Here is a 43,474-nt window from a genome sequence, read left to right on the forward strand (position 1 = left end):
GAGCGGACGTCCGGCTTGCAGCCGTTGCCGTCGAGGTAGTTGTTGTAGCAGTAGGGCGTGCCGTTGTCCTCGACCGAGACACCGTAGGGGTGGATGGAGAGGAACCGGGTCTGGCTCTTGTCCTTCAGCCCGCCGATAGCGACCTCGAGCGTCTTCGCACCCTCGGGCACGGTCAGGAAGTAGTGCTGCGAGCTGTTGCGCTGCACGGTGTTCGCCGCGTGGAAGGTGTAGTTCACCGGGGTGGAGACCACGACCGTGTTGAGGACCTGCTGGTCGACGCCCTCGGTCTTCGGGTCGTCGACCTCGAGGATCGCGCTCTTGATGCCGGCGGACTTCGCCGCGGCCTGGATCTTCACGGTGACCGGCTTGTTCAGCTCCAGCTTCACCGAGTCCGGGCCGAGGATCCGGAAGGTGCCCGCCGCGTTGTTCTCCAGGCGCAGCCTGTGGCGGATCGCCTTGTCGGCGCCGGTCGTACGGGTGATCGTGACCTCGTACGTTTTCTTCTGACCGGCCTTCAGGCCGCCCTCGCGGTCGTAGACGCCCGTGCCGAAGCCCGGCGTCTTCAGGGCCTGGTCGAGCGCGGTGTCGACCGGGGCCTTGACCGTGTAGGTGTGGGCGGTGGCGCCCTTCCTGATGGACTTCCAGGCGTCCACGACGTCGATGGCGCCCGCGCCCTCCTCGTAGGCCTGCACACCCTTGATGTGGTGGGCCGTCGAGGTCAGCGCGGTGCGCAGGTTCGCCGGGGTGAGGGCGATGCCCTTCTGCTTGGCGGCCGAGATCAGCAGCGCGGAGGCGCCGGCGGCCTGCGGGGAGGACATCGACGTGCCCTGCAGCATGGAGTAGCCGGCGGGCAGGGTGTAGCCCGACTCGGCGACCGGGCCGCCGGGCAGCCAGGTCTGGGTGGTGTTGATGGCGGCACCGGGCGCGACGAGCGTCGGCGTGAACCCGCCGTCCTCACGCGGGCCGCGCGAGGAGAACGGCAGCAGCGCGTACTTCTTCGTCACCTGCGAGCCGTAGTTGGCGGCCCAGGTCTCCTTGGAGATGGCCGCGCCGACCGAGATCACCTTGTCGGCCAGACCGGGGTCGCCGATGGTGTTCGCGCCCGGGCCCTCGTTGCCCGCGGAGATCACGAGCTGGACGCCGTAGGTGTCGATGAGGCGGGTGTACAGCTCGGCGCGCGCGTTGTTGCCGTCGTTCAGGCCCGGCAGACCGCCGATCGACATGTTGACGATGTCGACGCCGCGGTTGACGACGAGGTCGATCATGCCCTCGGTGAGCGCGACGCTGGTGCAGCCGCCGGTCCAGGTGCAGGCCCGGGAGGAGACGAGCTTCGCGCCGGGCGCGGCGCCGTTCATCTTCCCGCCGAACAGGCTGTTCGCGGCGGTGATGCCGGCCACGTGGGTGCCGTGCTCGGACTCGATGATGCCGATGTTGACGTAGTCGGCCTTGTCCCCGGCGGCGTTGTAGACGACGTCCTTGCGGGTCTCGACGACGAACGGGATGCGCTCGGCGACCTCGGTGGCCGGGTCGTCCGTCCCGAAGTAGCCGACCTGGTAACCGTCCTTGTACGGCTTCATCGGCGCGTCGTCGGTGAAGTCCTGGTTGTCGTTGGCGTCGACGCGGACGGTTCCCGTGGCCGCGTCGTACAGCACAGCGAAGGCGTCCGTGGTGTCGCCGTCCCGGTTGACGTCGCCCTTCTCGTCGCCGCCGGCGGTGATGGACTCGTAGAAGTAGTTGAACTTGTACGAGCCGGCCGGGGCCTTGAACGTCTCGGGCACGCCCGTGTTGGCGGGGGTCGCGGAGAACTGCGGGCCGCTCACGGAGGTGAGCATCCGGCGCCAGGTCGCGTCGCTGTCGGAGACCGGGTCGGTGGCCGTCACCCAGTCGACGATCTTGCGCTCGCCGGTGGTGGTCTTCTGCAGCGCGGGGTGCGCCAGGTCCACACCGGAGTCGAGGATGCCGATGGTGACGCCGCGGCCGTCCGCCTTCGGGTTCTTCTTCACGAAGTCGACGGCGCCGGTCTCGAAGGAGGGGTTGTACGGGTTCTTCGCGGGGGTGTTCTTGTCCGGCGCGGTGTACGTCCTCGCCTTCGAGGCGGTGGACTCCGCGCCCTTCGCGGTGTCCGCGCTCGGCGTCGGGTCGTCCAGCGCGATGTCCTGGCGCAGGTCGATGGCGTGCACGGAGGACAGCTTCACGGCGGCGGCGATCGCGGCGTCCGCCTTCGCGGTGGGGACGGTGGCGCGGACGTAGCCGACCTTGTCGAAGGTCCGGCCGACGATCCCGCCCTTCACCGCGTCGAGCTGCTCGGCGACCTGCTCGGTCTTCCCCGGCGCGGTCGCGACCATCATCGTGACGGTCTTGTCGCCCTCGGCCTTGGCCTCGGCGAGCAGGTCGGCGTCGTCGGCGCCGAGCTTGGCGTGGGCGGACTTCACGCCCGGGTCGGCGGCGGCCGGGGTCTGACCGGCGTCGGCGGCGAACGCCAGGGGTATCGGTCCGGCCGCGGACAGCGCGGCCACCAGACTGACGGCCGCGGCGACACGGGCCGCACGTCTGGTGCCCGATATCGGTTCGCGCTGGGGGGTGAAAGTCATCGGCATCCCTTGTTGGTCAAGGACGGTCGACCAGGCTGGTCATCCCTGATCGAGAACGTCCGGAACACGGTCCCGGACGAGCGGAAAGCCTTGCGCAAGGGACGGCTGTTTGGGGAGTGTTGACCGAAACGATATGGATCTATGGGGAAAACCCTGTACGTGAACCCTGTGCGCGCACCCGGTGCCGCGGATATTCCCTCCCCGTGCGCGATCCGCGCGGCTAACGTGCCCGTATGCGCAAGAAGTTGAGGGTGGCGGCCTACGCCGTCGTCGTCCGTGACGGACAGGTCCTGCTCGCCCGCTCACCCGCGGACGGTGGTGGCCATGAGTGGGTGCTGCCGGGCGGCGGCATGGACCACGGCGAGGACCCGCTGGACACCGTCGTGCGCGAACTCGACGAGGAGACCGGCTACCGCGTCGAGGTGACGGGCCTGCTCGGCCTGGACTCCTCCCGCCACGTCCTGCGCTGGGAGGGCCTGCAGGGCCCCGTCGACCACCACGGTCTGCGGATCGTCTACGAGGGCCGGGTCGTCGGCGGCGAACTGCGCAACGAGGTCAACGGCTCCACGGACATGGCCGCCTGGCACGACCTGGACGCGGTGCCCGCCCTCACCCGGGTCCGGCTGGTCGACATCGCGCTGAAACTGTGGCGGGAACGGCCCGTGGACGGACGGACGTTCGTCTCCGACGAGCAGTTCCCCGCGTAGCTGCGGGCATTCGTGCCTCCCCCAGTGCCTTAAAGGCCTGGGAGGTACCCCCAGGCGGCACGGGTGGGCGCAGCGGCACCCTGCGAGCGCAGGTGAGGCGCCCGCCCCGGAACCCTCCGGTTACCCCGTGAGATGAACACGGAGTGACCGCTTCCCGGCCGTTTCCCGGCGGTGTGAGGAGCAACCGAGGGCGTCCCAGGGGGCCCGTGATCCACGTACGGCGATCGGCGCTTCACGTTGCGGAAGCGTTCACGCGCAGGCCATACCCGGTGTCGAGCATCCGGTACGAGCGGGACGTTCGCGGCTGCGACCGCCCCGCGTCCACTGCCGACGCGTTCGCACTCGGGGAGATCGCGCCATGTCGCGCACACGCTCTGTCACGCCCTCCGCGCTGGGGGTCGACCGTCGTACCGTCCTCGCCGCCTCCGCGGCCGTCTCCGTCTCCGTGGGCGTCGGTTACGCCCTGCGGCCCACCGACAGCCAGGCCGCGTCCGTGCCTCCGCAGGCACCGGCCCCGGCCCCGGAGACAACGGCCGCCTCCGCCACCCCCGCCACCCCCACCCCCCTCGCCCCCTACACCAAGGGCACCACCCTCGCTTCCGTCGCCGCCCCGCGCTCCGGCTCCGGATACCGCCGTCTCGGCAGCGCCGCCGGCTGGCGGCGCGTCGTCCGCGACGGCCTCGCCGCCGCCAAGTCCGGGCGCGCGGGCCGCCGTACGACACTCGCCGCGTTCGTCCAGCTCACCGATCTGCATCTGATCGACAGCCAGCACCCGCTGCGCCTGGAGTACCTGCGGGCCGCGAGCGAGATCGCCTGGCGGCCGCACGAGGCGCTCACCGTGCAGGGCGCGGTGTCGCTGATCGAGCGGGTCAACTCGCTGCGGGCCGCGCCCGTCACCGGCGCCCCGCTGGACTTCGTCGTCACCACCGGCGACAACACCGACAACAACGCCCACACCGAGCTGGACTGGTACCTCACGGTGATGAGCGGCGGCCGTATCGCCCCCAACTCCGGGGACCCGCGCCACTACGAAGGCGTCCAGAACAGCGGGATCCCCCTGTACTGGCAGCCCGACGCCACCTCCCGCGACGCCTACAAGCAGCGCGGCTTCCCGCACCTGGACGGCTTCCTCGCCGCCGCGATCCGCGAGGTGAACAGCCCCGGCCTGACCCTGCCCTGGTACTCCACCGTCGGCAACCACGACGCGATGCCGCTCGGCTGCTACGCGCACGGCGACTCCTGGCTCGCCGAGTACGCGGTCGGCGGCCGCAAGCTGATGGAGCTCACCGCGGCCGAGGCGACCCGGCTCCAGCAGAGCATCAGCCAGGACCGGGACCCCAGGGGCACGGTCATCCGCGACCTGCTGAAGTCCAAGCTCCGCGCCATGCGCACGGTCACCCCCGACGAACGCCGCGCCCCCTACACCCCCGCCGAGTCCGTCAGGGCCCACCTGGACCCGGCGTACGAGGGAGCGGGCCCGGTCGGTCACGGCTACACGGCCGGCAACCTGGCCGCGGGCACGCAGTACTACACCTTCCCCGTGGCCGAGAACGTCATCGGCATCAGCCTCGACACCACCGACCCCGGCGGCCACTACAACGGCTCGATCGGCACCGCCCAGCTGAAGTGGCTGGACGCGACGCTGCGCGCCCACAAGGACACGTACGCGATCGTCTTCAGCCACCACACCAGCGAGAGCATGTCCAACACCCGCCCCGACCCGGCCCACCCGGGCGAGCGGCGGCACACCGGCGCCGAGCTGACCGCCCTCCTCGGCCGCCACCGAGGCGTCGTCGCCTGGGTGAACGGCCACATCCACCGCAACGACATCACGCCCCACGAGGGCAGTGCGGGCACCTTCTGGGAGATCTCCACGGCCTCCCACGTGGAGTTCCCGCAGCTGGCGCGGGTGATCGAGCTGGTCGACAACAAGGACGGCACCCTCTCGATCCACACCACCCTGATCGAGTCCTCCGCTCCCCACCGCACCGACTTCACCGACCTCTCCCAGACCGGCCTGGCCGCCCTCTACCGCGAGCTGTCGGCGAACGCCCGCTTCGACGGGGCACGGCTCAGCGGCGAGGCGAAGGACCGGAACACGGAGCTGCTGCTGAAGAAACCCTGAAAAAGATCCGAAACCGACGGTGACCCGCACGTCATCCAGGATGCGCGGAGATGTGACGCCCAGTTCACGCATACGAAACGTACGTACCGCCTCATATCGGCTAGCCCGGACTTCACGGGGATGGCTGGATATCGGTGCAAGGCGGGTGATCATATGCGTACGGGACGCGGACTGCGGGTGCTGTCGGTCTACGAGGGATTCTTCTCCGGAGGAGCCCGGATCGTGCACAGCGACGTGGTGCTGGGACTGCGGGAGGGCGGCCAGCACCACCGGGTGCTGAGCATCCACGGCGAGGTGCACCGCGAGGCCACCCGCCAGCGGATGGAGGACGACGCCTGCTACAAGGCGCTCACCGGCGCCGACGTGGGCGTCACCTCCCTCGGCCGTACGTTCGGGATCGGGGGGACGGATCCGGCCGTCTTCAGCGGGCCGGAACTCGCCGACACCGCCCGGGCGACGGCCGACGCCGACGTGATCCTCTCCCTCAAGGAGCAGCCCCTCGCCCTGCTGCGCCAGGCGGGTCTGCCGCGCCGCCCGGTCGTGGTCGCCCTGCATCGCTCCGACCCGGAGAACCAGGGCCGCGCCCTGCACGACCTGAAGGCCGCGATCGCCGACGGCACGGTGGCGGCGGCCGTGTGCTGCGCCGAGTCGACCCGGGCGGCGTACGAGGCGGCGGGCGTTCCGGCGGAGCTGTTGCACGTCATTCCGAACGGGGTCGACCTGATCCGCTTCCGCCCCGACCCGGCCCGCCGCCTCGCCGTACGCACCTCCCTGGACATCCCGGCCGAGGCCCCGGTGGTCGTCTTCGCCGCCCGCTACGACGGTATGAAGAACGTCCCCCTGTTCCTGGCGGCGGCGAGCGCCTGGCTGGACGCGGTCCCCGAGGGGCACGTCCTGATGTGCGGGGCGGGCATGACGGCGGCGAACCCGGGTCTGACCGCCGACATCGCGGAGGCGTTCGAGGGGCGGGACCGGGGCCGGCTGCACCTGCTCGGCGTACGGCACGACATGGAGACCGTGTACGCCGGCGCCGACGTGGTGGCCCTCACCTCCTCCTGGGGCGAGGCGGCCCCGCTGTGCCTGATCGAGGGCATGATGTGCGGCGCGGTCCCGGTCTCGACGGACGTCGGCGACAGCGCGGCGATCGTCGCGGGCCACGGCATCGTCACCCCACCGGACCCGGCCGCCATCGCGGCAGCCTGGACGGAGGCGGTGGCGTCCCGGGACACGTACACCCCGGCCCTGGCCGCGAGCCGCGAACGCTTCAGCCGTACGCGGATGATCGCGTCGTACGCGGCACTGATCGACCGGGTGTACGGGCTGTACGCGGAGGCCGCACTGAGCGTCACATCTCCGGAAGACGGGTGATGAACGCGGACCAGGCGGGGGCGGGGAGGAGGAGGGCGGGGCCGGTGGGGTGCTTGGAGTCGCGGATGGCGATGGCGGAGGCGTGGGTTATGCGGGCGACTTCGACGCAGTTGTTGCCGGTGCCGTCGCTGTAGGAAGACTTGAACCAGCCGCCTTTGAGGGCGAGCGCGGAGGCGTTGGGGTGAGTGGCCATGGACCTACAGCTCTCGTTGTAGTCGGTGCAGGAAGTCGGGGGTGTCCTCGGGAGGCAGCGCCGAGGCGACCATGGAGTCGAACCGGCGCGAGAACCTGTCCACTTCGCGGGGCTTGTCCGAGGTGGAGAGGGCTCCCCAGGCGTTGTCGATCTGGACCCGTGGCGGGAGAGCGTCCCCGAAGTCGAGGATCGCGAAGTCGTGGGTGGCGCGATAGTTCCAGCGGAACGGCAGGACCTGGATGGTGATGTGATCCCAAGCCGACAACTCCTCAAGCTTCGCGTACTGCTCGCGCATCACGTCGGCGCCTCCGACCGGGTACCGCAGGGCTGCTTCCCCGAGGATGACACGTAGCCTGACCGGATCCTCCCGGGTGAGCACCTCCTGGCGCTTCATCCGCAGCTCCACGCTGCTGCGGACCAGTTCGCTCGTGGTCTCCTCGACGGGCTTCTGCACCTCATGGATGGCCTGGGCGTACTGCCTGGTTTGGAGCAGACCGTAGACCAGTGTGGGGTGATACGCCTTCATGCTGCGTGCCTCTGGCTCCAGCCCTACGAACCCTGGCATCCCGGCTGGCATGAGCCCCCGGTACTGCGTGAGCCAATCCTGGTTGGCGGACTCCCTGTTGAGGCTGGTGAGCGACTCGATGACGGCCTCGTCGGTGACGCCGTACCGGGCGATCAGCTTCCGGAGATCGCCCACGTTCCGGAAATTGAGCGACCCCGTCTCGATTCTCTGGAGCGCCGCTTCGGAGAGGCGCGTCCCCTGGATGGCCTGCTTGCGGGTAAGCCCACCGCCACGGTCACCGAGACCGCAGTTCTCGCGTAACTGACGTAGTTGAATGCCGAGTTCGAGCCGTTGTCCCGTGCGCCCGCGTTTGGCGGCCATGTGTATCGCCCTCGTGTTGATGTGCAGGTCCTTACGTACTGTGTGCCGAGTGTTGCATAGCGTGTGTGCCCCCCGCGGCTGTTTGTGCAGAAGCGTGCATAGTCCACTTTCGTTCACGTTGAATATTCGAGTGGGTTTCGATTGCAGCTGAGTTGGCATTCTCGTCACCGTGGTGGGGCAGCCCAGCGCGAAAGGGGACCCCACATGTCCAACCCCACTCCTCCCACCCTCCTCACCCACGACTGGTCCATGGGCTACCCCATGACCCTCCGCAGCGTCCGCCTGGCCCGGCTCCACACGCGCCGTCGCCTGACGATGTGGAACTGGCCCGGAGACATCGACGACGCGGTACTGGTGACGTCCGAGCTGGTGGCGAACGCGGCGCGGCACGGCAGACTCCCGGGACACGAGCTATGGCTCCGCATCACGGAGTTGGAGTGCGGCGGACTGAATGTCGACGTGTCGGACCCGGTACGGGCGCTTCCGGAGCTGCGCGGGGAGCCGGAGGGCGAGGGCGGCCGCGGCCTGCTGGTGGTGTCCCGGATCGCCGCGGAGCTGGACTGGTTCCTGAGGGCGGACGTCGGCAAGACGGTCCGGGCGAGGCTGACTGTCCAGCCGTCACTGGAGAGGTGACCGTCGGCGCCGCCCGCTCTCGGCCGGCCTCGTGCTCCCACGGCCCGCATCAAGGGTGCCGCGCGGTCGCCTTCGATGATCGGCCTACGGCTGACCCCTGACCCAGTCTGCTCCGGCACGGGTGAGAAGCGAGCGGGCGGTCCGGAAAGGCCGTTGGCTGGGAGGGGCCCCCGACCAGCGATGGGATCTGTTGGCGATTTCGGCCGACGGCCGACAAGTGGTGATCGAGTCTCAGCGACACGCCGTGTACGCGGCGTGTCGCTGAGACTGAGCGCACACAACCGGCTCACGCCGCAGGGGAATTCGCCGAACCTCCAGCAGTCTGACGATCAACTGCCGCGTCCGCCCGCGCGACGGAAGCGGTCGCGAAGGGTGGCCGGGACGGCGCGTTCGCGGTGTCTGCGGTGCACCGTGCATGGCGGCCGCCCGTGCCCGCGGGTCTGTCCTCGCAGAGTCACGGTCGTGATCCCGCGACGCGCCCCAACCCGATGTCTGGCACGCGGTTTCCGTAGGTCAGGAGTAACTAGTTCAACTGCCGGCCCTTACTGGTGGGTTGGAAGGGGCTCAATGTGACGCCTCATGCCATTGACACACATGTTCGATCGGCACATGATCTTCACAGCTTGTTGTAAGGGAAATTTAAGGGGGCGGGTGGGGCGTGTTTACGCAGAGACGGCGGCACGGCTGGCACCAAGCGGTGCGGTGCGGGGCGTTAGCCGTCGCGCTTCTAGCGGGCGTGGTACCGGTGGTCGGGGCGGGGGCGACTCCAGCACTCGCCGATGACGGGGCCGCAGCGACAGCGGCTGACAAAACTCCGGAGTCGCAGGCGAGTGCTCTCGCGGTGAAGACTGGTGAGCGGGTGGCCGTGGAGGCGGCGACCACTAATTCGACCCAGGTCTTCGCCAACCCGGACGGCACCTTCACGCAGGAGAGCAACGCGGCTCCCGTCCGTGCCCAGAAGGACGACGGTACTTGGGCGCCCATCGACACCACTCTCGTGCGCAAGACCGACGGCTCGGTGCGGGCGAAGAACACGACGGCCGGTCTCACCTTCTCGGGCGGCGGCAACGGGGCCGGACTGGTCACGTTGGAGGACAAGGGGCACGAGCTGAAGCTCGGCTGGCCCACCGCGCTGCCCGAGCCCCGGCTCGACGGCGCCACCGCCACCTACGCCGGAGTTCTCCCGGACGTCGATCTGCAACTGACCGCGCTGAGCTCCGGCTACACCTCGGTGCTCGTGGTCAAGACCGCTGAGGCGGCGAAGAACCCGGCACTCACGACGATCAAAATGACCATCTCCGGCGGTGGCCTGGACATCGCCCCGACGGCCGACGGCGGTTTCGTCGCGCGCGACGGCAACGGCACGCCGGTCTTCGAGAGCCCGGCGGGGCGGATGTGGGACTCAGCCGGTGACACCTCGGCCACCAGCAGCGCTACAGCCGGCGTCACGACGCAACTCGCCCGCACCGCTCCTGCGGAGACCGAAGGCGAGGGCGATCCGGAGCCGGCGACGACGGCGCCGCTGCCCGACGCTGGGGGTGAGCCAGCCCCCACGGAGGGCCCCGACAGCGGTGACGCGGAGGCCGACCTCCCGCTCAAGGTCACCGGTACCACCCTGGAGATCACGCCCGACCCGGCCCTGCTCCGCGGCGAGGACACCGTTTTCCCGCTCTACATCGACCCGCCGACCAAGGGCATCGCGCTGGGCGACTGGACGGCTCTGGCCTCCAACGGCACCAAGTACTGGGAGTTCGACGGGGACAAGGGCGTGGGGCACTGCTCCAATTACGCTGGCTACCTCTGCGCCAACACCCCGTACACGCAGCGCATGTACTTCGAGTACCCGCTCTCGTCGATCCACGGCAAGAAGGTCCTGGACGCGACGATGGAGGTGTACCAGGTGTGGACGTTCACCTGCGATCCGCACTGGTACGACCTGAGCCGCGTGGACAAGAGCATTTCCTCCAGCACCACTTGGTCGTCCCGTCCCACCGGGGTGGACCTGATGGGCGACCGGAACGTGGCCTACGGGCGGGGCACCCTGTGCAGCCCGTCGCAGCCGGCGAACTGGGTGCGCTTCAGCGACAACGTCTCCGGTGGGGAGACCAACGAGAACCTGACGACCACCCTCGCGTCCTACGCCGCGAGCAAGAAGGCGGAGATCACCTTCTCGCTGACCGCGCATGACGAGTCCGACGCTGCCGCCTGGGCGCGATTCCGCAACGACGCGAAGCTGTCGGTGACGTACATCTCGTATCCCTCGGTGCCGACCGAGGCGAAGGTCCAGGACGGCAATAGCGGGAAGGCGTGCGGGACTTCCGCCGTGCCGCAGGTCACCGGTGACACCACCCCGAAGGTGTATGGCACGGTGCAGTCGGCGGACGGATCGCAGGCGCAGTTGCGTGCGATGTTCGAGATCTGGAAGGCTGACGGCTCCAGCCGTGCCTGGTGGGCGGTCTCTCCCGACGCTGCCTGGGTGGCGGACAACGCGGTACGTGACGCCACGTCCTCCGCACTTGCCGCGCAGACGGACTACAGGCTGCGGGTCAAGACACAGGCGTACTACATGACCGACCGGGGTGTGACAGGCGTTCTTGACTCGGTCTGGTCGTCCTGGTGCTACTTCCGCGTCGACACCGATTCCCCGCCGCCTCCGGTGGTGTCCAGCGAGGGCGACCGCTACCCGCCCGCGGAGACGGGTCAGAGCGCAGACGGGGTGGGCGTGACGGGCGAGTTCCTCTTCACGCCCGCTGACACCAACCCCACCACGGCCGGCATCCAGTCGGACGTCGTCAGCTACAAGTGGCGGCTGAACAGCGGCGCGGTGTCCGCGCCGATCACCGTTGCGAAGGGTACGGCCGGCAAGGCGAGCATCACCCCGAACCAGGTCGGTGAGAACACCATCCAGGTCTGGGGCTACGACGCGGCCGGCCACAGCTCGCTGACCGGCTACTACAGCTTCCTCGTCAATCCCGGCGCGAAGGCTTCGGGCGTGTGGCACTTCGACGGCAACGGCAACGACTCCACCACCGCTACCACGCCCCATGCACTGTCCACGGGGACAGGGGCCTCCTACGACGGCCCAGGCCGTGGAGGGCCTGCTTCGCTGAAGCTGGACGGTACCGCGGGCTATGCCCAGTCGTCGGGACCGGTGGTGGATACGACCAAGTCGTTCAGCCTCTCTGCCTGGGTCCGGCTGTCGGACGTGTCCCGAAGTCAGACCTTCGTCTCGCAGCAGGCCACCACGCTGTCGGGTTTCGCGCTGCACTACTCCAACAGCCTCAAGCGGTTCGCGTTCTCCCGCTACAGCAGTGACGTGGCTGCTCCGTCGGCCAGCCGCTCCACCTCCCTCGCCGCTCCCGTGGCAGGCGTTTGGACGCACCTCACCGGTGTGTATGACGCTGTGGGTCAGACAGTGCAGTTGTATGTGAACGGCAGTCCCCAGGGGGCTCCCGTGTCCTTCACCACACCGTGGGCGGCAACCGGGCCGCTCCAGGTCGGGAGGTTCCACAACAGCACCGGCTACGTGGAGTACTTCAACGGGCTCATCGACGAGGTGCACGTCTGGTCCCGGGTGCTCGCCGATGGCGAGGTCGTCCAGGACGCCCGCTTCGAGGACGAGGACAGCAGCGACGGCAGCTCCGGTGACCCGGTGCCCGCGCTGGTCGCCAAGTGGGATGCCACGGACACGGTGAACGCGACCGGCACCACGATCAAGGACACCAGCGGCTACGCCCGCACGCTGACCCTCAGCGGGGCAACGCTCGCCCAGATCACCACCGGTGCAGACCCGGACACCGGAGAGACCGGCACGACCAGGCAGACGATGCAGCTGAACGGCTCCAGTGCCTATGCCTCAGCGACCGGCCCGATCGTGGACGACACCGGCTCGTTCACGGCGACCGCCTGGGTGACGCTGGACCCGGCCAAGTTCGCTGACACCACCAAGTCGTATGCGGTGCAGGTGTTCGGGCAGTCAGGGGCGACTCAGTCGTCCTGGGGCGTCTGGTACGAGCAGCCTGCCGGGAGCAGCCAGGGACGCTGGACGTTCGGCCGCCCCGACAAGGACGGCACTGGTGCGGTCTGGACGAAGAATGAGTCCGACGCCGTCAGCGCTGTTGCTCTCAACGGTGAGCCCGTCATGCTGACCGTCGTGTACGACGCGCAGACGGCGGTCGACACGTCCAACGGCCCGAAGCTGGGTTCGCTCATCCTCTACGTCGACAGCGCACGCATGGGCAGCGAGGACGACGTGTCCTTCCCGGCTCCGTGGCAGGGGAACGGAGCGTTCGAGGTCGGCCGCGTAAAGATCGACGGCACTGCCACGCGCTACTTTCCCGGAACGGTCGACAGCGTCCGCGTCTGGTCCGGTGCTACGCCCACCAGCGTGATCGCCGATCGCTGGAATACCGAGCAGTAGTCAGCTCCCGGGTGGCCGGGCGGGACCTCCGCCCGGCCACCCGGTCTCCCCGCACGTTCCAGAACTCCGCTCCGGTTATTGGTCCTGCCTCCGGAGCGGCTCCTGCCCATTTCCGAATCCAGGGGGATCACCGTGTCTTCAAGACCCTTCCGCCCGCGCCTGCCAGGGGCGGTCCTACGCCGCTGGCTCGGCCGTGGCGCACTGGTCGCCTCTCTGTCCCTCCTACCCCAGGTCGTGCTTCCGTCGGGCTACGACTTCACCGCTCAGGCCCAGCCTGCGGCCGCCCGCAAGAAGCTGGAGGCCCAGCCCGACGCCAAGATCGACAAAGTAGGTGTGCTCAAGCCCGGCACGTCCAAGGCCCCTAAGGACAAGGCTGCACCTGCCTCCCAGAGGAGCCGTGAGCGGCTGAAGAAGGCCGCATGGCCGAAGCCCGGGAAGGCCACCGCCGAAGTCCCGGTGAAGGGCGGTGCCTCGGTCACTGTCGGCGGGCTTGGCGTCAAGCTGGCCCAGGAGCCCGCTGCCCCGGCACCTCAGTCGGCCAAGAACAAGACGGCGGCGAAGGCCACCGGACCGGCCGAGAAGGTGACGCTCAACGTCCACCCGCAAGCGGCCGCGAAGAAGGCCGGCGTCAACGGCGTTCTGCTCACCGTCGACCCGGCGGGAGCCTCATCCCGAAACTCCACCAGTGACACCGACAAGCTCCGGGTCGCCCTGGACTACTCCTCCTTCAACGACGTCTACGGCGGCAACTTCGGCCCCCGGCTGAGCCTGGTGACGCTCCCGGCGTGCGCGCTGACCACCCCGGAGAAGAAGTCCTGCCGCACCCAGAGCCCGGTGGCGGGCGCGGACAACGATGCGGCGTCCCAGACCTTGACGGGCACCGTCTCCGCCCGCACCCTCGCGGCAGGCACCCCGATGCTGCTGGCGGCGGCGGCCGACAGCTCGGGCGGCGGAAGCGACTACAGCGCCACCACGCTGTCCCCGACCGCGACGTGGGAGGGCGGCGGCAGCACGGGTGACTTCACCTGGAACTACCCGCTGCGGGTGCCCCCGGCGACGGCCGGTCCGTCCCCGAATCTGTCCATCTCCTACAACTCCGCCTCGGTGGACGGCCGTACGGCGGGGGAGAACAACCAGACCTCGGTGATCGGCGAAGGCTTCTCGATCACCGAGTCCTACATCGAGCGCAAGTACGGCTCGTGCAAGGACGACGGCCAGTCCGGCAAGGGCGACCTGTGCTGGAAGTACGCCAACGCCACCCTCGTCCTCAACGGCAAGGCCGTCGAACTGGTCAACGCCTGCACCGACAAGACGGCCTGCGACACCGCCGCCCTGTCCCAGGCGTCCGGCGGCACATGGAAGCTGAAGAACGAGGATGGCACCCGCGTCGAGCACCTGACGGGCGCCACCGGCAACGGCGACGACAACACCGAGTACTGGAAGGTCACGGACTCCTCCGGCAACCAGTACTTCTTCGGCAAGCACCGCTTGCCCGGCTGGAGCGACAAGGGCACCACCGCCACCACCGACGACGACCCGGTCACCAACTCCGTATGGACCGTCCCGGTCTTCGGCGACGACTCCGGTGAGCCCTGCTACAAGTCCACCGGATTCGCCGACTCCTTCTGCACCCAGGCCTGGCGCTGGAACCTGGACTATGTCGTGGACACCCACGGCAACGCCTCCGCCTACTGGTACACGCCGGAGACGAACTACTACTCCAAGAACGCCGACACCACGGTCAACGGCACCGGCTACACCCGCGGCGGCTACCTCGACCGCATCGACTACGGCCTGCGCAGCGACCTGCTCTACTCCAAGCCCGCCGCTCAGCAGGTCGGCTTCAGCTACGCCGAGCGCTGCGTCACCTCCGGCGGCTGCTCCAGCCTGACCAAGGACACCAAGGCCAACTGGCCCGATGTGCCTTTCGACATGATCTGCGGGTCCGGCACGAAGTGCACCACTCAGATCGGCCCGTCCTTCTTCACCCGCAAGCGCCTCACGGACATCACCACCTCGGTGTGGACCGGCACCGGCACTACCCGCCGGGATGTGGACACCTGGCACCTGGACCAGAGCTTCCCCGACACCGGCGACGCCTCCTCGGCGAGCCTGTGGCTGAAGTCCATCCAGAACACCGGCAAGGCCAACACCACCGCGGCCGCCATGCCGCCGGTCGTTTTCGGCGGCGTTCAGCTGTCCAACCACGTCGAGGGCAGCGGCCCGGACACTCTGCGCTACATCAAGTGGCGGGTGCGCACCATCAAGTCCGAGACCGGTTCGACCCTCACCGTCAACTACTCCGATCCGGACTGCATCTGGGGCTCCAGCATGCCGGCGGACGTCGACAAGAACACCCGGCGCTGTTTCCCGGTCAAGTGGTCCCAGTCCGGGGCGACCCCGGTCACCGACTGGTTCCACAAATACGTGGTCACCTCCGTGTTCCAGGACGACCCCTACGGCCACGGCGACACCGGTGAGACGTACTACGACTACCAGGGCGGCGCCGGCTGGGGCTTCGCTGACGACGAGGGCCTGACCAAGGCGGCAAACCGCACATGGTCGCAGTGGCGCGGTTACGGCACGGTCGTGCAGACCTCCGGGGACTCCGAGGGCCCGCGCTCCAAGAAGTCGACCCTGTACATGCGTGGTCTGAACGGCGAAAAGGAACTCGACGGCACCGCGCGGGTGGAGAAGGTCACCGACTCCACCGGCACAGCCATCGACGACTCCCGCCAGTACGCCGGTTTCGTTCGCGAGACCATCGCCTACAACGGCACCGAGGAACTCAGCGGCACCATCAACACGCCGTGGTCCCACAAGACCGGCAGCCACACCTACAGCTGGGGCACCACCGACTCCTGGATCGTCCAGGCCGGGGAGACCGTCACCCGCACCAAGACCTCCACCGGCACTCGCACGGTCAAGCAGAAGACCACCTACGACCCCACGTACGGCATGCCGATGACCGTGGAGGACAGCGGCGACGCCGCCAAGAGCGGCGACGAGACGTGCGTGAAGACCAGCTACGCCCGCAACACCACGGCTTGGCTGGTGAACGCGGTCTCGCGCACCGAGACCTACTCGCTGCCTTGCGCGAGCACGCCGGTGATCCCCGACGACGTCGTCTCCGACACCACCACCGCCTACGACGGCCAGGCGGTCGGTGCGGCGCCCACCCTGGGCGAGATCACCGCCTCTTACCGGGTCGCCAGCTACGACCCCGTGGACGACACGCCGGTCTACCAGAAGGTCTCCGGAGCGTCGTACGACAAGCTGGGCCGTCCGCTCACGGCGACCAACGCCCTCAACAGCACGGTCAAGACCACCTACGTCCCCGACGACAGCGGCTATGGTCCGCTGACGTCCAAGACCACCACCGACCCCAAGCTCTACACCACCACCACTGTGGTGGACCCGGCGTGGGGGACGGCCACCAAGACCACCGACGCCAACAGCAACATCACCGAGTGGTCCTTCGACGCGCTCGGCCGCCTGGTCTCGGTCTGGAAGCCGGACCGCTCCCGCACGCTCGGCGACGCAGCCACCATCGTCTACGCCTACAGCATCAACAACGACAAGGAGACCTGGGTCCGCACGGACGCCCTCAAGGCCGACGGAAAGACCTACAACAGCGCCTACGAGATCTTCGACGGCCTGCTGCGGTCCCGCCAGAAGCAGGTGCCCGCGCCGAACGGCGGCCGGGTGATCTCCGAGACCCTTTATGACGACCGCGGCCTGGCGTACATGTCCAACACCCAGGTCCACGACAACGTCGCCCCCTCGGGCACCCTGGCCAACACCTACCCCGGCTCCGTCCCGGCCTCCACCGAGACGGTCTACGACGCCGCGGGCCGCGCCACCGAATCGATCTTCCGGGTCTACGACCAGGAAAAGTGGCGCACCAAGACCGACCAGCAGGCCGACCGCACCACCGTCACCGCCGCCGAAGGCGGCACCGGCACCCTGACACTCGTCGACGCCCGCGGCCGGGTCGCCGAACGCCGTGAGTACGGCGGACCTGTCCCGACTGGCAGCGACTACACGCGCACGCAGTATGAGTACACACCCGGCGGCCAGCTCAGGAAGCTGACCGGGCCGGACGGGGCGGTCTGGACGTACGACTACGACCTGCGAGGCCGCAAGACCATCTCCACCGACCCCGACAAGGGCCAGATCGACACCACGTACAACGACGCTGACCAGCCTCTTACGGTTACGTCCACCCTGAACGGTGTCTCCCGCACCCTGATCACCGACTACGACGAGCTCGGTCGCAAGACTGGCACCTGGGACGGGGTGAAGGACAACGCCCACCAGCTGACCAAGTTCACCTACGACTCCCTGGCCAAGGGGCAGCCGACCGCCGCGATCCGGTACGTCGGCGGCACCACCGGCAAGATCTACTCCCAGGTCGTCACCGGCTACGACGCTCTCAGCCGCCCCAAGGGGACCAAGACCGTACTCGCCGCCAGCGACCCCCTGGTTGTCGCGGGCGCGCCGCAGACCTCCACCACCACCACCGTCTACAACAGGGACGGCACCGTCCAGTCCACCTCGATGCCCGCGGTGGCCGGCCTGCCCGCCGAGACCGTCGCCAACAGCTACAACGACCTCGGCATGCTCACCGGCACCGAAGGCACGACCGACTACGTCCAGAACATCGGCTACTCCCCGTACGGCGAGATCGAGGAGACCCGCCTGGGCACCTCCACCGGTGCCAAGCAGCTCCAGATCCTCAACCGCTACGAGGACGGCACCCGCCGCCTGGCCAACTCCCACACCGTCGACCAGACCAACACCGGCTACACCAGCGACGTCGACTACCTCTACGACGCCACCGGCAACGTCACCTCGGTCACCGACAACGCCAACGGCAAGGACACCCAGTGCTTCACTTACGACGGCTACCGCCGACTGACCGAAGCCTGGACCCCGTCCTCCAACGACTGCGCCACCGCCCGCTCAGCGAGCGCGCTCGGCGGACCGGCCCCGTACTGGACCACCTGGACCTACAAGCCCGGCGGCCTGCGCGACACCCAGACCGAGCACAAGACCACCGGTGACACGGCGACCGTCTACGGCTACCCCGCCGTCAACGCCTCCGGCGCAGGCCAGCCCCACACCCTCACCTCGCTCACCGTCGACGGCGGCACCGCCAAGTCCCTGACGTACGACGAGCAGGGCAACACCACCAAGCGCTACGGCCCCACAGGCACCGCACAGAGCCTCGTCTGGGACATCGAAGGAGAACTCAGCAGCCTCACCGAAGGCACCAAGACCACCGACTACCTCTACGACGCCAACGGCGAACTCCTCATCCGCCGCGGCCCCGACAAGACCGTCCTCTACCTGGCCGGCCAGGAACTCCACTACGACACCGCGGCGAACAAGTTCACCGCCCAGCGCTACTACCCGGCAGGCGACGCCACCGCCGTCCGCACCGAGACCGGCCTGTCCTGGATGGTCGACGACCACCACGGCACCGCCTCGATGACGGTGGATGCCACCACGCAGGCAATCACCCGTCGCTACACCAAGCCCTTCGGCGAGGCCCGCGGCACGACACCACCAGCCTGGCCCGACGACAAGGGCTTCCTCGGCAAACCCGCCGACGCCGACACCGGACTCACTCACGTCGGCGCCCGCGAGTACGACCCGGCCACCGGACGCTTCCTCTCCGTCGACCCCGTCCTCGCGCCCGAGGACCACGAGTCCCTCAACGGCTACGCCTACGCCAACAACACACCCGTCACACTCGCCGACCCCACAGGCCTGCGCCCCGACGGAATGTGCGGCGGCGCCTCAAGCCGCTGCAACGGCGGCACCGAAACCTGGACCAACACCAGCAGCGGCTGGAAATGGTCGTACACGAAGACCTACACCCAGAAGATCACCTACCAGAACGCGGACGGTACCACCGGAAGCGGCACCATGACCGTCACCGTCCACACCGACGGAGGCGTCAAATCGGCGAAGGTGGTCTTCAAGAAGGGCCCCGACCCGAAGCCCAAGAAGGACGACGGCCACTGCAACGCCTGCTGGGCCATGGGAACGAACCCGCACTACGACCCCAACGCCGACGACATCCCGGACGCAGGAAAGCTCGCCACCTGGCAGAAGGTCGTCCTGGGCGCAGTCTCGGCCGTGGCGGTGGCCGTGGTCGCCGCCCCGGTGGCCGTCACCCTGGGCGAGGGATGCCTGGCCACGGCTCCGGTCTGCGCCGCGGAAATCGCGGAGATGGTGACCGGCGGCGCATCCGGCGGAAGCGCGGTAGTGGGGACTGGCGCGCTTTCGGCGGCGACGGGCGCAGCCCTCAAGCAGAATCTCTCTACAGCCCAGTTGGCCAATGACGTTGTGGAGAACCTCAGAACAACTGGGAAGCTGCCGAGCAACTACGTGACCAAAGCGGAGGCGGCCGCGCAAGACTGGCAGCCTGGTAAGGCGCTGGGTAATAAGATACCGGGGGCCCAGTTGGGCGGCGATGTCTTCCAGAACTCCGATGGAAAACTGCCATCGGCGAATGGGCGGACGTGGTATGAAGCTGACATCGGCATCGACTCCAGCATGAAGCGGTCGAAGCAGCCGGGGACGCGCCTGCTCTACTCGAGTGATGGACTCGCCTATGTTACGGGCGATCATTACGAGTCCTTCTATCAGATACCCAATTGGAAGTGATGGTCATCATCGTCGAAATTAACGGAGCGGAGATTGATTCGTCCGAAGAGTTCCACAGGGTCCTAGCGGAGGAGTTGGACTTCGGCCCCTACTACCGGCCAAATCTGGCAGCCCTATGGGATCGCCTCTCTGCAGACGTCGAAAGACCCGTTGAACTCATCTGGCGGAACTCGGACACCAGTAGAGACGCTATGGGGGTATCCGCTTTTGACGATCTACGGGATCTTCTACTGCGGGTTCAAGCGCAGGATGAAGATTTCGGATGGGACGACCGCTTCACTGTGAGATTCGAATAGGGGTACCGCTAGCCCCGAACGATCCGAAAGGGTCCGTCAGCTTGCTGATGGACCCTTTCGGATCGCGGCGGAGGTTTCTGCAGGCGGCCACGGCCGCCGCGAGGAACGCCGCCTGAAAGTACTCCAGCAGTACTTCGTGGCTTGACACGCCGGGATGGGTACGTGGCCGAGCGCTTCGAAGATCAGTGAACCACGGAAGAAACGTGAAGTTCCTTGATCGGCAGACTGGTGGATACGCGCACATGGATTGGGATCACTGGGAGTTCATGCATACGGGGGGCGGTGCACAGTGATCACCTCAGAGACCGCCATGCTCGTTGCACAAGAATTCGAGTCACGTAATTTTCCCGAAATCGATGGATCGCGATGGGGATTCCTCTTTCGCGGGATTTCGAGGACCGGCCTCTACCTCTTTCAGATCACCGTCAGCCCATCGGCGCCAAATGGAAGACCAAGGTTCGGTGGCAGCCCGGGAGTTGTCGTCGATTCCGAGAGCGGTGAATGCTGCTACGTGCGAGGCCACCCGGAGTACAAAGACCTTCTACGTGAGATAGCCGACAGTACCCCGTAGAAGCAGGCTCCCGGTGCGACGTCCCCTTCCGGGGAGCGCACCGGGCATACGGTCGTCCGAGAAGGCGGTTTTCAAAGTCCGACGGTGCGGACGATATCGACGGCGCAGCATTGGAGGAGCGCTGGGGCAGTCCGAAACCGTCCACGACGACCTGGCGGGGTGGATCTGCTTCGCTTTCTCTCCGGCAGATGTCGGGAGGCCTCTTCCTGTAGCGGGGAGATGGCCATCCTCCTACGTCTCAATTCGGCCTCAGCGTGACCACGGGGCTCTTCTCCGCGGACGCCGCCGGTCGGATTGTCTTGTCGAGGCCCTGAGGGGGCAGAAAAGATGAGTGTGGTGTGGTCGATGACGTCACTGGAATCTGGGCGGTTCACTCCAGGGCAGAGACGCTCGGAACTGCCCGAGCTGACGGGCGACTTCAACAAACTGCGATCCCGTGGTCAGGGGTATCTGGAAGTTCGGTTGCCGGATACGGAATTCCCTCAGTTGACCCTGGGTTTCCGAGATGATCACGCGATCATCCATCGATTCACCAATGAAGAGAGCATGTCCCTTCTCATTGGTGATGGAACTGTTCCGGCAGAGGCAACAGTTGATGTCCCGATCATGGATGATCTGACAGCATTCACGGGTGACTTCGTCCTGAGCGTCGATCACGCCTGGGGTATTGTGCAGAATTTCGTTCGGGCAGGGATGCCTGAGGAGCTGGGGGAGTGGTGCGAGTTGTAGTGACTGTATAGGCCTGAAAAGGGCAGACTTCCGCCTCCGATGGAATCGCGGTAGTGGGGGCTGGAGCTTGTAGCGCGGCTCGCACTGCGAACCTGGCAGGTACGTACTGCATCATGGTCCCCGGTGCCCGGATTGATTGCGGGCACCGGGGACCTCTTTCTGCGTTCACGGCCACCCGCTACCCCGCCGAAGCAATTCCGGCCACCGGACGCTTCCTCTCCGTCGACCCCGTCCTCGCGCCCGACGACCACGAGTCCCTCAACGGCTACGCCTACGTCAACAACACGCCCGTCACGCTCGCCGACCCCACGGGCCTGCGCCCCGACGGAATGTGCGGCGGCGCCTCAAGCTCCTGCAACGGCGGCACCGAAACCTGGACCAACAGCAGCAGCGGTTGGAAATGGTCGTACACGAAGACCTACCACTACACCTATCCCGACGGCTCGTCGCTGGCCCTTACCGTCAACACCAGCCGCAGCCATGTGTCGTACAAGGTCCACTTCAAGACCGGCCCGAGCCCACTGCCGACTGTGAGGTACGGCAGCGGCGGAACGTCCACTGCGACGCCCAGCCCCAGCCCGGGGATGGCTCCGGACTCCGACTACAAGGGGACCGCCGCGGGACCGTCGTGGGGTGTGGCCGGTGAGATCGCCCTGATGGCCTGCGGCTGGGTGCCCGTAGCCGGCGCCGGATGTGACGCCGCGGACCTGGGTCGCTCGGCCGTGGACAAGGACGCGGTCGGGGTCAGCCTCGGCGCGGCCGGCTTCATCCCGCTCGCGGGCGACGCGGCCAAGCTTCCCAAGCAGCTCGACAACATCGCCGACGCGATCAGGCTCGCGGACAAGGTCGCGTCCCCGTTCTCCACCAAGCTCGACGCGATCTCCGAGCACGTGCAGATGAAGGATCTCACCGCAGCGGCACGGGAACTGAAGGGAGAGGTCGTCGCACGGAAGGCGGACGGTACCCCGTGGGATCATGTCAACGAGGTGCAGGACGCCCAGAACGGCCTGCTCAAAGTGATCGGGTCCATCAACAAGAAGCTGGCCCATCCCAAGACGGGTGGCGCGGAGCGGGATCTGCTCGTCGCCGACCTGGGCCGGGCCAGCAGAATGCTGGACTACTCCGAGCAGTTCGTTCCCAGGGGTTGAGTGGAGCATGACAGTGACGCGCGACGAGTACGTGAGGCAGCTGATCTCGCGGGCGAAGGACGGCACCATCCCGCCGCGGGAGGTGGCGGAGATCGCCCAGGCTGTCTCCGAAGGCCGTGCAGGCCGGGACCTGTACCGGATGCTGTACGCGGTGGCCCGTGCGGGCGGCCCGGCCTACGAGCCGCTGGTCGCCGGGTATCTGATCCACCCTGAGGAGCCCGAGGTCTCGGCGCTCGCCGTGCAGGTGCTCACCGCGCACTGGAGAGTTGGGGCGAAGTACCGGGAGGAGATCCTCGAGTTGCTGGGATCCCCCGAGTGGGACGAGGACGACGATGCGTTTATCGCCGCCGTCTCGGGAGCGGGGGAGATCCTGCACGACGGGTTCGATGCCGACCTCCTGAGGGCGCTGCTGAAGCTCGCCGAGGAAGGCCGTGGTGAGTACGACGACGAGCTCATGCAGCGTTTCGCGGTGGAGGCGATCGCCCGTGCGCTGGGCGCCACCCACGCCGAGTCGATGAGACGGCCCGAGGGAGTCACGCGTGCGGAGTGGTCGCAGGGCCTGCTGAGGGCCGCGCGTGACCGACTGCACGAGGCAACGCGTCAGCACTGAATTCGCTGACACCCGAGCAGGCCCCGGCAGGACGACGTCCGGCCGGGGCCTGCTGAGCCTCGAAGACCTGCTGAGGAGGGGGCCGCCGGGTGTTGCCCGCGGCCCCCTCCTCTCCCCTCCTGATGCCGAGCCCCGATCCCTCACTACCGGGGCAGCACCACGACATACGCCGCCGGGTCGCGGTCCCCCGAGGCCATCAGGGCCGTGCGGACCACAGCCGCCTGCTGCTCCATCGCGTCCCTGAGCTTCCTCGGAGTGATGTGGACGACCGTGATGCCCAGCCGCTCCAGGTGTTCGCGCTTGCGGGCGTACTCGGACCACATCGCGTCCTCGTCCTGGCGGGGCGCCCGCGTGTCCAGCTCCACGGCCACCGCCTGCTCCGGCCAGTACGCGTCGAGCCCGCCCAGGTGCGGGCCGCCCGGGAGGCGCAGGTCCACGTTCCACACCGGGTCGGGGAGGCCGTACGCGGTGACCATCCGGTAGAGCCGGTCCTCGGCGATCGCTCTGCCCTCGGCCAGCAGGGAGTCCACCGCGTCCACCACGTGCGGCCGGGTCAGCAGCTTCGCGTGGGTCAACTCCCGTACCACGGCCGCCGGTTCGCAGTAGCCGCCGCGCACCGCCTCGCACAGCAGCCGCAGTACCGCGCCGGAGTCCGTCAGCTCCGCCACCGCGTCGGCCAGCGCCCGGGGGACGGGCGCCACGGGAAGCCCCGTCGCCTGCTCGGGGGCCGGCAGGCTCGACGTGCGGACGATGTGGGCGCAGCCCGTCGAGCGCAGTCGGCGCAGGCGGGGGACCAGGACGTCGATCCGCTCCAGGGCGGACAGCGCGGGGGCGGAGGTGAAGCCGTGCAGGGTGAGGGCCGCGAGGCCCGTGATCATCGCCTCCCGGTACATCGGCCGGTGCGGGCCGTCGGCCTCCGGCTGGACCGGCACCCCCGCCGACTCCGGCAGCTCGCGGGCGGCGTACAGCAGGACCGCGTGCAGCCGCTCCTCGCTGGTCGGCGGCCCCTGGTGCAGCATGAACACGCCGGGGAGGAGCTGCTGCCAGGGGCCGCCGGGGCGGCACTGCTCGGTGGCCTCGGCGGGGGAGACGCCGTGCGAGCGGAGCTGGGCCGCCGTCAGGACATGGCGCCGGCCGTCGTGGGAGAGGCGGCGCGGTGTGCGGGGGGAGGCCGGGGGGAGCGGCGTGTTGTGGTTCATGCAACGGGGATTCCGCGCCCGCTCCGCCCCCTAACCGCTGTTACACGCCTGTCGACAAACCCGGACAAGCTCGTCCTAAAGGACGGGTGTTCGGGTGCCGAGTGGGCGTCGAAAACCCCTGGTCCCGTCGGGCGGTCCCAGGGGTTACGGGTCCGATCGTCTGAATTCCGTAACTACTGGTGGTGTTCCTCGGCCCGCGCGTCGCACGCCTGCCCGCGCAGGCCCCGGGCCAGGTCGTCCCAGGCCTCCAGGACCAGGCGGCGCAGCGCCGGGGGCGCCGTGTCGTGGGCGGCGAGCCAGACGTCCGTCTCGACCAGGGTCTGCGGGGAGTCCTGGAGGGTGGGGAACAGGCCCCTGACGATCGTCATCGCGATCTGGATGGACCGCTCCGACCACACCCGCTCGATCGCCGCGAAGTACTTCTGCGCGTACGGCGCGAGCAGCTCCCGCTGGGAGGGCTGGGCGAAGCCCGCGATCGTCGCCTCCACCAGGGCGTTGGAGAGGTCCTCGGACTCCACGACCTGCGCCCAGGCCTGCGCCTTGACCGCCGCCGAGGGGCGGGCGGCGAGGCAGCGGACCTGGTGGCGCCTGCCGGACGCCGTGTCGTCCCGGGCGAGCTCCGCCTCCAGCGCCTTCTCGTCGGCGTGCCCGTGCGCGACCAGCGGTTCCAGGAACGTCCACCGCAGCTCCTGGTCGACCTCCAGTCCCTCGATCACCGAGGTGCCGTCCAGCAGGCCCTGCAGCAGTTCGAAGCCGGCCTGGTCCTCGGCGGTCCGCGCGAAGAACCGCGCCCACGCCAGCTGGTGCTCGCTGCCCGGCTCGGCGGCGTACAGCTCGCGCTCGGCGCCCTCCGCGAGCAGCCGCGCCCCGGTCGCGCGCAGCGGCGGCGCCACATAGTGCACCAGCGCCGACTCCGCCCACGCGTGCAGCATCTGCAGCACCCCGATGTCCGACTCGCGCCCCGCGAACCGCAGCACCAGGGCGATGAAGTCGCGGGCGGGCAGCAGCGCGTCCCGGGTGAGGTTCCACAGCGCCGACCAGCACAGGGCGCGGGCCAGCGGGTCGGTGATGTCGCCGAGGTGGGTGTGCAGCGTCTCCAGCGAGGTCTCGTCGAAGCGGATCTTGCAGTAGGTCAGGTCGTCGTCGTTGACCAGCACCAGCTCCGGGGCCGCCTCGCCCACCAGGTCCGTCACGACCGTACGCGGACCGTCGACGTCGGCCTCGGTGCGCGCGTACCGCACCAGAGCGCCCTCCTCGCGGCGGTAGAGGCCGATCGCCACCCGGTGCGGCCGCAGTTCGGGGTGCGACTCCGGGGCCTCCTGCACCACCGCGAGCTCGGCGATCCGGCCCTCCGCGTCCAGCAGTACCTGCGGGGTCAGCGAGTTCACCCCGGCCGTCTGCAGCCAGGACCGCGCCCACGCCCCCATGTCCCGGCCGCTGGTCTCCGCGAGCACCGACAGCAGGTCGCCGAGGCGGGTGTTGCCGTACGCGTGCCGCTTGAAGTAGCGGCGGGCACCCTCCAGGAACGCGTCCTGCCCGACGTACGCCACCAGCTGCTTGAGGACGGACGCCCCCTTGGCGTAGGTGATGCCGTCGAAGTTGAGCTTGGCGTCCTGCAGGTCGCGGATGTCGGCGGTGACGGGGTGGGTGGAGGGCAGCTGGTCGGCGCGGTACGCCCAGGCCTTGCGGCGGTTGGCGAAGGTGATCCACCCCTGCGTGAAGCGGGTCGCGTTGACCACGGAGAAGGAGCCCATGAAGTCCGCGAAGGACTCCTTCAGCCACAGGTCGTCCCACCACTCCATGGTGACCAGGTCGCCGAACCACATGTGCGCCATCTCGTGCAGGATGACGGTCGCCCGGCTCTCGTACGACAGCCGGGTCACCTTCCCTCGGAAGATGTACTCCTCCCGGAAGGTCACCAGCCCCGGGTTCTCCATCGCCCCCAGGTTGTACTCGGGCACGAACGCCTGGTCGTACTTCCCGAAGGGGTACGGGTAGTCGAAGTGCTCGTGGAAGAAGTCCAGGCCCTGCTTGGTGATCAGGAAGACGTCCTCGGCGTCGAAGTGGGGCGCGAGACCCTTGCGGCACATCGCGCCGAGGGGGATCTCCAGCGTCGTACCGTCCCCGAGGTCACGGCTGTAGGAGTCCGTGACGTAGTGGTAGGGGCCCGCCACCACACAGGTGATGTACGTCGAGATCGGCTTCGTCTCCGCGAACCGCCACACCCCGTCGGTGCGCTCGCCGGTGCCGTTGCTCCACACCGTCCACTCCTCGGGTGCCCGCACCTCGAAGCGGAACGGGGCCTTGAGGTCGGGCTGCTCGAAGTTCGCGAAGACCCGGCGCGAGTCGGCCGGCTCGTACTGCGTGTAGAGGTAGACCTCGCCGTCCTCGGGGTCGACGAAGCGGTGCAGGCCCTCGCCGGTGCGGGAGTAGGCGCACTGCGCGTCCACGACCAGTTCGTTCTCGGCGGCCAGGTCCTCCAGCAGGATCCGGGAGCCGTCGAACACCTCGCCGGGGTCCAGATCCCGCCCGTTGAGGGAGACGGACGTCACACTCGGCGCGATGAGGTCGGCGAAGCTCGCGGCGCCCGGCTCGTTGCAGCGGAAGCGGATCGTGGTGACCGAGCGGAACGTGCGCCCCCCTCCGGAATCACCCACGGCCGACCGTACGTCGAGCGACACGTCGTACCCGTCGACGGAGAGCAGGGCGGCCCGCTCCCGGGCCTCGTCGCGGGACAGGTTCTCACCGGGCACAGGCGGTACTCCCTCGTTGGTGGCCGGACGGTTTCCGTCAGCAGCGATCCTGCCACGCGCCCCTGACCGTGAGCAGCAGGGAATGTGCGGCACGGACGCCGGTGTTCACCCCGGGAAAGGCCTTTTCGCTTACACGTCCTCTTGAGGAGACACATGTCCGAGAAGACCCCCGTCGACTTCTGGTTCGACCCGCTGTGCCCCTGGGCGTGGATGACCTCCCGCTGGGTCCTGGAAGTCGAGAAGGTCCGTGACATCGAGGTGCGCTGGCACATCATGAGCCTCGCCGTCCTCAACGAGGACAAGGTGGACGAGCTCCCCGAGGAGTACCGCGAGATGCTCGCGGTCAAGGCCTGGCAGCCGGTGCGCGTGGTCACCGCCGCCTGGCAGCTGCACGGCGCCGACGTCCTCGGCCCGCTCTACACCGCGCTCGGCACCCGTATCCACAACAACGGCGAGGGCCCGACCGTGGAGGCCATCGCGGGTGCGCTGGCGGACGTGGGCCTGCCCGCCTCCCTCATCGAGTACGCCGAGCAGACCGACTTCGAGTTCGACGCCCAGCTGCGTGCCTCCCACAAGGAGGGCATCGACAAGGTCGGCCAGGACGTCGGCACCCCGGTCATCGCCGTCCCCGGCCCCGACGGCGAGCAGATCGCCTTCTTCGGCCCGGTCGTCACCCCCGCCCCCAAGGGCGAGGAGGCCGCCCGCCTGTGGGACGGCACCGTCGCGGTCGCCTCGGTCCCCGGTTTCTACGAGATCAAGCGCACCCGAACCAAGGGCCCCGACTTCAGCAATCTGTGACAACTCCTGCGCAGGAATCACCCCCGCGAGCAGCCCTCGCGGGGGCACCATGGGCACCATGACGGAGATCGACACCTCGGTACCCCACTCGGCCCGCATCTGGAACTACTGGCTGGGCGGCAAGGACAACTACCCGGTGGACGAGGCGGCGGGTGACGCCTACACCGCGGTCTTCCCCGGCATCGTCACCATCGCCCGCAGCAGCCGCGCCTTCCTCGGCCGCTCCATCACCCATCTGGTCGAGGAGGCGGGCATCCGCCAGTTCCTCGACGTCGGCACGGGACTGCCCACGGTCGACAACACACATGAGGTCGCCCAGCGCCTCGCCCCCGAGTCGAAGATCGTCTACGTCGACAACGACCCCCTGGTCCTCACCCACGCCCGCGCCCTGCTCACCTCCAGCCCCGAGGGCGCGACCGCCTACGAGGACCTCAGCCTCTACGAGCCCGAGCGCATCCTTCAGGCGGCCGGGCGGACACTCGACCTCTCCCGGCCGACGGCCCTGATCCTCAGCGGCATCCTCGGCCACGTCGACGGCTACGACCGCGCCCGCGACCTCGTCCGCGCCTTCATGGCGGGGCTCCCCTCCGGCAGCTACCTCTCCCTCAACGAGGGCTCCCGGGGCACCGACCCCGTCTACGAACAGGCCCAGGACGCCTACAACGAGACCGGCGCGGTCCCCTACTTCCTGCGCCCGGTCGAGCAGATCGAGGGCTACTTCGACGGCCTGGACCTGGTCGACCCGGGTGTCGTCTCCGTCCCCCTGTGGCATCCCGCCCCGGGTGCCGACACGACCCCGATCGGCCAGCACGGCGGCCTGGGCCGCAAGCCCTGACCCGCAGTCGTCGTAGCTGAGGGCAGTCGTGCCGCTGGGGCGGGCGCAGCGGCACCCCACAAGCGTGGGCCCTGCCTACGCGGCCACGGACGTGTAGTGCCCCGCGTCCCCCTCGACCGAGTGGCTCTCCTTGCCCTCGACGCCCACCGGCACGTCACCGGCGGCCGTCACCCGGTGCAGCCGGCGCGGCGCGCTGTCGTAGTTGTCGACGGCGTAGTGCTGGGTGATCCGGTTGTCGAAGACGACAAGCTGGTTCTCGGACCAGCGGTGGCGCAGGATGTTCTCCGGCCGGGTCACGTACGACTGGAGCAGATCGAGGATCCTGCGGGACTCGGCGACCGACAGACCGACGATCCGCTGGGCGAACCCGCCGATGAACAGCCCGCGTTCACCGGTCAGGGGGTGGACGCGGACCACCGGGTGGACCGTGCGGTACTTGATGGAGGTGAACTGGGCGCGGGCGGCGGCCTGTTCCTCGTCGAGGGCCTCGTCCGGTACGGCGTAGTCGTAGTCGTTGGTGTGCTCGGCCCACAGGGTGTCGGCCAGCCGCCGCAGCGGCTCGGGAAGGTCGCGGTAGGCCGCCGCGGAGCTGGCGATCAGCGTCTCGCCGCCGTACGGCGGGATGGTCAGGCTGCGCAGGGTGGTGGCCTGGGGAGGGTTGAGGACGAAGGTCACGTCGGTGTGCCAGTGGTTGGCGGCCCGGCCGCGCTCGCTGTCGACGGGCAGGACGTTCGGGGCGCCGTCGACCGAGGCCACGGTCGGGTGGGCGGTGGTGACCTCGCCGAAGTGCCGGACGAAGGCCTGGTGGGTCTCGTCGTCGAGATTCACCTCGTCGAAGACCAGCGCCTTGTGGACGTTGAGCGCCTCACGGAGGGCGGCGTAGGTCTCCTCGTCGAGGGGCTTGGAGATGTCGACCCCTGACACATGGGCGCCGATGTTCGCGGTGACCTTGCGGATGTCGAGCGTCATGGCTGCGGTTCCTTTCAGGCGAGGGCGAGGGAGGGGGACGTGACGTACTGGTTGGCGGGGCGCGGCAGGCCGTAGCGCTCCCGCAGGGTCTGGCGGGGGCCGTATTCCGTGCGGAGCAGGCCTCGGGTGCGCAGGACGGGGACGACGTGGTCGACGAAGGCGTCCAGGCCGGAGGGCAGGACGGCGGGCATGATGTTGAAGCCGTCGGCGGCGCCCCGCGTGAACCAGGTCTCGATCTTGTCGGCGACCTGCTCGGGCGTCCCCGCGAAGGTGAGATGCCCGCGCCCGCCGCCCAGCCGCCCGATCAGCCGCCGTACGGTGAGCCGCTCACGGCGGGCCAGCCCGACCACGAGCGTGTAGCGGCTCTTGGCGCCCTCGACGGCGTCCTCGGACGGCAGGCCGTCCGGCAGCTCGGCGTCCAACTCCAGTGAGCCGTCGGGTAGTTGCAGCAGTCGCTCCAGATTGGCGACCCCGTGCCGGTGCACGATGTGGTCCTCCAGCACCTGCTCGCTCGCCCGCGCCTCCGCCTCCGTGGAGCCGATCACCGGGACGATGCCGGGCAGCACCTTGATGTGCTCGGGATCGCGGCCGGCCGCGACCGTCCGTGCCTTGAGGTCGGCGTAGAAGGCCTGTGCGTCGGCGAGCGTCTGCTGCGCGGTGAACACCGCCTCCGCGTACCGGGCCGCGAACACCTTGCCGTCCTCCGACGAACCCGCCTGCACGAGCAGCGGGTAGCCCTGCGGGCTGCGCGGGACGTTGAGGGCACCCTCGACACTGAAGTACGTTCCCCGGTGCCGGGGCGGATGGATCTTCGCGTCGTCGCCCCAGACCCCGGACGCCTTGTCGGCGAGGACCGTGTCGTCCTCCCAGCTGTCCCAGAGCTTCAGCGCCACGTCGAGGAACTCGGCGGCCCGCGCGTACCGCTCGGCGTGCGCGGGCTCCGCGTCGAGGCCGAAGTTGCGGGCGGCCTCCGCGCCCGCCGTGGTGACGATGTTCCAGCCCGCCCGGCCACCGCTGATGATGTCCAGCGAGGCGAACCTGCGGGCCAGGTTGTAGGGGGAGTTGTAGGACGTGGAGGCGGTGGCGATCAGACCGATGTGTTCGGTCGCCGTCGCGAGGGCGGTGAGCAGGGTGAGCGGCTCCAGCGCCCCGGCTGGGCGCTGCGCGACACTGCTCCACAGCTGCGGCCCGTCGGCGAGGAAGAGGGAGTCGAAGGTGCCGCGCTCGGCGATCCGGGCGAGCTCGACGTAGTGTCCCAGCTCGACGTGGGCGTTCGGGTCGCTCTCCGGCAGCCGCCAGGACGCCTCGTGGTGGCCGGTGTTCATCAGGAACGCGTTGAGGTGCAGCTTTCTCGAACTCATTGGTGGTCCTCCGTGACGCCCAGCGCGGCCAGCAGCCGTTCGTGGTACTCGCCGAGCAGCGGATCCCGGTACGAGCGGGGGTGGGGTCGGTCGATGGTCAGGTCGAGGCCGATACGGCCGTGGTCGAGGACGAGGACCCGGTCGGCGAGCACGATCGCCTCGTCCACGTCGTGGGTGACGAGCAGCACGGAGGGCCGGTGGCGCTCCCACAGCTCGCGCAGCAGGGCGTGCATCCTGATCCGGGTGAGCGCGTCGAGCGCCCCGAACGGCTCGTCCGCCAGCAGGAGTTCCGGCTCCCGGACCAGGGAGCGGGCGAGTGCGGCTCGCTGGGCCTCGCCGCCGGACAGTTCGTTCGGCCAGGCCCGCTCCCGGCCGGCGAGCCCCACCTCGGCGAGGGCGGCCCGCCCCTTCTCCGCGCCGTCCGTCCCCAGCAGTACGTTGTCCAGCACCCGCCGCCAGGGCAGCAGCCGTGAGTCCTGGAAGACGACCGACACCCGCTCGGGCGCCGTCAGTTCCCCGCTCCCGGCGACCTCGTGGTCCAGGCCCGCGACCGCCCGCAGCAGGGTGGACTTGCCGGAGCCGCTGTGCCCGAGGAGGGCGACGAACTGTCCGGCGGGGATGTCCAGGTCGATGCCGTCGAGGACGGTCCGCGCGTCGAAGGAGCGGGTCAGGCCCCGCAACCGTACGGCGGGACGGGTCAGTTGCTCAGTGTGCGGCGCCACGACAGCACCCTCCGTTCGACGAGACGGACCGCGCTGTCGGAGACCAGACCGAAGACGCCGTAGATCAGCAGACCGACGAGGATGACGTCCGACTGGCCGTAGTTCTGGGCCTGGAACATCATGTAGCCGAGGCCGCTGGTGGCGTTGATCTGCTCCAGGACCACCAGACCGAGCCAGGATCCGGTGACACCGAGCCGGAGTCCCACGAAGAATCCGGGCAGCGCCCCGGGGATCACGATCTGCCGGATGAACGCCGGCCTCGACAGGCCCTGCACCTCGGCGAGTTCGACGAACCGGTGGTCGATGCCGGACAGCGCGGCATGGGTGTTCAGATAGATCGGGATGTAGACGACGATCGCGATGATCGCGATCTTGAAGGTCTCGCCGATGCCCAGCCACAGGATGAACAGCGGGATCAGCCCGAGGACCGGGACCGCCCGGTTGAGCTGCACGGTCCCGTCGATCAGCGCCTCCCCGGTCCGGCTGAGCCCGGACGCGAGCGCGAGCACCACTCCCGCGGTCAGACCGATCGCGAAGCCGTACGCGGCGCGTTCGAGGGAGGTGAGGACATCGGTGGGCAGGGTCCCGTCGGTCCACAGACGGACACCGGTGTCCAGGACCGTCCAGGGTGCCGGGATCGCCCCGGGGTCGAGGCGGCCCGCGGCGGAGGCGGCGGCCCACAGGGCGAGCAGGAGGAGGGGCCCGGAGAGCCGGGCGGCGGGCAGGCGTCTGCCGGGGGCGAGGCTGCGGCGTCGCCGGCGCGCCGGCTGCGCGGCCACGGCGGCGGGGGCGGCCGTGCCCAGGGTGGTGGTGGTCATGGCGGTCAGCTCCGGTACTCGGCGGGTACGGACTTCGCGGCGATGCCCTCGAAGCGGTGGTCGAAGAGGGAGGAGACGTCGAACTCCTTCACGAAGCCGCCGTCCGCGAGCAGATCGGCGGTCTCCTGCTCCCAGGCGATCGCCTCGTCCCAGCTCGGCGGGAACAGCGGCTTGTTGGCGAGGTCGGAGATCGCCTTCGCCTGGGCGAGGGTCAGGTTCTGCGTCCCGACATAGAACTCCTCGTTCCAGATGTCGGGGTTCTCGTACTGCCACACCGCGCCCTGGGCCCACTGCGGGATGTACGCCGCGACCGCGGCCGCCTTCGCCCTGTCGTTCAGCACCGACACGGGCGCCCACAGCAGGTTCAGCAGGTCGACGACGTCGGTGGTGACCGTGCGGGCGCCCTTCGCGCCGTACTGCTGGAGGTAGGCGGGCGCCTGGCTGTTGGCGAGCGGGGCGATGTCGACCTGTCCGGACTGCAGGGCGGTCAGGAACTGGTTGCTCGTCAGCGGGACCAGTGTCACGTCGTCGTACTTCAGGCCCGCCTTCTTCAGCGCCCGCAGCAGCACGACGCCCTGTGCCTGGCCCTGCGAGAACGCCAGCCTCTTCCCCTTGAAGTCCTCGACGGTGTGAATGTCGCTGCCGGGCTTGGTGGCGAAGAGATAGTTCGGCTTACGGGTGATGTTGATTGCGACGATCTTCGCGTCGTAACCCTGGTAATGCGCCTGGATCGGCGGGATGCCCGCGTTGTTCGCGAGGTCCAGGGATTTCGCCCGGAAGGCGTTGATGACATCCGGACCGGCCCCGATGTTCACCCAGCTCGACACCGTGAACGGCAGTTCGGGCAGTTTCGCCAGCTTGAACTGCAACTGCTGGACGTTCTGGTACGAGGCGATCTTCAGGCTGGTGCCGGCGGGCACCTTGGCGGCGAGCGGAGCCGTGGAGGCACCCTTGCCGGCGGTGGCGGCGCTGCTCTCGGCGCAGCCGCTGAGCCCGGCGACACCGGCGGCGGCACCGAGCAGCGAGGCGAGGAACAGGCGGCGGTCATAGGTCGAAGGCATGGGAGTACCCCTCAGGGAAAGCGGTGAAAAAAGGGCATGCGGAATTCCGGGCAGGACGGTGCCTGAGAAAGGGAACTCACGCGAGGAAAGGCAGGAGGAAGGGTGCGCTCCCGGCGCACCGGGGCGTCAGCAACAGAGAGTGCGACAGCTCATGGAATCATCGTCCGATCCTTGCGGGACGCCTGTCAATATTCGGAGTTTCTGAATTAATTCGAGACGGCGAGAGGATCGCGATAGAGCACGTCGAGCGCCACCGCGCCGCCCGCCACGGCGAGCACGGAGTCCCGGAAACTGGTGGGCGCCACGCACCCCGCGCGCTCCGCGCCCACCTCCTCCCGCAGCGCGGCGAGGCAGTCCTCCCGGTACAGCACACCCACCTCGGTGACGACGACCCGCTCAGGGTTGAGGACGTCCAGCAGCAGCCCCGCCGCCCGTCCCGTCATCCGCGCCCGCTCCCGCAGCAGCCGGACCGCGACCGGGTTCCCGGCGTCCGCCGCGGCGAGCACGTCCATGGGGTTCACCCCGTCCACGACCCCCGCCTCACGGGCCCGCCGGCACAGCGTCCGCTCGCTCAACTCGACCTGGAGGCAGCCGGTCCGGCCGCAGGAGCACGCCTCGGTGCCGCCGGCCAGCGGCAGATGCGCCACGGCCCCCGCCTGTGAACGAGGGCCGTGGTGCACCTCGTCATGGGTGGCGAACGCCGCGTCCACCACGTTCCCCACGAACAGATGCAGCACGCTGCGGCTGCCGCGCGCCCGCCCGAACAGCCGCTCCGCGTTCACCAACGCCCGTGCGTGCCCGTCCACATGGACCGGCAGCCCGGTGCGCGCCCCGAGCGACTCCCGCACCGGCACCTCGCGCCAGCCGAGCAGCGGATGCTCGACGACGGTCCCGGAGTCCCGGTCCACCCAGCCGCCGACGGCGACCCCGACCCCCAGCGGCCGGCTGTCCGCGGCCTCCGCCAGCAGCGCCGCCAGCCCCTCGGCCGCCCGCGCCAGCACCTCGTACGGTCCGGTACCGCGATGCCTGAACTCGCGGCGCGCCAGCACCCGTCCACGCAGATCGAGCAGCGCGACCGTGGTGTACGGCACGGCCACATGGACCCCTCCGACCACGAACCGCGAGTCGTCCAGGTCGAGGGGGACGTGCGGCCGGCCGACGCCGTTGCCGCGCCGGGGCCCGGCCGACTCCCGGACGAGTCCGAGGGCCGTGAGCCGGGTGCAGTGGTCGGTGACGGCGGCCGGGGACAGCCCGGTCAGCCGGGCGATGGTGGAGCGCGCGACCGGTCCGTGCTCCAGCACGGACCGCAGGATCACACTGGCACTGGTCCGCCGCCGGTCGCTGTCGGCGACACGGGGGACGGGGGACTTACGGGGAGCAAGGGGAGCAGGGGGAGTTGGGGGTGCCGCGGTACGGGGCATGGATGACCGTCCTCGGAAAGGCGGGGGGCCGACATGTCTCGGAGTCCGAGGCGGGCCGGAACCCGCCTCAGGCCGGGCGGCGACAGGTGGACGCGCCCTGGCGTCGCAGATCGACATAGCGACGCGACGTGAGGTTCAGGGCCTGGGCAACCATGGTGGGAAGCGTAGGGCAGGAAAGGTAAATCCGACCAGAGCGCTAGGATTCGTTTGGCGAGAGTTCACAATCCGCCGGCGCGGCGCCCGGTGAGCGATACCTCTTCACCTCAGTGATCGTTGTCACGCCTGGGCCGGTGTAGCGGACACCCTTTGTGTGGATCCCATCAAGCATCGGCCGCCCTCTTTGTCGACCGCTGACGGTGGGGGCTCCACGGGCCCTGGGATAGCGTCACGGAGTCCCCAACCTCCCCTCCTCCCCGCGGAGTCCCCATGAGCACCGCCGCCGCCAGCGCCCGCCCCGGACAGGTCCTCGCCGACCTCCTCCCCGCGTCCCGCGTCCGTGACGTCGCGCTCGTGCTCGGCGGAGCCGCGCTCACCGGTCTCGCGGCCCAGATCTCGGTGCCCGTCCCCGGCTCCCCGGTCCCGGTGACCGGCCAGACCTTCGCCGCGCTCCTCGTCGGCACCTCCCTCGGCGCCCGCCGCGGTGTCTCCGCGCTCGTCCTGTACGCGCTGGCCGGCCTCGCCGGGGTGCCGTGGTTCGCGGGCGGCGCCTCCGGGCTCTCCGTCTCCTTCGGCTACATCCTCGGCATGATCCTCGCCTCCGCCGCCGTCGGTGCCCTGGCCCGCCGGGGCGCGGACCGCACGGTGTGGCGCACCGCCGGCGCGATGCTGATCGGCGAGGCGATCATCTACGCCGTCGGCGTCCCGTACCTCGCCTACGCGGCGGACCTCCCCCTCTCCACCGCGGTCTCGGTGGGCCTCACCCCGTTCCTGATCGGCGACGCGGTCAAGGCGCTGCTGGCGATGGGGCTGCTGCCGGCTGCCTGGAAGTTCGCCGATCGCTGACGCGCGGTCGCTCCGCTGAGGGTGCCGCGATGTGGCGTCGTTCGTCCGCGGCGTCGTTGTGGCTGGTCGCGCCCACGCGGCGGAGCCGCACATAGGTACGGCCTCGCGCCCCTTCAGGGGCGCTGTCCTCGCCCGGAGTTCAGCTCTGCGGTCGGCGCCGGGTCCACCACAGTCCGGCCGTGCCCGCCGCGAGCAGGGTGAGCCCGGTCGCGCCGAGCGGCAGCAGGTCCTGTTCGGCGCCGGTCTTCGGCAGCTCGTCGCCGCCGGGCGCCGCGGGTGCGTTGTCCGTGCCGAGCAGCAGCGGGGTGGCGGGGGCGTTCGGCGACGGGTTCGTCGTACCGAACGGCACCGGGCCCTGCTGCCAGAACGTCTTCTTCCCGTCGCTGCTCTGCACGGGCAGACAGATCTTTCCGGTCCTGTCGAGATCGAAGGTGGCGTCGACGGCGTACGACTTCGATCCACCCGCCGCGAGATTGTCGATGGGGCAGGTGTAACCGCTGTTGGAACCGTCCGGGAGATCCTTCTCGGCGATGGCGGTGCAGCCCTGGACGTTTTTCACCGTGAGACCGTCGAATCCGACGATCCACATCCTGATCTCTCCGCTGTCCTTGGTCCCCTCATTCCTCACCGTGGCGGTGATGGCCGTTTCCTGCGAGCTGTTGTCGACGGAGATCCGCTCGGGCAGCAGCGTGGTCAGCCTCACGCCCGCCGGTGCCTCGTCGACGGCCTTTCCCCCCTTGCCGCTGCCGGGCCCCTGGTCGTCCGCGCCCGCCGGGGCGGAGAGGATCAGCACCGCCGAGAAAGATGCGGCGACCAGTGATCCGGCGATGGTCGCCGAACGGCGAGAACTCATGTTCGCCCCCCTTGGCTGCGTCTGAATTCGCAGTACTTGAAGAGGTACCACAAGATTTCTCCGCACTATGCAGGTACGCCGTGAAGTGTGACCATTGTGTTGGCGGCACGGGAATTGGAGGGGGTGCAGGGAATTGCCGGGAATTGGGGGGAGTCCGGGAGATCCGAGGAATCCGAGGAATCCGGGGAATTTGGGGAGTCCGGGGGGTGGCGGTGTTCCGGGTCTGCTGGTGACGGGGCGCTACCGGCTGGTCGAGAGCATCGGCCAGGGGGGAATGGGACGGGTGTGGCGGGCCACCGACGACGTCCTCGACCGGCAGGTCGCCGTGAAGGAGATGCGCATCGACGGCCTGGACCCCGAGGACGGCCGCACCCGCCGGGAGCGCACCCTGCGCGAGGCCAGGGCCACCGCCCGTATCGACCACCCCAACGTGGTGCGCGTCTACGACGTCGTCGACGAGGGCGAACGCCTGTGGATCGTCATGGAGTTGGTGGCCGGCCGCTCCCTGGAGCGGGTCATGGCCGAGGAGGGACCGCTGGGGCCGCGCGAGACGGCCAGGATCGGTCTGGGACTGGTGGAGGCGCTGCGGCAGGTGCACGCGGGGGGCGTTCTGCACCGGGACATCAAGCCGGGGAACGTGCTGGTGGAGCGGGGCGGGCGGGTCGTCCTCACCGACTTCGGCATCGCGGCCATCCAGGACGCCAAGGCGCTGACCATGGTCGGCATGCTGGTCGGTTCCCCCGACTACATGGCCCCGGAGCGCATCTCGGGCCGCCCTCAGGGCCCGCCGTCCGATGTCTGGTCCCTCGGCGCGACCCTCTGCGCGGCGCTGGCCGGCCACTCCCCGTTCTCCCGCGACACCACACTGGCGACCCTGCACGCGGTCCTCTACGAGGAGCCCCGACTCCCGGCGGGAGCAGGCCCGTTGACGGACGTCCTGCACACCCTCCTGGAGAAGTCCCCGGAGGCCCGCCCCTCCCTGCCGGCCCTGGAGGAGTCCCTCCGCCCGGTGGCCTTCCCGGACGACCCCCCGACTCGTGCGCTGCGCGGCCCCACCCGGCCGGGCGTGCCCCTGGAAGGCCTCGGCCTCCCCGCCGAGCAGCCCGGTGTCCCCGCCGACCCGGCGCGGGCGGAGACCGAGCGGGCCCCCGTTCCCCCGGACGGTGAGCTTCCCGGCCCCGCGGTCGCCGCACACCGTGGGGCTCGGGGGAGGAGCCGGGTCGCGGCAGGTGCCGGGGTCGCCGTCGTCGGGGTCGTCGTCACCGTCGTACTGGTGCTGGCGCCCTGGTCGGGCGGGGACGGGGACCAGACGGCCAAAGGGGCCTCCCCGAAGCCCTCTCCGTCGCCCTCCTCGACCCCGTCCTCCACCGTCGAGGGGACGTCCAGGCCGCAGAGTCTGCCGCCGGGCGCGCACCAGGAGGCCGGGGGCTTCGCCTGGGCGACCCCCAAGGGCTGGCGGCGGGACGTGAAGACGGGCGCGGAGGTGCACTACACCTCTCCCGACGGCACCCAGGAACTCGCCGCCAAGTCCTCCCTCGCCCGAGGCGACCTGATGGACAGCTGGCGGACCTCCGAGCAGAACGCCCAGCAGGGCCGCGACTACCACAAGATCCGCCTGGAGCGGACGACGTACAAGGGCCGCCCGGCGGTCGTCTGGGAGTACACCTTCACGCTCCAGGGCACCCGCTGGCACGCCCGGCTGCTCGGCTTCGACCAGGCGGGGAAGTCGTACCAGATCAACACCTGGTACCAGCCGGCGGTGGAGACGGACGCCCTGAAGACGTACGACGAGGTGAAGGAGAGCTTCACGGTGCTCTGACTCGCGCGAGGGCGGGCGCTGCCACCCGGTGACCCGCATGTCACACTCATCCCATGCGCGTGTATCTCGGCTCGGACCATGCCGGCTTCGAACTCAAGAACCACCTCGTCGAATGGCTCAGGGCGGCGGGCCACGACCCGGTCGACTGCGGCCCCCACATCTACGACGCCCAGGACGACTACCCGCCCTTCTGCCTCCGCGCCGCGGAGCGGACGGCCGCGGACAAGGACGCCCTCGGCATCGTGATCGGCGGTTCCGGCAACGGTGAGCAGATCGCCGCGAACAAGGTGAAGGGCGTCCGTGCGGCCCTCGCCTGGAGCGAGGAGACCGCGTCCCTCGGCCGCCAGCACAACAACGCCAACGTCGTCGCCGTCGGCGCCCGCATGCACACGACCGACGAGGCCACCAAGTTCGTCGAGACGTTCCTCGCCACCCCGTTCTCGGGCGACGAGCGCCACATCCGCCGCATCGACATGCTCGCCGACTACGAGACGACGGGCGACCTCCCGGCGATCCCGGCCCACCACCCGCAGCAGGACTGACCGCCCCGACGGGGGCTGGAAGGAACACGCACCGTGCCAGAGGGGCACACGATCCACCGACTGGCACAGGACTACGCCGACCGCTTCGCCGGCACGGCACCACGCGTGACCAGCCCCCAGGGCAAGTTCTCCGACGCCGCGGCACTCCTGGACGGCGCCGAACTCACCGGCACCGAAGCGCACGGCAAGCACCTCTTCCTGGGCTTCCGCGACGACGAGTGGATCCACATCCACCTCGGCCTCTTCGGCAAGGTCGCCTTCGGCCCCGCCCCCGCGCCCCCGCCCACCGACACCGTCCGCCTCCGCCTCGCGAACACCACCGCGTACGTCGACCTGCGCGGCCCTACGACCTGCGCCCTCGTCGCGGACGCCGAGAAACAGGCCATACACGCCCGCCTCGGCCCCGATCCGCTGCGCGCCGACGCCGACCCCGCCAAGGCGTACGTCCGCGTCTCCCGCAGCCGTACGACGATCGCGGCCCTCCTCATGGACCAGAAGGTCATCGCCGGCGTCGGCAACGTCTACCGTGCCGAGGTCCTCTTCCGGCACCACATCGACCCGTACCGTCCGGGCCGGGACATCACCCCCGCCGAGTGGGACGCGATCTGGGCCGACCTCGTCGCCCTCATGCGCGAGGGCGTCCGCAACAACCGCATCGACACCGTCCGCCCCGAGCACACCCCCGAGGCGATGGGCCGCCCGCCGCGCGTCGACGACCATGGCGGCGAGGTGTACGTCTACCGCCGCACCCACCAGCCCTGCCACCTCTGCGGCGACGGGATCCGCACCGCCGACCTCGCCGCCCGCAACCTCTTCTGGTGCCCCACCTGCCAGAAGACCTGAAGACCTGAAGACCTGAAGACCTGAAGAGCTGAAGAGTCGAAGAGCTGGAGAGCTGAGGGGCTGAAGAACGGCGGGGCCTCAGAAGCCGTGCGGCAGCCAGGGTGCCACCGGCGATCCGAAGCCCACGGCCGCCGACGCCAGCGCCCCCTCCCGCAGTTCGCGCACCCGGCCGCCCGCACCGAGCGCGGCCAGGCTCACCCCGCCCAGATACGCCGCCCCCAGCTCCCGTACCGACAGAGCGAGGTCGGCCGGGTCCGCCGTACGCTCGCACACCGCGCCCTTCGGATCGCCGGACAGCCGCCAACGCCCCGAGTTCCACGGGCAGAAGGCGTCCTCGACCTCCAGCACCACGTCCACCGGCGCCTGGTACGTCCGTGCCTGGAGCGCCGCGCCCACGTCCACCAGCCGTACGTACAACTGGTCCCGCACCTTCAGTTCGCACCGGCGGACGTCGGAGACCTGGTACTGCCACGCCTCGTCCAGCGGCCGCCCCCGCACCTTCAGCGAGGTCGTCAGGTCGATCCCGAACAGGAACCGCCACAGCGCCGCCTCCGACACCGGGTCCAGCCCCGCCAGGTCCTGCAGCAGTACCTGCCCGTTGTGCCCCGTGTCCGTGTACTGCGGCCGCACCCGGTAGCGGGCGAAACCGGTCACCCGCCCCTCCCGTTCGGCGAGCACGCAGTGCACCGGCGAGGCCCCGTCCTGCTCGGCCTCCGCGTCCACGAGCCCCAGCCCCTCCCAGCCGGGCCGCCGGGCCAGCAGGCCGGGACGTCCGGCCACCGTCCCCGCGTACACCTCCTCGCACGTGTCCAGCGCGGCGCGCGGATCGACGTACCGCAGCCGTACGCCGTCGGTACCGGCCGGTACGGACAGTCGTACCCGACTCGTGTCGATCTCGGCGTGCAGACCGAAGGTCGCCGCCGCGTAGCCGAACCGGCCGTAGATCATCGGCTCCGAGGCCGTCAGGGCGGCGAGGGGCCCGCCCCACGCCCGCAAGTCGTCCAACTGCCGCCGCATCATGGACGTCAGCAGCCCGCGCCGCCGGTGCGTGGCGCTCACCGAGACCATCGTCACGCCCGCCGTCGGCACCGACGCCCCGCCCGGCACGGTCAGCCGGAAGTCGAACGCCCCCGCCGTGCCGACCAGCTCCTCGCCGTCCCAGGCGCCTATCGACCGCTCGCAGGGGGTGATCCGGCGCCACAGCCCCCGTTCCTCCGCCGACTCCGCGACCCCGCCGAAGGCCCGCAGCAGTACGTCGTACCACCGGTCCCAGTCCTCGGGCCGCAGCACGCGCAGCTCAACCCCAGGGACCGTGGAACCACCTGTGGAACCGCCTGTGCCGCCTGTGGGAGCGTCTGCGGATGCGCCAGAAGAGGTCGCGCGGCCTGTAGACCCTGTCGTCGTCGCCCCAGTCGTCATGCATCCATGCCTAGCAGTCGATTGCCGGACGAGCCAGGGAATTTCTCTCTCCGTGCCACGTGAGCGCTTTCCATGAAGTTCACTGTGAAGTTGAACCTCGGACGGGGGACAAGTGGGACCTCCCGTGCCAAGCGGTGGGTTGGATGGATAGGGTCCCGAACTAATGGCAGAAGGACGACAGCGGCGCGCGGAAGCCGAGACGTTGGCGGCCCGGTTGAGGCACTTGATGCACCGGGTCCGCACCGGCGTGCGCAGAAGCGCCGTCGACTACTTCCGCGGCGACGGTTCGGACTGGATCGCGCTGGCCTTCCTGCTGCTCACCGTCCCGCTGATCGCGCTCACCACACTCGCCAACTCGGTGTGGTGCTCACCGGCCGCGCTGGTCCTGCCGATCGTCGCCGGCGGTCTGCTGCTGCGCCCGTCCAGCCTGCTCGGTCTGTACGCGGCGGCGGCCACCGCCCTGATCGTCGAGTCCGTCCAGCTGGGCCCGTACACCCAGGGACCCTCCCGGGTCACCCCGGGCGTGGTCCTGGTCGTGGCCGCATGCGGTTTCTTCGGCCTGCTCATCGCCCAGTTCCGCAGCCGGGTCGGGGTGCCCTGGCGGCGCGGCGGCACCATGCTCTTCGACCTGCGCGAACGCATCCGGGTGCAGAGCAAGCTGCCCAAGCTGCCGCACGGCTGGCACCGCGAGATGGCCCTGCGCCCGGCCGGCGGCCAGTCCTTCTCCGGTGACTTCGTCGTCGCGGCCCGCACCAACGGCGGCCGCACCATGGAGGTCGTCCTCACGGACGTCTCCGGCAAGGGCATGGACGCGGGATCAAGGGCGTTGTTGTTGTCGGGCGCTTTCGGCGGCCTCCTCGGCTCCCTGCCCCCGCACGCCTTCCTCCCCGCCGCCAACGGCTACCTCCTCCGCCAGGACTGGGACGAGGGCTTCGCCACCTCCATCCACCTCGTCCTCGACCTCGACTCCGGCGACTACGAGCTCTACTCCGCCGGCCATCCGCCGGGCCTCCAGCTCAGCGCGGGCAGCGGCCGCTGGGAGGAGAAGGCCGCCGAGGGACCGTTGCTGGGCGTCTACGAGGGCGCCCAGTTCGACCCCGTGAAGGGTTCCCTGCGCCCCGGAGACGTCCTCATGCTCTTCACCGACGGACTGGTGGAGACCTCCGACCGCGACATCGTCGAGGGCATCGACCGCCTCACCGGTGAGGCCGACCGCTATGTCGCCGGCGGCTTCCAGGGCGCCGCCTGGCACCTCATCGAGGCGGTCGCCAAGGACGTCAACGATGACCGCGCCCTGCTGCTGGTCTGCCGCGAGGGCCCTACGACGACGGTGACGGCGGCGACGGTGGCGACGACACCGCTCCACTGACCCGCTTCACCGGAGAGGTAGCCGAAGGGGAGTTCGCATGCTGCACCACGGGCACGAGGGAAGGTGCGCGCCGTGACGATGAGCCTCGCCGAGGTCGAGGCCGTCGCGTGTGCCGCGCACGCCGGGCAGACGGACAAGGCCGGCCGGCCGTACACCGAGCATCTGCGGGCCGTCGCCGAGGGTGTACGCGCCCGGGGCGGCGGTGCGGAACTGATCGCGGCGGCCTGGCTGCACGACGCCGTCGAGGACCGGGCGTTGAGCGAGGAGTGGCTGCGACAGGCCGACCTCGCGCCGCTGACCAAGGACGTCGTCCTCGCCGTGACCAAGCGGGAGGGCGAGCCGTCCGAGGCGTACGCGGAGCGGATCCTGGCCACACCCGGCGCCCGGCTGGTCAAGGCGGCGGACCTCGCCCACAACGCCGACCCGGGCCGGCTCGCCGTACTCGACGAGGCGACCCGCACACGGCTGGAGCACAAGTACAGCGCCATGAGACGGCACCTCGGCCTCACCCCGCAGGACTGACGGCAGCAAGGGCCGAAGACACCTCAGACACCTCAGGGCAGCGCCCCAAAGGGGCGCGGGGAACTGCGCGAAGAGCGAGGCATCACCCGCACTCGCCCACGCACAGTCCCCACCCCTTCCCCTAGGGCGTGTTTCGAAAGTCCCGCCTGCCCGGCGACGCCTGGCACGCACGCTCGCCGCGTTGTCGGGATCACCCCGATACATCCAGTATCG

Annotated in this window: 31 protein-coding genes (1 of these 31 cut by a window edge); 18 read left to right on the top strand and 13 right to left on the bottom strand. The window is 69.5% G+C overall.

All coding sequences use genetic code 11. The annotated features are described in order from the left end of the window. Window positions 1-2,591 carry the 5' portion of a S8 family serine peptidase gene (locus ACLZN2_RS22675; RefSeq protein ID WP_416980819.1) on the bottom strand. Its footprint begins 730 nt before the window's first position, so only the first 2,591 of its 3,321 coding nucleotides appear in the window; the start codon lies at window positions 2,589-2,591; the stop codon falls past the left edge of the window. Between the two features lie 233 nt (window positions 2,592-2,824). On the opposite strand from ACLZN2_RS22675, the gene ACLZN2_RS22680 reads away from it, so the two are divergent. The 3 genes from ACLZN2_RS22680 (at window position 2,825) to ACLZN2_RS22690 (ending at window position 6,791) form a co-directional block, all read left to right on the top strand. Then, window positions 2,825-3,298 carry an NUDIX hydrolase gene (locus tag ACLZN2_RS22680; RefSeq protein ID WP_416980820.1) on the top strand — a complete coding sequence of 158 codons (474 nt, stop codon included), beginning with the start codon at window positions 2,825-2,827 and terminating at the stop codon, window positions 3,296-3,298. A 358-nt stretch (window positions 3,299-3,656) separates the two neighbouring features. Then, the gene (locus ACLZN2_RS22685; RefSeq protein ID WP_416980821.1) at window positions 3,657-5,423 is read left to right on the top strand and encodes a TIGR03767 family metallophosphoesterase; all 1,767 of its coding nucleotides are present in this window, start codon (window positions 3,657-3,659) and stop codon (window positions 5,421-5,423) included. A gap of 177 nt (window positions 5,424-5,600) precedes the next feature. Continuing rightward, on the top strand, window positions 5,601-6,791 hold the full coding sequence (locus ACLZN2_RS22690; protein WP_416980847.1) for a glycosyltransferase: 1,191 nt from the start codon (window positions 5,601-5,603) through the stop codon (window positions 6,789-6,791). Here ACLZN2_RS22690 and ACLZN2_RS22695 read toward each other — a convergent pair. Beyond that, complete coding sequence (locus ACLZN2_RS22695) at window positions 6,769-6,984, bottom strand: DUF397 domain-containing protein (protein ID WP_416980822.1); 216 nt, start codon at window positions 6,982-6,984, stop codon at window positions 6,769-6,771. The two genes, ACLZN2_RS22690 and ACLZN2_RS22695, sit on opposite strands and share 23 nt — an antisense overlap. Window positions 6,985-6,988: 4 nt before the next feature. After that, window positions 6,989-8,029 carry a helix-turn-helix domain-containing protein gene (locus ACLZN2_RS22700; RefSeq protein WP_416980823.1) on the bottom strand — a complete coding sequence of 347 codons (1,041 nt, stop codon included), beginning with the start codon at window positions 8,027-8,029 and terminating at the stop codon, window positions 6,989-6,991. A gap of 45 nt (window positions 8,030-8,074) precedes the next feature. Between ACLZN2_RS22700 and ACLZN2_RS22705 the strand changes: the two genes are divergently transcribed. From ACLZN2_RS22705 to ACLZN2_RS22735, 7 genes are all read left to right on the top strand, one after another. After that, window positions 8,075-8,503, top strand: coding sequence for an ATP-binding protein (locus tag ACLZN2_RS22705; RefSeq protein ID WP_416980824.1), 429 nt, complete (start codon window positions 8,075-8,077; stop codon window positions 8,501-8,503). Between the two features lie 841 nt (window positions 8,504-9,344). After that, entirely contained in the window at window positions 9,345-12,923 is a 3,579-nt protein-coding gene (locus ACLZN2_RS22710; protein WP_416980825.1) for a LamG-like jellyroll fold domain-containing protein, read from the top strand. A gap of 132 nt (window positions 12,924-13,055) precedes the next feature. Further along, entirely contained in the window at window positions 13,056-19,601 is a 6,546-nt protein-coding gene (locus ACLZN2_RS22715; protein WP_416980826.1) for an RHS repeat-associated core domain-containing protein, read from the top strand. Further along, a complete protein-coding gene (locus ACLZN2_RS22720; protein WP_416980848.1) occupies window positions 19,601-19,897 on the top strand; it encodes a barstar family protein in 297 nt (98 codons plus the stop codon). Before ACLZN2_RS22715 ends, ACLZN2_RS22720 begins: the two co-directional genes overlap by 1 nt. Window positions 19,898-20,813: 916 nt before the next feature. Then, the gene (locus ACLZN2_RS22725; RefSeq protein ID WP_416980827.1) at window positions 20,814-21,197 is read left to right on the top strand and encodes a hypothetical protein; all 384 of its coding nucleotides are present in this window, start codon (window positions 20,814-20,816) and stop codon (window positions 21,195-21,197) included. 113 nt (window positions 21,198-21,310) lie between these two features. Beyond that, the gene (locus ACLZN2_RS22730; RefSeq protein WP_416980828.1) at window positions 21,311-22,345 is read left to right on the top strand and encodes a polymorphic toxin type 28 domain-containing protein; all 1,035 of its coding nucleotides are present in this window, start codon (window positions 21,311-21,313) and stop codon (window positions 22,343-22,345) included. Between the two features lie 7 nt (window positions 22,346-22,352). Further along, complete coding sequence (locus ACLZN2_RS22735; RefSeq protein WP_416980829.1) at window positions 22,353-22,955, top strand: hypothetical protein; 603 nt, start codon at window positions 22,353-22,355, stop codon at window positions 22,953-22,955. 143 nt (window positions 22,956-23,098) lie between these two features. Here ACLZN2_RS22735 and ACLZN2_RS22740 read toward each other — a convergent pair whose 3' ends face one another. Next, the gene (locus tag ACLZN2_RS22740) at window positions 23,099-24,154 is read right to left on the bottom strand and encodes a hypothetical protein (RefSeq protein WP_416980830.1); all 1,056 of its coding nucleotides are present in this window, start codon (window positions 24,152-24,154) and stop codon (window positions 23,099-23,101) included. Window positions 24,155-24,327: 173 nt separating this feature from the next. Next, window positions 24,328-26,907, bottom strand: coding sequence for an aminopeptidase N (gene pepN / locus ACLZN2_RS22745; protein WP_416980831.1), 2,580 nt, complete (start codon window positions 26,905-26,907; stop codon window positions 24,328-24,330). 153 nt (window positions 26,908-27,060) lie between these two features. On the opposite strand from pepN, the gene ACLZN2_RS22750 reads away from it, so the two are divergent. Continuing rightward, window positions 27,061-27,705, top strand: coding sequence for a DsbA family protein (locus ACLZN2_RS22750; protein WP_416980832.1), 645 nt, complete (start codon window positions 27,061-27,063; stop codon window positions 27,703-27,705). 58 nt (window positions 27,706-27,763) lie between these two features. Then, a complete protein-coding gene (locus ACLZN2_RS22755; protein WP_416980833.1) occupies window positions 27,764-28,540 on the top strand; it encodes an SAM-dependent methyltransferase in 777 nt (258 codons plus the stop codon). A gap of 75 nt (window positions 28,541-28,615) precedes the next feature. Here the strand turns inward: ACLZN2_RS22755 and ACLZN2_RS22760 are convergent, their stop codons facing one another. The 6 genes from ACLZN2_RS22760 to ACLZN2_RS22785 form a co-directional block, all read right to left on the bottom strand. Next, the gene (locus tag ACLZN2_RS22760) at window positions 28,616-29,509 is read right to left on the bottom strand and encodes a TauD/TfdA dioxygenase family protein (RefSeq protein WP_416980834.1); all 894 of its coding nucleotides are present in this window, start codon (window positions 29,507-29,509) and stop codon (window positions 28,616-28,618) included. A 14-nt stretch (window positions 29,510-29,523) separates the two neighbouring features. Then, the gene (locus ACLZN2_RS22765) at window positions 29,524-30,870 is read right to left on the bottom strand and encodes an LLM class flavin-dependent oxidoreductase (protein WP_416980835.1); all 1,347 of its coding nucleotides are present in this window, start codon (window positions 30,868-30,870) and stop codon (window positions 29,524-29,526) included. Continuing rightward, window positions 30,867-31,592, bottom strand: a complete 726-nt coding sequence (locus ACLZN2_RS22770; RefSeq protein ID WP_416980836.1) for an ABC transporter ATP-binding protein — start codon at window positions 31,590-31,592, stop codon at window positions 30,867-30,869. Before ACLZN2_RS22770 ends, ACLZN2_RS22765 begins: the two co-directional genes overlap by 4 nt. After that, window positions 31,568-32,410, bottom strand: a complete 843-nt coding sequence (locus tag ACLZN2_RS22775; RefSeq protein WP_416980837.1) for an ABC transporter permease — start codon at window positions 32,408-32,410, stop codon at window positions 31,568-31,570. Before ACLZN2_RS22775 ends, ACLZN2_RS22770 begins: the two co-directional genes overlap by 25 nt. 5 nt (window positions 32,411-32,415) lie before the next feature. After that, a complete protein-coding gene (locus ACLZN2_RS22780) occupies window positions 32,416-33,471 on the bottom strand; it encodes an ABC transporter substrate-binding protein (protein ID WP_416980838.1) in 1,056 nt (351 codons plus the stop codon). 206 nt (window positions 33,472-33,677) lie between these two features. Then, a complete protein-coding gene (locus ACLZN2_RS22785; protein ID WP_416980839.1) occupies window positions 33,678-34,892 on the bottom strand; it encodes an ROK family protein in 1,215 nt (404 codons plus the stop codon). A gap of 426 nt (window positions 34,893-35,318) precedes the next feature. Here ACLZN2_RS22785 and ACLZN2_RS22790 point away from each other — a divergent pair, with 426 nt between their 5' ends. Continuing rightward, on the top strand, window positions 35,319-35,894 hold the full coding sequence (locus ACLZN2_RS22790; protein ID WP_416980840.1) for a biotin transporter BioY: 576 nt from the start codon (window positions 35,319-35,321) through the stop codon (window positions 35,892-35,894). 139 nt (window positions 35,895-36,033) lie between these two features. Here ACLZN2_RS22790 and ACLZN2_RS22795 read toward each other — a convergent pair whose 3' ends face one another. After that, window positions 36,034-36,747, bottom strand: a complete 714-nt coding sequence (locus ACLZN2_RS22795; RefSeq protein ID WP_416980841.1) for an LPXTG cell wall anchor domain-containing protein — start codon at window positions 36,745-36,747, stop codon at window positions 36,034-36,036. 229 nt (window positions 36,748-36,976) lie between these two features. Between ACLZN2_RS22795 and ACLZN2_RS22800 the strand changes: the two genes are divergently transcribed. From ACLZN2_RS22800 to ACLZN2_RS22810, 3 genes are read left to right on the top strand one after another with little or no spacing between them, the layout of a single operon-like run. Next, entirely contained in the window at window positions 36,977-38,566 is a 1,590-nt protein-coding gene (locus ACLZN2_RS22800; RefSeq protein WP_416980849.1) for a protein kinase domain-containing protein, read from the top strand. Window positions 38,567-38,619: 53 nt separating this feature from the next. Beyond that, complete coding sequence (locus ACLZN2_RS22805; RefSeq protein ID WP_416980842.1) at window positions 38,620-39,108, top strand: ribose-5-phosphate isomerase; 489 nt, start codon at window positions 38,620-38,622, stop codon at window positions 39,106-39,108. A 33-nt stretch (window positions 39,109-39,141) separates the two neighbouring features. After that, a complete protein-coding gene (locus ACLZN2_RS22810) occupies window positions 39,142-39,951 on the top strand; it encodes an Fpg/Nei family DNA glycosylase (RefSeq protein ID WP_416980843.1) in 810 nt (269 codons plus the stop codon). 78 nt (window positions 39,952-40,029) lie between these two features. Here the strand turns inward: ACLZN2_RS22810 and ACLZN2_RS22815 are convergent, their stop codons facing one another. After that, window positions 40,030-41,241 (bottom strand): GNAT family N-acetyltransferase, encoded by a 1,212-nt coding sequence (locus ACLZN2_RS22815; protein ID WP_416980844.1) that lies wholly within the window; start codon window positions 41,239-41,241, stop codon window positions 40,030-40,032. Between the two features lie 292 nt (window positions 41,242-41,533). On the opposite strand from ACLZN2_RS22815, the gene ACLZN2_RS22820 reads away from it, so the two are divergent. Beyond that, window positions 41,534-42,739, top strand: a complete 1,206-nt coding sequence (locus tag ACLZN2_RS22820) for a PP2C family protein-serine/threonine phosphatase (RefSeq protein ID WP_416980845.1) — start codon at window positions 41,534-41,536, stop codon at window positions 42,737-42,739. Window positions 42,740-42,817: 78 nt separating this feature from the next. Continuing rightward, the gene (locus ACLZN2_RS22825; protein ID WP_416980850.1) at window positions 42,818-43,261 is read left to right on the top strand and encodes an HD domain-containing protein; all 444 of its coding nucleotides are present in this window, start codon (window positions 42,818-42,820) and stop codon (window positions 43,259-43,261) included. Window positions 43,262-43,474 lie beyond the last annotated feature (213 nt).

Origin of the sequence: Streptomyces sp. T028 (genome assembly GCF_048159505.1) — a bacterium.
In the GTDB taxonomy this organism is placed as follows: Bacteria; Actinomycetota; Actinomycetes; order Streptomycetales; family Streptomycetaceae; genus Streptomyces.

Bases quoted from the DNA above. Each gene is read 5' to 3' on its own strand.
- ACLZN2_RS22705 (WP_416980824.1), top strand. From the start codon at position 8,075: ATGTCCAACCCCACTCCTCCCACCCTCCTCACCCACGACTGGTCCATG.
- ACLZN2_RS22825 (WP_416980850.1), top strand. From the start codon at position 42,818: ATGAGCCTCGCCGAGGTCGAGGCCGTCGCGTGTGCCGCGCACGCCGGG.
- ACLZN2_RS22805 (WP_416980842.1), top strand. From the start codon at position 38,620: ATGCGCGTGTATCTCGGCTCGGACCATGCCGGCTTCGAACTCAAGAAC.
- ACLZN2_RS22775 (WP_416980837.1), bottom strand. From the start codon at position 32,410: ATGACCACCACCACCCTGGGCACGGCCGCCCCCGCCGCCGTGGCCGCG.
- ACLZN2_RS22750 (WP_416980832.1), top strand. From the start codon at position 27,061: ATGTCCGAGAAGACCCCCGTCGACTTCTGGTTCGACCCGCTGTGCCCC.
- ACLZN2_RS22765 (WP_416980835.1), bottom strand. From the start codon at position 30,870: ATGAGTTCGAGAAAGCTGCACCTCAACGCGTTCCTGATGAACACCGGC.
- ACLZN2_RS22760 (WP_416980834.1), bottom strand. From the start codon at position 29,509: ATGACGCTCGACATCCGCAAGGTCACCGCGAACATCGGCGCCCATGTG.
- ACLZN2_RS22740 (WP_416980830.1), bottom strand. From the start codon at position 24,154: ATGAACCACAACACGCCGCTCCCCCCGGCCTCCCCCCGCACACCGCGC.
- ACLZN2_RS22730 (WP_416980828.1), top strand. From the start codon at position 21,311: ATGGTCCCCGGTGCCCGGATTGATTGCGGGCACCGGGGACCTCTTTCT.
- ACLZN2_RS22795 (WP_416980841.1), bottom strand. From the start codon at position 36,747: ATGAGTTCTCGCCGTTCGGCGACCATCGCCGGATCACTGGTCGCCGCA.
- ACLZN2_RS22820 (WP_416980845.1), top strand. From the start codon at position 41,534: ATGGCAGAAGGACGACAGCGGCGCGCGGAAGCCGAGACGTTGGCGGCC.
- ACLZN2_RS22755 (WP_416980833.1), top strand. From the start codon at position 27,764: ATGACGGAGATCGACACCTCGGTACCCCACTCGGCCCGCATCTGGAAC.
- ACLZN2_RS22725 (WP_416980827.1), top strand. From the start codon at position 20,814: ATGACGTCACTGGAATCTGGGCGGTTCACTCCAGGGCAGAGACGCTCG.
- ACLZN2_RS22700 (WP_416980823.1), bottom strand. From the start codon at position 8,029: ATGCCAACTCAGCTGCAATCGAAACCCACTCGAATATTCAACGTGAAC.
- ACLZN2_RS22735 (WP_416980829.1), top strand. From the start codon at position 22,353: ATGACAGTGACGCGCGACGAGTACGTGAGGCAGCTGATCTCGCGGGCG.
- ACLZN2_RS22680 (WP_416980820.1), top strand. From the start codon at position 2,825: ATGCGCAAGAAGTTGAGGGTGGCGGCCTACGCCGTCGTCGTCCGTGAC.
- ACLZN2_RS22720 (WP_416980848.1), top strand. From the start codon at position 19,601: ATGGTCATCATCGTCGAAATTAACGGAGCGGAGATTGATTCGTCCGAA.
- ACLZN2_RS22780 (WP_416980838.1), bottom strand. From the start codon at position 33,471: ATGCCTTCGACCTATGACCGCCGCCTGTTCCTCGCCTCGCTGCTCGGT.
- ACLZN2_RS22790 (WP_416980840.1), top strand. From the start codon at position 35,319: ATGAGCACCGCCGCCGCCAGCGCCCGCCCCGGACAGGTCCTCGCCGAC.
- ACLZN2_RS22695 (WP_416980822.1), bottom strand. From the start codon at position 6,984: ATGGCCACTCACCCCAACGCCTCCGCGCTCGCCCTCAAAGGCGGCTGG.
- ACLZN2_RS22785 (WP_416980839.1), bottom strand. From the start codon at position 34,892: ATGCCCCGTACCGCGGCACCCCCAACTCCCCCTGCTCCCCTTGCTCCC.
- ACLZN2_RS22685 (WP_416980821.1), top strand. From the start codon at position 3,657: ATGTCGCGCACACGCTCTGTCACGCCCTCCGCGCTGGGGGTCGACCGT.